The 57,671-nt window shown below is 38.6% G+C and carries 36 protein-coding genes (1 of these 36 cut by a window edge); 2 read left to right on the top strand and 34 right to left on the bottom strand.

The window, feature by feature from the left end; translation table 11 throughout:
- The 3 genes in view from AC07VK_RS09500 to AC07VK_RS09490 are tightly spaced (at most 37 nt apart) and all read right to left on the bottom strand, a layout consistent with a single transcriptional unit that may run on beyond the window.
- Positions 1-114: the 5' end (the start) of an OmpA family protein gene (locus tag AC07VK_RS09500; RefSeq protein WP_492960073.1), read on the bottom strand. It extends 1,887 nt beyond the left edge of the window; the window shows 114 of its 2,001 coding nt (coding positions 1-114); the start codon lies at positions 112-114; the stop codon falls past the left edge of the window.
- An 8-nt stretch (positions 115-122) separates the two neighbouring features.
- Positions 123-1,124, bottom strand: a complete 1,002-nt coding sequence (locus AC07VK_RS09495) for a PorP/SprF family type IX secretion system membrane protein (protein WP_492960071.1) — start codon at positions 1,122-1,124, stop codon at positions 123-125.
- Between the two features lie 37 nt (positions 1,125-1,161).
- Entirely contained in the window at positions 1,162-14,625 is a 13,464-nt protein-coding gene (locus AC07VK_RS09490; protein ID WP_492960069.1) for an Ig-like domain-containing protein, read from the bottom strand.
- 241 nt (positions 14,626-14,866) lie between these two features.
- Here AC07VK_RS09490 and AC07VK_RS09485 point away from each other — a divergent pair, with 241 nt between their 5' ends.
- A complete protein-coding gene (locus AC07VK_RS09485) occupies positions 14,867-17,458 on the top strand; it encodes a hypothetical protein (RefSeq protein WP_492954197.1) in 2,592 nt (863 codons plus the stop codon).
- Positions 17,459-17,862: 404 nt separating this feature from the next.
- Here AC07VK_RS09485 and AC07VK_RS09480 read toward each other — a convergent pair whose 3' ends face one another.
- From AC07VK_RS09480 to AC07VK_RS09355, 26 genes are all read right to left on the bottom strand, one after another.
- On the bottom strand, positions 17,863-18,702 hold the full coding sequence (locus AC07VK_RS09480) for an OmpA/MotB family protein (RefSeq protein ID WP_492954198.1): 840 nt from the start codon (positions 18,700-18,702) through the stop codon (positions 17,863-17,865).
- A gap of 123 nt (positions 18,703-18,825) precedes the next feature.
- Entirely contained in the window at positions 18,826-19,485 is a 660-nt protein-coding gene (locus AC07VK_RS09475; protein ID WP_492960067.1) for a DUF2461 domain-containing protein, read from the bottom strand.
- Between the two features lie 95 nt (positions 19,486-19,580).
- Positions 19,581-19,979 carry a DUF983 domain-containing protein gene (locus AC07VK_RS09470; protein WP_492954200.1) on the bottom strand — a complete coding sequence of 133 codons (399 nt, stop codon included), beginning with the start codon at positions 19,977-19,979 and terminating at the stop codon, positions 19,581-19,583.
- 4 nt (positions 19,980-19,983) lie between these two features.
- On the bottom strand, positions 19,984-20,256 hold the full coding sequence (locus AC07VK_RS09465; protein ID WP_492960065.1) for a hypothetical protein: 273 nt from the start codon (positions 20,254-20,256) through the stop codon (positions 19,984-19,986).
- Between the two features lie 202 nt (positions 20,257-20,458).
- A complete protein-coding gene (locus tag AC07VK_RS09460; RefSeq protein ID WP_492954202.1) occupies positions 20,459-21,805 on the bottom strand; it encodes a DUF4302 domain-containing protein in 1,347 nt (448 codons plus the stop codon).
- Positions 21,806-21,816: 11 nt separating this feature from the next.
- The gene (locus AC07VK_RS09455; protein ID WP_492954203.1) at positions 21,817-23,199 is read right to left on the bottom strand and encodes a substrate import-associated zinc metallohydrolase lipoprotein; all 1,383 of its coding nucleotides are present in this window, start codon (positions 23,197-23,199) and stop codon (positions 21,817-21,819) included.
- 8 nt (positions 23,200-23,207) lie between these two features.
- Positions 23,208-24,671, bottom strand: coding sequence for a RagB/SusD family nutrient uptake outer membrane protein (locus AC07VK_RS09450; RefSeq protein ID WP_492954204.1), 1,464 nt, complete (start codon positions 24,669-24,671; stop codon positions 23,208-23,210).
- Between the two features lie 11 nt (positions 24,672-24,682).
- Positions 24,683-28,309, bottom strand: coding sequence for a SusC/RagA family TonB-linked outer membrane protein (locus AC07VK_RS09445; protein WP_492954205.1), 3,627 nt, complete (start codon positions 28,307-28,309; stop codon positions 24,683-24,685).
- 343 nt (positions 28,310-28,652) lie between these two features.
- Positions 28,653-29,813: a FecR family protein gene (locus AC07VK_RS09440; protein ID WP_492960063.1), complete on the bottom strand. Its 1,161-nt coding sequence runs from the start codon at positions 29,811-29,813 to the stop codon at positions 28,653-28,655.
- A gap of 62 nt (positions 29,814-29,875) precedes the next feature.
- On the bottom strand, positions 29,876-30,475 hold the full coding sequence (locus tag AC07VK_RS09435; RefSeq protein ID WP_492960061.1) for an RNA polymerase sigma-70 factor: 600 nt from the start codon (positions 30,473-30,475) through the stop codon (positions 29,876-29,878).
- A 224-nt stretch (positions 30,476-30,699) separates the two neighbouring features.
- On the bottom strand, positions 30,700-31,242 hold the full coding sequence (locus AC07VK_RS09430; protein ID WP_492960059.1) for a DUF420 domain-containing protein: 543 nt from the start codon (positions 31,240-31,242) through the stop codon (positions 30,700-30,702).
- Between the two features lie 88 nt (positions 31,243-31,330).
- Positions 31,331-32,026 carry an SCO family protein gene (locus AC07VK_RS09425; protein WP_492960057.1) on the bottom strand — a complete coding sequence of 232 codons (696 nt, stop codon included), beginning with the start codon at positions 32,024-32,026 and terminating at the stop codon, positions 31,331-31,333.
- Positions 32,026-32,379: a cytochrome C oxidase subunit IV family protein gene (locus AC07VK_RS09420; RefSeq protein WP_215130619.1), complete on the bottom strand. Its 354-nt coding sequence runs from the start codon at positions 32,377-32,379 to the stop codon at positions 32,026-32,028. Before AC07VK_RS09420 ends, AC07VK_RS09425 begins: the two co-directional genes overlap by 1 nt.
- A 25-nt stretch (positions 32,380-32,404) precedes the next feature.
- Entirely contained in the window at positions 32,405-33,118 is a 714-nt protein-coding gene (locus AC07VK_RS09415) for a cytochrome c oxidase subunit 3 (RefSeq protein ID WP_492954210.1), read from the bottom strand.
- Between the two features lie 31 nt (positions 33,119-33,149).
- Entirely contained in the window at positions 33,150-33,716 is a 567-nt protein-coding gene (locus AC07VK_RS09410) for a cytochrome c oxidase subunit 3 (RefSeq protein ID WP_492954211.1), read from the bottom strand.
- Positions 33,717-33,731: 15 nt separating this feature from the next.
- A complete protein-coding gene (gene cyoE / locus AC07VK_RS09405; RefSeq protein ID WP_492960055.1) occupies positions 33,732-34,640 on the bottom strand; it encodes a heme o synthase in 909 nt (302 codons plus the stop codon).
- A gap of 12 nt (positions 34,641-34,652) precedes the next feature.
- Positions 34,653-35,711 (bottom strand): COX15/CtaA family protein, encoded by a 1,059-nt coding sequence (locus tag AC07VK_RS09400; RefSeq protein ID WP_492960053.1) that lies wholly within the window; start codon positions 35,709-35,711, stop codon positions 34,653-34,655.
- Between the two features lie 82 nt (positions 35,712-35,793).
- The gene (locus tag AC07VK_RS09395) at positions 35,794-37,674 is read right to left on the bottom strand and encodes a cytochrome c oxidase subunit I (protein WP_492954214.1); all 1,881 of its coding nucleotides are present in this window, start codon (positions 37,672-37,674) and stop codon (positions 35,794-35,796) included.
- Positions 37,675-37,697: 23 nt separating this feature from the next.
- Positions 37,698-38,930, bottom strand: coding sequence for a cytochrome c oxidase subunit II (locus AC07VK_RS09390; RefSeq protein WP_492954215.1), 1,233 nt, complete (start codon positions 38,928-38,930; stop codon positions 37,698-37,700).
- 69 nt (positions 38,931-38,999) lie between these two features.
- A complete protein-coding gene (locus AC07VK_RS09385) occupies positions 39,000-40,223 on the bottom strand; it encodes a quinol:cytochrome C oxidoreductase (RefSeq protein WP_492960051.1) in 1,224 nt (407 codons plus the stop codon).
- Positions 40,224-40,237: 14 nt separating this feature from the next.
- Complete coding sequence (locus AC07VK_RS09380) at positions 40,238-40,843, bottom strand: c-type cytochrome (protein ID WP_057931704.1); 606 nt, start codon at positions 40,841-40,843, stop codon at positions 40,238-40,240.
- Positions 40,815-41,351 carry a DUF3341 domain-containing protein gene (locus tag AC07VK_RS09375; protein ID WP_029275887.1) on the bottom strand — a complete coding sequence of 179 codons (537 nt, stop codon included), beginning with the start codon at positions 41,349-41,351 and terminating at the stop codon, positions 40,815-40,817. The genes AC07VK_RS09380 and AC07VK_RS09375 overlap by 29 nt, the downstream gene beginning before the upstream one ends.
- Positions 41,352-41,353: 2 nt before the next feature.
- Positions 41,354-42,826: an NrfD/PsrC family molybdoenzyme membrane anchor subunit gene (gene nrfD / locus AC07VK_RS09370; protein WP_057931705.1), complete on the bottom strand. Its 1,473-nt coding sequence runs from the start codon at positions 42,824-42,826 to the stop codon at positions 41,354-41,356.
- A gap of 26 nt (positions 42,827-42,852) precedes the next feature.
- Entirely contained in the window at positions 42,853-45,885 is a 3,033-nt protein-coding gene (locus tag AC07VK_RS09365) for a TAT-variant-translocated molybdopterin oxidoreductase (protein ID WP_492960049.1), read from the bottom strand.
- Positions 45,886-45,933: 48 nt separating this feature from the next.
- Complete coding sequence (locus AC07VK_RS09360) at positions 45,934-47,232, bottom strand: c-type cytochrome (protein ID WP_492954218.1); 1,299 nt, start codon at positions 47,230-47,232, stop codon at positions 45,934-45,936.
- Positions 47,233-47,487: 255 nt separating this feature from the next.
- A complete protein-coding gene (locus AC07VK_RS09355) occupies positions 47,488-48,468 on the bottom strand; it encodes a deoxyhypusine synthase family protein (RefSeq protein WP_090498406.1) in 981 nt (326 codons plus the stop codon).
- Positions 48,469-49,036: 568 nt separating this feature from the next.
- Between AC07VK_RS09355 and AC07VK_RS09350 the strand changes: the two genes are divergently transcribed.
- Positions 49,037-50,167 (top strand): BamA/TamA family outer membrane protein, encoded by a 1,131-nt coding sequence (locus AC07VK_RS09350; RefSeq protein ID WP_492960047.1) that lies wholly within the window; start codon positions 49,037-49,039, stop codon positions 50,165-50,167.
- Positions 50,168-50,350: 183 nt separating this feature from the next.
- On the opposite strand, the gene AC07VK_RS09345 is transcribed toward AC07VK_RS09350, so the two are convergent.
- From AC07VK_RS09345 to AC07VK_RS09325, 5 genes are all read right to left on the bottom strand, one after another.
- Entirely contained in the window at positions 50,351-52,729 is a 2,379-nt protein-coding gene (locus tag AC07VK_RS09345) for an outer membrane beta-barrel protein (protein ID WP_492960045.1), read from the bottom strand.
- Positions 52,726-54,915 (bottom strand): M56 family metallopeptidase, encoded by a 2,190-nt coding sequence (locus AC07VK_RS09340; RefSeq protein WP_492960043.1) that lies wholly within the window; start codon positions 54,913-54,915, stop codon positions 52,726-52,728. Before AC07VK_RS09340 ends, AC07VK_RS09345 begins: the two co-directional genes overlap by 4 nt.
- A 12-nt stretch (positions 54,916-54,927) precedes the next feature.
- Positions 54,928-56,481 (bottom strand): N-acetylmuramoyl-L-alanine amidase, encoded by a 1,554-nt coding sequence (locus AC07VK_RS09335; protein ID WP_492960041.1) that lies wholly within the window; start codon positions 56,479-56,481, stop codon positions 54,928-54,930.
- Positions 56,478-56,846 (bottom strand): BlaI/MecI/CopY family transcriptional regulator, encoded by a 369-nt coding sequence (locus AC07VK_RS09330; protein ID WP_492960039.1) that lies wholly within the window; start codon positions 56,844-56,846, stop codon positions 56,478-56,480. Before AC07VK_RS09330 ends, AC07VK_RS09335 begins: the two co-directional genes overlap by 4 nt.
- Positions 56,847-57,482: 636 nt before the next feature.
- Positions 57,483-57,671: hypothetical protein (locus AC07VK_RS09325; RefSeq protein ID WP_494939797.1), on the bottom strand; the 189-nt coding region annotated here is incomplete at its 5' end.

The raw sequence follows: 57,671 nt of genomic DNA, 5'->3' as shown, positions 1-57,671 counted from the left end.
GTAGTAATCCTTATTTTCGAAATAAGTATCTGCAACCTTTTTATAATTCACCACATACTGTGCGTTTGCAAAACCGCCAAATGCCACTAACAAAAAGAGTAATATTTTTTTCATTTGATTAATTATAAACGTGGACAAAAGAAGTTTGGACCAATAAGACCGTTACGGCCAATTAAGGAAATCGAAAGCTCTAAACCACCGTTACTGTTAGAAGCGCGGTTGAAAGTAGAGGTATTAATATCATAACTTAACCCGAAAACCATATTCTTTAACTGTAGGCCAACAAAGGCAATTGCAGCATCTTTATTACGGTAGTTACCACCAAACAAAATGTTTGCTGATGGATTAACGTTAAGCTGTGCATAAGCACCTACCGATACCTCGTTTGTATTACCCTGGTACATAAACAATGCATTGGGTACGATATCCAATAACTCTGAAGCCTTAATGCGCGCACCGCCATGTGCAGTAAAACGAACGGGGATACGTGAATTTGAACCAGAGAAACGATCCATAGGACGTGTTAAGTGTGCTGCACTTGCGCCTAAGAAAACGTTTACACTTTTGTTGGGATTACCATCAAAATACATGATACCTGCATTTACATCAGGAACCAAAGAGGATTGAGATGAAAGTGTTTCGCCGCTCATCATACCACCATCATAACCCGAAATTGGATTAAACTGGTTACCAAATCTGGCCTGAGAGAAATCGAAACTGCGGTTAATTACTCCAGCTTGTAAACCAAAGCTTACCATCTGTAAGCCTTCCATACCAAACCTTAAACGGTAGGAACCCGATACAAGTGCTGATAGATAATTAAAATCTAACTCCCCTGCCCTTTGGTTTAAAATGGTTGCACCAAATGCAAAGTTCTTTTTTGGAGCCATATCGAACGATGCTCCACCTGTTAAGAAAGAACTGTTTAGTGCACTCCATTGTTGTTTAAAGTTTACAGTTGCACGATAATCTCCGTCTATTACCCCGGTTAAGGCCGGGTTAAGATATAACGGGTTTGCATAATATTGTGAAAAATGCGGATCAGTTTGTGCAAAGGACTTAGCTGTACACAGCAGCAATCCTAACACTGCAACATATATTTTTAAAGCCGATAGTATTTTCATGGTCTTTGATTTTATCTGTTTATTATTAATCCTCTTCTTATCTAATCAGCGTTACTGTACCTTTTCTCAATGATGTTGTTCCATTGGTGAATGTAATGTCAACCATGTACACATAAACTCCAATCGGTTGATTTACCCCTTTGAAAGTTCCATCCCATCCATTTGCAACATTATCTGATTGGAATATCAATTGACCCCATTGTGTGAAAATGCTCATTCTGGCGCTTGATATGGTATTACCATAGATTAAGAAGGTATCATTCTTACCGTCGTTATTCGGTGTAAATGCATTTGGTATGTAAACCTGATCTCCAAAAGGATTAGCTGCTTTACCAGTTACCGGAGTAGAATTTGCACTGGTTTGGCACTCAATCTGACCTCTGGCTCGTACAATAATGGTTACACTTTGATCTGGTTTTAAGCCTGCTACCAAGTAAGTTGTTCCGGTTGATCCGCCTGTTGGGTTTACCCATGTTAAGCCGTTATCTTGAGAAACTTCGTAGGCGGTAGCACCTGCAACAGCAGCCCATGCAAAGGTTACACTATTTGGTGTTGTGCTTCGTACCACTACTACTGGTTTTCCTAATACCGGCAGTACATTAACCGTAACACCCGTTCTTGTTGGACTTGCACAACCACCCACTGCTACTGCTTCTACGTAATAGATTGTGGTAGTAGTTAAGTTTGGTGTAGTAAAGGTTATACCTTCTGCTAATACAGGGCCGCCAGAGCTTGCAGCATACCATCTGTAAACTAATCCTGTTACCGGATTATTAACTGTTAATATGGTTGAGCTACCTGCACAAAGTGTTCCATTTGCTGCTGTTACCGATGCTGGTGCAACTGGTACTGGTAGTGCAATTACATTTACCGGTGTTCTAGATGATGAGGTACAGGTTCCGTTTGCTCCCTCAACATAGTAAGTGATGTTTGCATTAACTGCTGGAGTGGTAAAGTTTACTCCTGTTCCAGCCAATGTTCCGCCTACAGCTGCAGTGTACCAATTGTATGTTACACCGGTTTGAGGATTTGTTACCGTTAATACAGCCGGACTTCCTGTACAAACATTAACAGATGTTGCTGCTACTGTTGGCACTGTAGGTTTCGCATTTACAGTTACCGTTACTTTAACACGGCCACCGTTGTTGTTACAACCTCCTGTACCGATTGCTAAGATGTAGTAATCTGTTGTTGCAGCTAAGGCTGTTACATTGAATATTGTACCAGTGAATAATAAATTACCACCAGTTGCTGCATTGTACCATTCGTAAGTAACACCTGCCTGTGCATTAGTTACTGTTAGGGTTGCTCCATCACCTGCACATATGCCTCCATTCGGAACGGATACCACTGGGTTGTTTGGTGATGCATTTACGGTAATGGCTACTGCCCTCGCTGTTGCTGCGGTATTTTCACATTTATTATCGCCTTTAACCGTTACATAATAAGTTGCACTTGCAGTTAATACCGGTGTAGTAAACACTGGGCCAGTAAACACTACGGTATTTAAAGTAGCATCACTGTACCAGGTAAATATTGGGTTCGTAACCGTTGTGCTTGTTGCGGCCAATGTTGCTGCAGTACTTGCACAAACTGAAGTTGATCCGTTTACGGTAATATCTGTTGCCACAGCAATTGGATTAACTGTAACCGTTACTGTTTTCGCATTGGCTGCAGTGTTTTCACATTTATTGGTTCCTTTAACAGTTACATAATAAGTTTTGGTAGCTGTTAATACCGGTGTGGTAAATATTGGTCCGGTAAAAGCAACACTGGTTAACGAAGCATCGTCGTACCAGGTAAATACCGGATTAGTTACTGTTGTTGAGCTTGCATTAATTACCGCAGTTCCAGAACCACATACCCTCGCTAGTGTAGATAGGGTAATGTCGGCCGCTGTTGCAACTGCATTTACATTAACGGTTACCACTTTAGCATTTGCGGCAGAACTTTCGCATCTATTATCGCCTTTTACGGTTAGGTAATATTTAGTTGTTGCGGTTAATGCCGGTGTGTTAAAGGTTGCTCCAGTAAATACTGGCGTTGTTAAAGCTGCATCGCTGTACCAGGTAAATATTGGATTGGTTACTGTTGTGGTACTGGCAACTAAGCTGGCTGACGATCCTGCACAAATGGTGGCATCTGTTGCAGTAACATCAGTTGCCGAAGCTACCGAGTTAACAACAATGTTAACAGATTTAGCTGTAGCAGCGCTGCTTTCGCACTTGTTATCGCCTTTTACAGTTACGTAATAAGTAGTGTTGGTAGTCAATGTTGGTGTGGTGAATACAGCACCTACAAAAGCTACATCAGTTAAGGTTGCGTTGGTATACCAGGTAAATACCGGGTTAGTAACTGTTGTACTACTTGCCGTTAATACTGCATTAGATCCTCCACAAATATTTGTTGATCCATTTACAACGATATCACTTGCAACCGCAATCGGGTTAACTTTAATGGTTACTGCTGCTGCATTTGCTGCCGTATTTTCACATTTGTTAGCACCTTTTACGGTTACATAATAAGTAGTAGTGGTGGTTAATACCGGTGTGGTAAATATTGGTCCGGTAAAGGCAACACTTGTTAATGAGGCATCATTGTACCAGGTAAATATTGGACTGGTTACTGTTGTTGAACTTGCATTGATTACTGCTGTGCCCGATCCACATACCAATGTAGGTGTTGATAAGGTAATATCTGCAGCTGTTGCACCCTGATTAACATTAACCGTTACCACTTTCGCAGTAATACCTGAGTTTTCACATTTGTTATCACCCTTAACTGTAACATAATACTTAGTTGTCGCCGTTAATACCGGGGTAACGAATGAGGTACCTACATATGCTACCGAAGTTAAAGCAGCATCGTTGTACCAGGTAAATGTTGGGTTGGTTACGGTTGTTGTACTTGCTACTAAGGTAGTACCAGATCCTGAGCATATTGTTGCATCAGTAGCGGTTATGTCGGCAGCAGTAGCAACCGGGTTAACAGTTATTGTAATTACCCTAGCTGTACCAGGTGCATTTTCACATTTATTATCACCTTTTACGGTTACATAATAAGTAGTAGTGCTGGTTAAAGCCGGCGTCGTATATGTTGCACCAATGAAACTTACATTGGTTAAAGCAGCATCGCTGTACCAGGTAAATACAGGGTTAGTTACTGTTGGCGATGTTGCACTTAATACTGCCGATGATCCTGCGCAAGCAGTTGTGCTTCCACTAAGAATAATATCGGTAGTTGTTGCCAAAGGATTAACGGTTATTGTTACCGCTTTAGCATCTGCAGCGCTGTTTTCACATTTATTGGCGCCTTTAACGCTTACATAATAAGTAGTGGTGGCAGTTAATCCAGTTACTGTGAAAGTTGGACCTGTAAATACTACACTTGTTAATGATGCATCGCTATACCAGGTAAATACCGGTTGAGTAACGGTAGTACTCGAAGCCATTAACATTACGGTAGAACCTGAACAGATTTGAGCATTGCTTACCGCAATATCTGCAGAAGTTGCAAACTCTTTAACGGTTACGGTAACAACCTTAGCATTTGCAGCCAAATTCTCACATTTATTATCACCTTTTACGGTTACATAATAAGTGGTGGTTGCATTAAGCGCAGGTGTAGTAAAGCTAGCACCTACATAAGCCACTGTTGTTAAAGTAGCATCGCTGTACCAGGTAAATACAGGATTGATTACTGTTGTTGTTGAAGCAGACAGTGCAGCTGTAGATCCTTTACATATTGATGCAATTCCGTTAATGGCAAGGTCTGAATCAGTAGCTGCAGGATTAACCGTAATGGTAATCGATTTTGCAGTAGCTGCTGTATTCTCACATTTATTATCGCCTTTAACCGTTACATAATAGGTGGTGGTTGAAGTAAGTACTGGCGTAACGAAGTTTGCACCAGTAAATGCTACTGTAGTTAAAGCCGCATCACTGTACCAGGTAAATACCGGGTTGGTTACAGTTGTGCTTGTTGCATTTAAAGTAACTGAAGAGCCACCGCAAACTGTGCTTGTTCCAGCTAAGTTAATATCAGCTGGAGTAGCAACAGGATTTACCGTTACGGTAACCTCTTTTGCATTACCTGCTGTATTTGCACATTTATTTGTTCCGCTAACGGTAACATAGTATTTGGTAGTTGCGGTAATGGCTGGCGTATTAAATACGGCACCAACAAAAGCAACCTGTGTTAAAGCAGCATCAGTATACCAGGTAAATACCGGACTGGTTACTGTTGTACTGGCTGCAGTAAGCACCGCTGTACCAGAAGCACATAATGATGTTGTTCCGGTTACTGTTACATCCGCAGCAACTGCTGATGGATTAACAGTAATAGAAACCTTGGTACGTGTTGAGTTTGAACAACCCGCTCCACTTATGGCTTCCACATAGTAATCATGTGGTCCTACTGCAAGCGATGCAGGCGTAGTAAAGCTACTGTTGTTAGTTACCAACATGTTGCCGCCTGTAGCAGCATCGTACCAGTTATAAGTAATACCTGCAACAGCCTGTACACTTAAGGTAGCTGGTGAGCCGATACAAGTTGTAGCTGGATTGGTAGTTGATGGAATCGGTGCTACTGCCGGAGGTAAAATAGTTACCGTTACTTTGGTTCCTAAAGTCTCGCAACCATTAGCTGTTGCCGTTACCGAATAGGTATAAGTACCCGCAGTTAAAGTTGGATCTGTTGTGAAAGTTGCTCCATCTTTTCCGGCCTGATAAGTTGTGCCTAAGTACCACTTGTACACTACACCTGCTTGAGGGTTCTGCACGCTCAATGTAGCAGATGAACCTTGACAAGCACTTGCTGTAGCTGCAGTAACTGTTGGCGTGGTGATTACACGTTGTGCATAATCTAAATTAACAGATGTTAATGCTCCTAAAAGACCAGAGCTTAATCTCAATTCTGCCCCATCAAATTTACTTGTTGGAACGAAGGTTAATATAGCCGATGTACCGCCTGATAATAATTTTAAGCTGATTAATGGGTTAGATATAGAAACCGCATCGTTATTGCTAGTTGTACCCTGGAAAGTAGTTACCGTTAAGTTGTTTAACACGCCTACCGAAAGCAATGCACCAGGAGTGGTAATTTTCACTCTTAAAGTATCGCCTACGTTTGATAGTCCTGTAAAGCCAACCTGGTGATAAACAGATGCACCAAGCAATCCTACTGGTATAACCAAACTAGATCCTGTATTGATATCGTTATCAACCGCAAAAGTTGGGTTGAAAACACCAGCCAATACAGCTACTCCCGTTACACCGCTTGCAACTGTTGTTGTAGCCGCTCCACAAGGTGTGGTTATCGGTGTACCGTTAGGAATTACAGTAACGGTTACAGTTGCCCTGCTTGTTGCAGTACAGCCACCAGGAATAGTAGCTTCCACATAATATGTAGTGGTTGCACTTAATTGCGGTGTTACATAAGTTTCGCCAGTAAATACTGGAACTATACCATTTGCAGTAGTGTACCAGTTAATGGTTGCTCCTGCTGTACTCGACGTTGCTTTTAATACGGCAACAGAACCTTCACTGATGGTTACTGATGGTGGTGTAATTACCGGAACATCGATAGTTCCCATTATAATTTTAGCCTCAGTTCTTGCTGATGAGCTACCACAGCTATTTACTGCTGCTACAAAATAACTGGTATTTGCAGTAATTAAAGGTGTTGTAAAGTTATCACCTGTAAATACTAAGTTTCCACCTGTTGCAGCATCGTACCAGTTATAGGTTGTGCCTACAATTGGATTTTTAACCTGGAAAGTAACAGATGTATTCGGACAAGTATTAACAGATGCTGATAATAAGTCTGGCGTTACCGGTGCAGGGTTTGTAGTTACATTAACTACTGTTTTATAGCTTACACAACCAGTGGCAGAAACCGCTGCAACATAGAATTTAGTATCGCCTGTTAAAGCTGGGGTAGTAAATATGATACCGTCTTTACCGGTTAAGTATGTACCTGTAGCATCGTACCATCTGTAGGTTAAGCTTGCTGACGGGTTGCTTACCTCAAGCTGTGCAGTTTGGCCCACGCAAGCCGTAACATTTGCTGATGCTACAGTAGGTGCGACTAAAATGCGTTGCGCATAATTTAAGTTAATAGATGTTAAAGCACCTAATAAACCAGAGTTTAACCTTACTTCTACTCCATCGAAAACATTCGTTGGCACAAAAGTGATCAAGGCCTGGGTATTACCGCTTAGCAATTGAATATTGATTAAGTTATCATTTAACAATCTCGAATCACCATTGCTACTGGTTCCAACATAAGTAGTGATGGAAGCGTTTCCTAATAACGAAAGTGATAGTAGTTTTCCTGGAGATGATACTAAAACACGTACCGTATCGCCAACTTTAGATAATGATCCAAAACCAACTCTTTGATAAACTGATGCACCAAGCGCCCCTACTGGCATTACCAATGAAGATGCGGTTTGTGTATCGTTATCAATAGCTAATGTTGGGTTAAACACGCCCGATAATAAAGCTACACCAGTAACACCACCAACTTGTGTTGTTGCTGCCTCGCAAGGTACTGGGTTTGGAGATCCATTTCCATCAACGGTGATGGTAACTTGTACGCGGCTTGCAGAAGTACAACCGTTGGTTGAAACCGATTCTACATAATAAGTTGTAGTTGCCAATAGTGGCGGTGTAACATAAGTTGCACCAACATAAACTGGTGTGGTTGAAGTGTTAGAAGTATACCAGTTGAAAGTATTGGTTGCATCTGCCGAGCTAGCTGTTAAAATTGCAGTTTGCCCTGCATTCACTGTTGATGAACTTGCAGTTACTACTGGTAAAGCCGGACGAGGATTTACGGATACTGCTGCCGCAGCCCGTGTAGTGCTTGTACAGTTTCCTTGAGATGCTTCTACATAATAAGTAGTTGCTGCTGTTAATGCCGGAGTTGGGAATACCGCGCCAGTGAATACTAAGTTTCCACCGGTTGCAGCATCGTACCATTTATAAGTTACCGCAGCATCTGGATTGGCAACCGATAAAGTTGCTGATGATCCTTCACAAACATTAGCAATTGTGGCCAATACTGGTGTTGGTAATGCTGGTGTAACGGTTACAGTTACCGGAACTCTTGTTACGTTCGGACAACCGCCTTTGCTTACCTGAATATAATAAGTAGTGGTAGCAGTTAAAGCTGGCGTGGTAAATGTTTCGCCAGTGGCCAATTGTGTACCACCAGTTGCGGCATCGTACCAGGCTAATGTTGTACCACCATTTGCTGTTGCAGTTAATGTTGCAGTACTTCCGGAGCAAATGGTTTGAGCGCCCGCTGTTACCGTTGGATTAGGGTAAATTACGGTTGCACCATAAACATCTAAACTGGTTAAAGCCGTAACTAATGCGCCGAAGCTTACCTGTACCCTATCGTAAGCGCCACCCGCTAATATAGTTGCAGTGAAGCGGTTACCTGATAACAGCTGGAGATTTAACAGTCCGCCGTTTAATTGTACTGTTTTTACAACTGTAGTACCATTTAATACGGTAACAGTTACATTGTTTAATAAACCAACATCGGCTAAACCGGTTGGTAATGCTAAGTCTAAACGAAGACTATCCGTAGCTGTTCCAGCGTTAGGGAAAATTAATTGTTGGTAACCTGAGCCACCTACCCCTACTGCAAGAGATATCCTGGTGAAGTTAGAAGGATCAGCATCAGTAGAATTTCCTGCGCCAGTTATACCGCACAATAAACAAATTCCGTTTATACCGGAGTTTTGTGAATTGGCAGCGTTACATGCAGTACCACCACCGTTATTTAATACGGTAACGGTTACTGGTACGCGGCTTGCACTTTTACATCCGCTGGCATTTGTAGTTTCTACATAATAAGTTGTAGTAGCCGATAATGCTGGCGTAGTAAATGAAGTACCTGCCCCTACCTGTGTTCCACCTGTAACAGCATCGTACCATTGAATGGTATTTCCTGCATCAGCTGTTGCTAATAAAGTTGTAGACTGTCCGGCGTTAATTACCTGGCTGTTTGTGGTTACCGTTGCAGCAGTCGCTGGTGGGTTAACCGAAACATTAACTGCAGTTCTCGAACTTACTGCCGTTCCAGATACCGCCTCAACATAAAATACTGTTGGAGCAGTTACCGCAGGTGTTACAAAAACACCTGTATTATTGGTAACTAGCGGTGTACTTCCGGTAGAAGCATACCAGTTATAAGTTACGCCAGCTTGCAAATTGCTTACGCTTAATGTAGCTGGGCTTCCGGCACAAACTGTAGCTGCAGCAACCACTGGCGCATCAACCGTTACAGTTAAGCTATAGGCTGTTGTCGCTTTATTTCCATTTGCATCGGTTGCAGTTAAGGAGATGGTAAAAGTTCCACCTAAAGTTGGTGTTCCTGTAATTTCTCTTGTTGCGGTATTAAAACTTAATCCCGGAGGAAGGTTTGTTGCTAAATAAGTATATGGAGCTGTTCCGCCTGTTACCGCTGGTAAGGTTTGCGTTGGGTAAGGTGTACCCACAATACCGTTTGGTAGTGTTGCACCTGGTAATGATAAAACACCAATTACTTTAAGTGCATAAGTATTACTTGCGGTTCTGCCTTCACTATCTGTTGCAGTTACACTGATCGAATAATTTCCGGCCTGTGTAGGTGTTCCCGAAACTTCTCTTGTTGCTGGATTAAAAGTTAATCCGGCTGGAAGGTTACTTGCTACGTAAGTATATGGACCAACACCACCGGTTGCCGAAGGCAAGGTTTGTGTGGCATAAACTGTTCCTTCAGTTCCATCAGGCAAGGTTGCTGCTGGTAACAATAAAGGATCAACCACTACAATTGTATAGTTATTGGTTGCTGTTTTTCCATCAGCGTCGGTTACCGTTACCGGTACTGTAAAAGTTCCGGATTGTGTAGGTGTTCCTGAAATTGCTCTTGTAGCCGGATCAAAAGTTAATCCCGGAGGAAGACCAGTTGCCGCATAAGTATAAGGTGTTGATCCGCCTGTTGCAGATGGAATAGTTTGTGTTGGATAAACTGTTCCTGTTGTTCCGTTGGCTAAAGTTGCTGCTGGTAAAACCAGTGGATCAGTTACTTTAAGTGTGTAGTTAGAGGTAATGGTATTGCCATTAGCATCTGTTACTGTAACCGGAATGGTAAATGTCCCAATTTGAGTTGGCGTACCGGTAATTTCTCTCGTTGTTGGATTAAAGGTTAATCCTGGAGGAACACCCGTAGCCGAATAAGTATAAGGACCTGTTCCACCTGTTGCAGCTGGAATTCCGTTTGTAGTATAAGGCGTACCTGTTACACCGTTAGGCAATGCTCCAGGAGCCAAAGCCAATGCTGGCGTTACGGTTAAAGTAAAAGTTGAAGTTGTGCTACAGCCTTTGGTATCGGTTGCCACCACATCGAATGTTGGGTTACCGGTTGCGGTTGGTGTTCCACTTACCAAACCACTTGGCGATAAAGTTAAACCAGCTGGCAAAGTACTACCTGCAGCTAAAGTATAAGTATAACCAGGTGTACCGCCAGTAGCAACCGGAAGTTGTTTACTGTAAGGAGATGCAATGGTTGCATTGGTTAAAGTTGTACCTGCAAATACAATTGCCGGGTTAACGGTAATAACCACCGGAACCCTTGTTGTATTTGAACAAGTTCCTTTGCTTACCTGAACATAATAAGTCGTTGTTGCTGTTAAGGCCGGAGTTGTAAAGTTTGCACCCGTACCAACTTGGTTCCCACCTGTTGGTGCATCGAACCAGGCTAAAGTAGTACCACCATTTGCAGTTGCACTTAATGTTGCAGTGTTACCTGAACAAATAGATTGGGCACCAGCAATAAATGTTGGATTAGGATAAACTACAGTTGCACCGTAAATGTCTAAGCTGGTTAAAGCCGAAACTAATGCACCAAAGCTTACCTGAACCCTATCGTATGCACCGCCTGCCAAAACAGTTGCTGCAAAACGGTTACCCGATAAAAGTTGAAGATTTAATAATCCACCATTCAATTGTACTGTTCTTACAACTGTAGTACCATTTAATACGGTTACGGTTACGTTGTTTAAAAGACCAACATCAGCTAAACCAGTTGGCAAAGCTAAATCTAAACGGATGCTATCAGTAGCAACACCTGTAGATGGGAAAATTAATTGTTGGTAACCTGTTGCCGCAACACCTACCGCTAGAGAAATTCTAGTGAAGTTGTTGGCATCAGCATCGGTTGAATTACCTGCGCCATTTACAGCACATAATAAACAAATACCGTTAATACCTGTATTCTGACTATTCGCTGCATTACAAGCTGTTGCACCGCCGCCGTTAATTACGGTTACAGTTACCGGAACGCGACTTGCACTTTTACAGCCATTGCTGCTTGTAGTTTCTATATAATAAATTTTGGTTGCAGTTAAAACTGGGGTAGTGAACGAAGTCCCAGTTCCAACCTGTGTTCCTGCTGAAGGTGCGTCAAACCAGGCGATGGTATTTCCAGCATCAGCGGTTGCGGTTAATGTTGTGGTTTGGCCAGCGTTGATTACCTGGTTATTGGTTGTAACCGTAGCCAAAGTTGCTGGCGGGTTAACCGAAACCGAAACCGATGTTCTCGAACTGATTGCTGTTCCGGAAACGGCCTCAACATAAAACACTGTTGCCGAATTTACAACTGGTGTTACAAAAGTGCCGTTGTTACCGGTTACCAATGGTGTACTTCCGGTAGAAGCATACCAGTTATAAGTTACACCTGGCTGAAGGTTGCTAACGGTTAAAGTTGCAGTACTTCCGGAACATACAGTAGCAGAAGCTACAACCGGCGCATTTACTGTTACAGTTATTGCGTACGTGGTAGTTGCTTTATTATTGTTAGCATCTGTAGCGGTTAAAGAAATATTATAGCTACCACCTTGTGTTGGGGTTCCGGTAATTTCCCTTGTAGTTGGGTTGAACGATAATCCCGGAGGAAGGTTCGTAGCTACATAGGTATATGGCGAAGTACCACCAGTTACCGCAGGTAAAGTTTGTGGTAAGTATGAAGTACCAACAATTCCGTTCGGTAAAGTTTTGGTAGGCAGGCTTAACGTTCCAATTACTTTAATTGGATAAGTGTTGCTCGCTGTTTGACCTTGACTATCGGTAACTGTTAGGGTTATTGCATAATTACCTGCCTGAGTTGGTGTACCGGTAACTTCTCTTGTTGTTGGATTAAATGTTAATCCTGCAGGCAGATCAGTAGCTACATAAGTATAAGGACCAACACCACCTGTTGCAGCTGGCAGAACCTGGGTAGCATAAGCTACATTTTCTGTTCCATCTGGCAAGGTTGCCGCTGGCAATGCTAATGGACTATTTACAGTAATGCTATAATTTGTAGTTGCCGTTTTTCCATCTGCATCGGTTACCGTAACTGGTACGGTATAAGTTCCTGGTGTTGTTGGTGTACCAGCAATGGCTCTGGTTGACGGATTAAAAGTTAAACCCGGAGGCAGGCCTGTTGCCGAGTAAGTATAAGGTGTTGTTCCACCAGTTGCACTCGGAATAATCTGTGTAGGATAAGCCACTCCAGTTGTACCATTGGCTAAAGTAGCTGCAGGTAATAACAATGGATCGGTAATCTTGATCGTGTAGTTCGAAACAATGGTGTTTCCATTCGCATCAACTACAGTAACTGGAATAGAATATGTTCCAGGTTGTGTTGGTGTTCCGGTAATTTCTCTTGTTGTCGGATTAAAAGCTAAGCCTGGAGGCACACCCGTTGCACTATAAGTATATGGTCCTGTTCCACCAGTAGCTGCCGGAATAGTCTGCGTTGGATAAACAGTTCCTGTTACACCATCAGGCAATGCGCCTGGAGTAAGTACCAATGCTGCCGTAACAGTTAAATTATAAGTTGCAGTTGTTTTACAGCCTTTACTGTCTGTGGCCACAACATCGAAAGTTGAATTACCCGCTACAGTTGGTGTTCCGGTAATTGCACCAGCTGATGATAAAGTTAAACCGGCTGGCAATGTACTTCCTGCTGCTAAAGCATAAGTATAACCTGCCGTTCCGCCTGTAGCTGCCGTTAACTGTTTAGAATACGCAAAACCTGGTGTAGCATTCGTTAATGTTGCCCCATTAAAAATAATTTGTGGGTTTACTGTAATTACAACAGGAATCCTTGTCGATTCGGCTGTACAGCCTAATCTTCTGGCAGCAACATAATAAGTTTTAGTAGCCGTTAATGCCGGTGTAGTAAAAGTACCATTAAAAGCAACCGTACTTATTGGTGCTCCACCTTCTATGGCTTCATACCATAGCAGCTCGTTGGTATTTGGCGTAGTTGCCGTTAACGCAACTGTACTATTATAACACGCATCAATTGCAGTGCTTGCTGGTGTTGGCCTGCCCGCAGAGCGGATTACCCCATAAACATTAAGCGTTTGTGTAAGGTTTAAAGTAACTACCGAACCTAGTGTTACCTTCACCCTGTCGTATACTACATTTGCACCTGGTGAAAAAGGAATCGATATCGGCTGTCCACTATTTAAAAGACCCAATAAATCTAAATTTAACGTAGTCGGAACTGATCCTGTATATACCTGGGTGCCGCCATTATATGCGGTTATCGAAATGTTCTGTAAAACTCCCGCTGTTAGCAACGCAGGGGTAGTAGCAAATCTCAGGTTAATATCGTCACCTGGATTTGATGGTGTTGCAAAATAAAAATTTTGGCTAATGGATGAACCAACGCCAAGTATGCCTAAACTAAGCTGAGAAAAATTATTTGGATCCGAATCAATTGCCCTTTCACTATTGGTTACACCTGAGCTACCCAATTGCAAGGCATCGAGCGTAATACCGGTTCCTTCGTACCCTGTAGTAAAAGCCTGTGCACAAGGATCAGTACCTGAAGTATAAAAAGAGTAATAAACCCTCGTACTATTAGTCGTTCCAAGCAAAAGTGCATTGGTTACATCTTTTAGAAACACCCTATCGTAAGCCTGCGTAGGGGTTATCGCTATGTAAAAGAAACCATTTGCATCTTTTACTAAGCGTAAATTATCTGAAGAAAATCCGTCTACACTATTACCACCCGTTGGCGGTACTGCTGTAGTACCATTTCTGGCTCCTACCTGAAACGAATGGTTTCCGAGAACTACTGTGCCACCTACATTAGCCAATAAAGTACCTAAGCTACCGCCTAATAACCTGTTCAGGATATCTCCATCAAACTCTATTCTGAGATAAGATGTAACTCCCGCAGCAACCGAAGCCGGATATTTAAGTTCCAGCTCGCCACTATACGAACCTATGCCAACAGCAATTCCACCGTATGAATTTACAGTAGCAAAGTTATTGTTGTTTAATGTTGCATTTGTTGCATTATCAACACGATCCGATTTAGTGACAGTATTTGCAAATATTTTAGTTTGCGAATACGATTTGGCTGAGAAGAGCGTTAATACAATGATGATTGCAATACAAGCATTGCGAATTATCCCTGTTCGGGACGAGAAAGTACGAGTTTTCATCATGTCAGGCGTTATTTTAGGAGACTTACTATGTGCTAATGCTAATGTTTGGTAAAATATTCTGCAGGCATTATATAATTATGACAAATCTAAATCTAGAATAGTATCCTATCCTATCCATTGCTATTCATTTTTATGCAATCCATTTCATTCATTTTATTCATACAGGGCTTTCTTCGTGAATAGATTTCCTCAATTGTGAAATTATGATGACATTAGCGGTAGTCATCCCATCTGTTAATTAATGAATGCTAACGATCTCCTTATCGAACTCAGGAAGTTTGTCCTTATAAAATCTGGTTTGAGAAATATCGACCCAGCTCATTGTAAGATTATTTCTGAGTATGTATTTCAAGAAACCAAAAACTACGTAAGTGAAACAACCATCAAACGATTTTTTGGCTTTGCGAACACTTTACATAAATTCTCTTTATTTACTTTAAATAGCTTATCGCAATACATAGGCTATAATGATTGGGACTCATTTTGCAAGGACAAGGAAAACCAAACTACCTCCGTTCAAAGTATCTGGCAAGATTTAAAGCTAAAAGCGCATGCTGTTACAGAGGTATCGTTAATTGCAAATAAAAATAATTCGGGTGTTCCGTTCAGTACTACTGCCAACAGAAGTTTTTTTTACCCTGATTTTGATTATTTCTTAAAAAACAACTACCAGTTTACAACCATAAGTGCCCAACCTGGCCAGGGAAAATCGATACTGCTTGCACACATGATAGAGTATTTTTTCTTATCAGAAAATGCCCTCTACAAAAACGACATCGTTTTATTGGTTAACTCTACCAGTATTAATACTATTATTCAAACTGGAAATACTTTAAAAGACTGGTTTTTAAAAGAATTTAAATTTGGGAGCCTTACCGAATTAATCAGTTTTTTTAAAAAAAATCCCGAAAAGAGAGAAGGCCGTTTCATTGTTATTGTTGATGGTATTGATGAACATTTAGCAAGAAGTAATTATTTTAAAACCTTTATCGACTTTTTATATAGTATTGAAGAAAACAACTTTGTTAAGCTTGCGTTTGGCCTGCGAACGAATAGTTGGATTAATCTTCAGCCTGCTATTTACGGTTCTGCATCTTTAACTAAAGCCTGGTATACGGGCTTATTTTATGATGAGGAAACCCTAAGCAATGTACCATCGTTAAATGTTGATGAGGTACTCTATACCTTAAGCCATATAGAAAGCAAAATTATCAACCGGGCAGATGTAAGCCCTCCCCTATTAACTCAGTTTAAAACACCATTCTGGTTACAGGTTTATTTCAAGCTCAAAGACGAGAACCACCACCTTGAGCTGAGCAACCCTTTGTTACGTTATGAATTAATTAACTATTTCTTAGAGAAACGCGTATTTCTGGCAAAAAAAAGCACAGAAAAAGTATTTCTCCTTAAAAAAATAAGCGATAGCATTTCGGAAGGGAATAAAAAATTAAGGGTTTCTAAAGAAAAAATCCTAAGTTATATCAACTGTTATCCCGAGGCGTACGAAGAACTTTTACATGCCGGTATCATCATCGAAGAAAAAAGGTTAAGTACAGCCATCCCTACAGAAATTGTCCGCTTTTTAAACGACGACATTTATACCTATTTCCTATTTATACAGATTACTGATAAGTTTGATTACAGGCCTTGCAAATCATTTTTCGAGCATATATTAAACAGTTTCCCTGGCCAAACCCCTCTGAGAGACTATATACTTAACTGGGCCATTAGGTTCTGCATCACCAGAAATGAGATCGCAGCCTTAAAAAACATTTTCAGGCTGCCATTTACCAACAGTGAAAAAAACAGTGCTTTCGATTTTATCTGTTATGTGTCTAAATACGAACTTGGCAAACCCAATTCTAATTTCAATAAGTTAAGCATTGGTGTCGATTTTATCGATATTATGGCTACAGGGCGAACCATGAGCAACCTGTATAAGGAAACCATCAAAACCATTTCGGAAAACGTACTGAATGAAGACATTCAGATTATGCTCCACGTAATAGAATGCAATGTTAATCTTATTGATGTGGATAAAGTAGCTTTAGCCAATACCATGCAGCTGCTAAAGCGGAACTACAAAAGATTAAATGAGCTGTTCCCAATTAATCCTTATGATTTAATTCTTTATTTCTACAATAACCTGGTTAATAAACCTAACGAGAGTAAAACCCTAGAAGATAAAATAATAAAACTTTGCCAGGAGATAGATCAGAGTAAACCACAGAAAAACGAAGAAATTACTTCTGCCGAAATACTCTCTTACCGACTGGTATTGATTACCTTGTTTTCTCAAAAAAGCTATGCCGAATGCCACCGCTTTATCATGGCTATTCTGACTAAGTATCCCAATATTTTTTATGTAAGATATTCCGTTTTCTCTCCTTTTTTACTGCTTCATTTAGGTCAAACCTATATCAAGCTCAACTATTTTAAAAAAGCGCAGCGCATTATGCAATTCGTTGATAAAATCATCAGCAGCGATTACACCTATTATACCAATTTTATTTTGGCCAGCTTTAGTGTATTTAAAGCCAACTTTTATAATGCTACACATAATTACGAACAAGCGCTTATAGAAACTAATATCGGCTTGGGTATTACGGGAAAGAATGATTTTAAGATGTTCGAGATTGCCCTGTTATTAAGTAAGATCGATACCCTAAAACATACCGAAGAATCAGAAGAAGTATCAAACGTAATTAAAGAACTGTTAAACTTTTTAACGGTACATAAACTCTCTATGCCCGATTATTCTAACCTAAGCAGTCATGAGTTCGAGCATACCTTTAAGATTTTAAAATCTTACCGCCGGCACCAAAACCTATAAAAGCCCTTCAACTATTTTAAGGCATTTTTCTAAATGCAGGCCATCATTCCTTAAGTCTAAAGTATTTTTTTTATTTGGAGCGCAGCGCCTGTACAAAACAATGAGTTTCTTCCCGTTTTCCGCTTTTACGCTTCGCTTCCTCGTACCTCGTTGCTGCAGGGTAACGCTGCAACCGGGGCTAAATGGCTAGAACAGTTTTTCATTTTTGGGGTTGCCGGGTGCACAAACCTTTGTTCCTAAACCCGATTAAAGCGAACATACCGATTCTTCATCGGTATAAAGCATAAAGCGGGACTGTAAACCTCCAAGAACCACAGGCCATCCATTTCCTAATTATAAAGAAATTATTCTTAAATGTCTTAAATATCGGTTGATGAGAACACCAACCGATAGTGTATTATACCTTATTTAATCAAGTTATAAAGTTCATCCAGCTTAGGCGAAAGTACAATTTCTATTCTTCTGTTTTTACTTCTTCCATCTGCATTTGCGTTGGTACCCAAAGGTTGAAATTCGCCTTTACCTGTAGCCGTCATCCTTACACTTTCTACCTTCTCATTCTCTGTTAAATAACGTACTACAGAGGTAGCCCTTAACACACTTAAATCCCAGTTATCTTTAATCTGTCCCAGGTTATTTATTTTCTGGTTATCGGTATGACCTTCAACAGCAATGTTTATCTCCGGTTGTTGTTTTAATACGTTTGCCAATTGGGTAAGGGCCTGTTTTCCTTTTTCATCAATAATAATACTTCCCGAAGGGAACAATAGTTTATCCGTTAGCGAAACATAAACTTTACCATTTTTAATTTCTACGGTTAAACCACTTTTGGTAAAGCCCAATAAAGCCTGTTGAAGTTTTTCTTTCAATGCATTGGTTGCTTCATCACGTTTACGCAAAACTTCTTCTACTTCTTTTAAGCGTTTTTCGCGGGCAGCTAAATCTCCAGATAGTTTGGTAATTTCTGATGAAGAATTATTTTTAAGCTTTTTATAGCTCGCATCCATTTCATTGTAATTGTTCTGCAGATCGCGAAGTTCTTCAGCCATTAAGGTCGTATCCTTTTTAAGCTTACTTACTTCTTTTTCTAAGTTTTCGATCTTAATTAAGCCCTCATTAAAAGCAGTATACAACGAATCTTTAGTACCTAATAAGGCTTTGTACTTTTTAGGCGAGAGAACAACACAAGAGCTTAGGGAAGAAATAAACAGGAGAACGGCAAATGCAAGAAAGGTATTTTTCATATTTATTGTCAAGATTTGAGTATCAAGTATCAAGACCTTTTATAGTTTGAACATTGACTATCGGTTATTGATTATTTTGGGTATTGATTATTTTGGGTATTGGTCATTGAAAATTAACAGTGGTTATTGCTCAATGGCATTCCGTAAAAATGCAACTAATGGTTGTACTGTTTTAAAAGAACTTATCAACTTATTAACGAGGTTTGGTTTTAAAAATTCTTCATCATCGATTTTTGTGGTGGCCTCGAAGCTTTTCAATTTTAAAAATTCGATATTTGGATCTGCCGGATCATAACCCTTGGGTGCATTTTTAAGGGCATTATCAACCCCCAGTTTAAAATTTTTCTTAAAGGCTGCATTGTTAATAATTTCTTTAAAATCGCCAATATTATAATCAATCTCTTGTCTGATCAATTTTAAATGTGGTGCATCCGGCATCCAGTATCCACCGGCAATAAAGCTTTTCTCTGGCTGAATATGCAGATAATAACCGGGTTCGTTCCCTCCTTTTTTGGTAGAGAACCATATGCCGAAGTTATTCTTATAAGGATCTTTATTTTTGCTGAAGCGCACATCGCGATAAATGCGTAAAAGGCACTTCTTTGGATCCATCTCTGCCGAAAGGGTTGGGTCTATTTTGGCCAGTTCTGGGATAATACTGGCTACGAGATTGAGTACGTCGGCCTTTGCATTTTCGTAAACTTCTTTGTTGGCGGCAAACCATTCGCGGTTGTTATTCTCCGCTACATCTTTTATAAAACTAAGGGTCTCTTTTTTTAACATACAGCATTACATGGGTTAACTGGTTAATCGGTTAATTGTTTAATCGCTGAATTTAACAATTAACCAGTTTATACGATTTAAACGATTAACCAATACTACTTATCGTAATAGGGTTTATACTTAATGTTCGGCGATAAAATATGAAGCAGTATAATTCTCGAATAGCGATAGTTAAACGGATATAGGATAAAACAACCTGCAAAAATAACGGTCAGGTAATGCCAGAAAGTTGCATCGGTAAGCGGGCCGAAAATTAAATAGGTGATAAAACTGGCGAACAGCATTTCGATTACATTCATCGCATAACTTACATACATGGCTGCATAAAAGTAACCAGGCTCAATTTCTATACGTTGTGCACAATGCCCGCAGATTTCTTTGGTATGCTGAATGTTCCAGCCATACATACTGCCTGTAAAAATATCTCCCCTGCGGCAATGCGGACACTTACAATGTACAATGGCATAAAGTTTTGAGGTAGTTTGCTCAGACATGCTTTTAATTGAGATTAAAAGGTTCTTTTTTCATGTTGAGATGAATATTCTTTTTGCGGTATTTTTTATACCAAACCACGCCAACAATAACAGCCATTAAATAAGGAAGAGATAAAAGATATAACACTCCGGTATTTAAGCCTGCTGTTTGTGTATTTCCGTTTTTAACACCTTGCTCGGCATTAATGGTACACATAGAACATTGGGCATTAACATTGGGACTTACCGCAAATGTACATACCAGTACAAACAGGATAAAAATTACTTTCTTCTTCATTCTCTACAAATATAAGCATAAACGCTTGGAGGGGTTTAAAAATTATGTCATAAAAAAACCCTTGCTTTTTAGGGCAAGGGTTACGGGAGAGAAAGATTAAAATTAGATTCTAATTATTTATAGCTTTCAGTATATAAAAGAACTAATAAAAAACGCTGCCTTTAACGTCCCAAAAAATGGTTTTTTTAAATATATCGGAGCATTATTGCAAAACAAACGTCATTACAATTGATGGATCTTCAACGCTTGTCATTTTACCATAAACATTTGCACCATCAACATAATAATCGAAAGTCACACTATTTGCCAATAAAAAAGCATGTAGTCTTGAAAGTGAATTTGTTACATATCCTCCAGATGCAGCTGCAAATTGAGTAAATTTGTATACCCCGTTTGCATCAACTGTGTAATTGTACACAATAGTAGTTATCCAACCAGAGCTTCCACCATTTTGACTACTAAAGCCATTTAAGTTTAACCTCTTGTTTGCAATGTTCCAAGCAAAATTGATTCGACCATAGTTAAAACTATATCCAGTTACGGCAGGTGTTAAGCCATTATGAAAATAATTTAGAATAGTGGCACCATTGGTACTTGTTCCAGGGTATATGGTTTTATATTCGGACAGCATACCTCCGTATTTACTACCCCATAGCCTATAAAGCGGAACTATAGGCGCTGCAGAATTTTTAATAATATATTCTTTTCCGGTAGAATCATATAAAACTAAGGTTGTTGCGTCCTTCCAGGCAAGACGGATAAAAGTAATGCCTTGCCATACTAGACCTCCATTTAGAATTTCAGCCCCAGTTAAGCTAAAAGCAAACTTTTGACCACTAGAAAAAACCGTAGACCCATCAGCTAAAACACCTGTTAGATCTATCCTTTTACCAGATAAAACGCTATTGGAAACATTTGGAGAAACACCAACTTTTAGCGTACTAGCACCAACAACGACTTCAATATATGGGTTCGCATAAGTATTGAAATAATCTTTAATTTTATCAATAGCAGTTTTTAATCCGGCACTTTCATAAGCAGCTCTTTGGGCAGCAGTGGCCTTGATCATTTTTAATGGCTGGCGGTATCTTTTACCTATAAAAACAATACTATCTCCTGAAATTCTATCGTAAATAAAATCAACATCACTCTTAAAACCTGTTTTAGCGATTCCCCCAAAAGTTGAAGGATCTGGATCGTTCAACATGGTGATGTAGTTAAATGTATCAAAAACTAAATCTACACCTTGATCTTGCTTAATTCGATAATATGAAGCATATTCTGTTTTAGATGATGCATCACTTAAATCAGCGTACATCTTAACGTTTTCGGTAGCATCAAACTTCATAAAGAAGCTATATCCTCCTCCATCAGCAGTTGGTGTAGTAGCAATCCATCCGTTTTCGGCAGAGCTTAAAGTAGTTTTTACTTTTGCAATGGCTTCACCCATCCTAATTTCTGGATCTTGATCAAATTTAGCTACAAATGATGATTTCTTGCAGCCTGCAAATATTAACAGGCAAGTGAATAAAAATAATATTCTTTTCATAACAGTTATATTTATTGCCCTAAAGCACCGTAAAAATAGTTTGTAGGCGTACCACTAACATAAAAACCGCCAAAATTGGTATAAGTACCAGCATTATATCCAGCTGGTAACCAGTCTGCAACAAAGGTATTATTAACAAAATAGTCCAACAAAGGCTGTATTCCTGGTTTAACTGTATTTGCATTTCCTACCCAGCTTGCATCTGTACCTCCGGCTGTACCCGTTGTAAATTTGGTTTCGCCAGTAGTCGTATTAATCGCCATATTTAAAGCATATCTAGCCTCCAGGACTGATCCAGCAGAATTAGAATAATTAACATAAACCGTTGCAGCAGTACCTGACGTAAAATCAAATCTAATGTAATTTAACACCCTATTTGCCCCACCTATTGCAGCGAGTGCTGTTTTAGAATTTTGATAAACAGCTTTGAATTGATCAGAAATACCAAATTGGCTATAGGTTACATCATTATCCAGATTAATCGTCATGCTTTTATACAGGTTCCTGTTTAACCAATAGCCAAAAGAAACTGATGGATCTTTTAAAGTAGTTTTGATATAGTTCTGTACTTCCTTTTGCAGTTTTCTAAAGTCGATTCCGAATGCGGTTGTAAAATAATTTACCACATTTGCCTCTTTTAATTTAAGTCTACTTTTAGCAGTCGCATTGGCAGTATTGGCATAGTTGTCATAATATGATTGACCTGAAACCAATAAAGTTGCGGTTGTTTCGGCATAATCTTCTGTTGGGCTACCACTGGCATAACTACCTAAAAATCCATTATCTTTAGCTGTTTGAGCTGGTGTTAAAGTCCATGGCTGTTTATATGTACCACCAGATATCGCTTCAAAATCAATAGGAATAGCTACAGTTTGATTTAAAATGTGGGTAAATTCGTGATGAATTACATACAATCTGGAAGTTACAAAGCCAGGGGAAAGACTGAAATTGTTAAGTCCGTACAATGTAACCCTTCTACCTCCAGCTGCTGTTCCTGCTATAGCAGAGCCATCGGTTTGATATTTTGCAGAGCCATACAAAACCCATTCTTTAGGATTTGTGCGTTGTACAAAATCCAAACCAGCAATTTTTAGATACGGAGCCATGTAGCCATCTAATACCGTTTGCATCATAGGCTGTACATTTTCAGGCTTAAGCGGTGCTACATCAGCTGCGGCATCTCCATAATAATATCTGTTGAATCTGTATACAACTTTCATGTTATATGGATTTAGAAAGGTTGTATTTAACCATTTATCCAAATCTGTATTAGATTCAGGCATATCTAAATTATACTTGTTGAAATCAACATCTAAATCCTCAGTTTTTCTACATGAGGTAGCAAGAGCCAAAATTACCATTATGGCTAATGAACTTTTAATAAAATTTTTCATAAACATATTTATCTTGGATTTAGTTCTACTCCAGAAAGCTTTACTTCATTAGGTAATTGAAACAATCTACGCGGGTCGCCAGGTTTTAATTCCATGAAGCTCTCTACACCAACATTACTAAATATATTATGTTTAACAGTTAAACCACTACGAACAATATCCATCCACCTTATACCTTCTTCCAAAAATTCTGCTTTTTTTGAGTCTAAAATGGTTTGTATCAATCCCTGTTTAGGATCGTCGATACTATAAAATGCTTTTATTTTAGCTAAGGTGACTACATCGGTAGCAGCATTGTAATTTCTAATTCTAACCTTCATAAAATCGTTTATATCTTTTAAGGCCGCTTCATTATTACCCAATTGGGCATAAGCCTCAGCCCTGTTCATTAAGGTTTCATCAGCGGTAAGTAACGGAACAACCAAGTATGGGAAACCTATACCTGGCCCTGTGTAGAAGAAATAGTATAAATACTTTAGCGTATTATAGTTTCCGGCACTCCATTGGTAAACCTTATTTGCCAGTATTTTGCCAGTAACGTTAGGAGAAGTATACATCCTAACCAGCTTATTGCCAATACCATGATTTGGTGTATTTACATAAGTATAAGTACTATAAGCATTACCTAGCATAATTGCTGTTCTTTGCTCGGTTTTAGTATAGTTGGCTCTAAAATCGTTGTTTGTCATTTCGTACAAGGTCGTAGAAACCGGTCTCATATTATTAACAAAATCGTTTCCAGAAACGGTTAAATTGGCATGATCAATTACTTTTTGCCAATCGCCAAGAAACAGATAAAAACGTGAGGCGAACGCATGTGCAGCTGAAGGCGTGAAATGGTACTTAGGAACCGTATAAGCACTTGCAGATAATAAAGGCAATCCCTCTTCAAGATCCTTTTTAATTTTATCATAAGTTTCTTTAACTGTTCCTCTCGAATATTGCTTAATCGGCTCAGTTTCTGGCACAGTAACATAAGGTACACCAGGAGAACTGTTAGCCCCTCCTATTTCGTAAGGTTTTGCAAAAAATACAGCTAACATAAAGTGAGCATAGGCACGTGCTACCAATGCTTCTCCCTTATACGGCAATACGGCATTACCAAAGTTCCCGTTCTCGATGGCCTGTAATGCCTGGTTGGCCGCAGCAATAGCTTCATAGCATCCATTCCAGTAGGACCCTGGGCTATTTGTATCGGTTCCTGAAAGGTCTTCCCAGTAATACGGCTTATCCCATTGATCGTTCAAAGTCCCTACACCTTTTTCCTTTTCTTCGGTATTATCCGAGGCAGCCTCTGCAAAAGTGATATAATGAGCAGAAGGGTATGCTGTTGCAGTTAATTGCGCTACTTTAGCAACAGTTGTTATCTCTGTTCTATTATCAGGTACTTCATCTAAAAATTTCTTACAAGATTGTAACGATACGAGCAACATTACACTTGATAATATGGTAATTGATTTTATTAGTTTCATAGTCTTTTAAATTAAAATCCAACTCTTAATGATAATGTAAACTGTGTTGGAACCGGTAATGCAACACCCCCTGTAGAAAAGAATTCAGGATCTTCACCGTTAAGTCTCTTATCGGCATAAAGAACCGCCACATTGTCGCAAGCAACAATAAGGGACGCATTTGTCATTTTAAACTTTGAAGTGATTTTCTTAGGAATATCATAACTAGCAGTAATTCTAGAAAGTTTAATATAATCTCCACTTACAACACGTTCTGTAGAATAGTTATAAAGGTTATAAGGATATACTGGATTAGTTGTAGAACCTGTAGAACTTACAATCGCTGCTGCAGAAACTGGATCGAGCAAGGCAGGGATGTTTGTAATTTTTTCGTCTCCTGGCATAATCCATCTATTTAACACATCGCGACTTAAAGTTGTCATATCAGAATAAGAAGCAGAGATAGATGGCGCTAGACGTAGTGCATTTCCTGCAGAGAATTTAAATAGAGCAGATAAAGAGAAGTTTTTGTACCTGAACTGATTAAAAAAGCCTCCTGTTGTTGTCGGATCTGTTGGACCTTCATATTTTAAGATATCAATATCATCATCTTGTAGGCCAATATACGTTGTGGCAGTACTATTTGCACCATAGAAAGTTGGATAACCATATTGTGGATTTAAACCAGCAAACTGAACCGAAAACAATCCTCTTTGCGGGTACCCTAAAACTGCCCCCCCTGTTGCAGAAACTGCTCTCCAAATATTAGGAAGTGCATCTAGCTCTGTAATTTTTGTTTTATTAAATGCAAAGTTAAAATTGGTTGCCCATTTAAAATCACCAGCATTAATTGGCGAACCCGATATAGTGAATTCGATACCTTTACTAGACATTGCCGCATAGTTGGCGGTTTTGGTGAATTCGCCTCCAATACCAGAAGTATTCAAGTTACCCAATAGATCGTGAATATTACGATTATATAGGTCGACAGATAAATTTACTTTGTTTTTAAAGAATCTTAAATCTAAACCTATATTGGCATCGTACGATTTTTCCCAGGTTAACTCCGTATTTTGAAGCGTTGAAATATAGGTTTGAACTTCCTGATCTTTTAAAAACTGTCTTCTAGATATTTGATCATAAAAAACGGGAAGCGAGTTGGTAGCACTACCAATGCTGGCAGTTAAACCATACGATCCTCTTAAAACGGCTGAAGTTACGATATCATTTTTAGGCCAGAAACTTTCTTGATCAGCATTCCAAGAACCAGATACATTCCAGGTTGGTAACCATCTTGCATTCCTGCTCCTACCCATTTTATTAGATCCATCGTAACGTGTGGTAGCATTAAAACTATAACGACCTTTGTACGAGTAAGCTGCCCTTAGCATGTAGGCAATATAGCGTTCGTAGTTGTTACCCATTCCAAAATAAGCCTTACCTGCTTCACCGGCTTGCTTAAAATATAAGTAACTTGGATTTACTAAGCCGCCATTTTCATATTGATAGCCAACTCCATTAAAATATTCATTCTGCCTATCAATATACCTAACCTCCATTGAACCAAAAACATTAACGAGATGTTTATCATTAAAGTTCTTATCGTATACAAGATCGTGTCTGAAATAATAGTTTGTTAGGTTGTCGCCGGCAGTATTGTAAAATCCACCTGTTGGCAGCAGGCTTGTGGGCAAACCAGTAGGATTAGCTGAATCTATGTATAAATACTGATTATCACCATCGCGTGTGGCATCACCACCAGACCTAAATGCCTGAGCTTGATTAGATTGCTCTAACACATAACTCTGTCTTTCTGATTTCGAAAACCTATAAGCGGCATTGATAGAGTAAGTTAAAGAAGGAATAATTTTATACTTTACCCCTCCTTGTACTTTAATATCAAGCATCTGGAGTTTTGTGTAATTATTTTCAAGCTCATTTAAAATATTAAATGGAGCGTAATTTCTAACAAAATACTCTAGGTTCCCATTCTCATCATATGGCGTTATAAGGCGGCTTGTATTACGCGCATAATTATATGGATTCACATCAAATTCACGATAGTAGCTGCCATATACCGGATCTGATTTACGATCAGAATTACCACTGGGTGTTCTTTGATTACGAACGGAAGCTGTAGTAAGCAATTCAAAGCTTAATTTACTGCTGGGTGCAAAATTTGCCCTGAAGTTTCCGGTAAAGCGATCTACATTGCTACCAATGGTTTGACCTTTATCATTCAAATATGATGTTGAGGCATAGGTTTGGAACTTTTCTGTACCTGAGGTTACACTCATAGAATGCTCTTGCTTCAATGAATTCTTGTAAAGAATATCGAACCAGTCTGTATTAGCATTCGCATATCTGGTTAAAAAATTTGAAACACTTGATTTATCATATTTTAAAGCAAAGGTTTTTGTTGCCGGATCATAATTATAAAGCTCATTGTACATTTTATGGAAGATACCTCCATTTTGACCACTTGAAGATCCTGGGATTTGATAAGCTCCTTTATTAAAATACTCAATCAAAACAGCCATTTGCTCGTCTGAGTTCAAAATGTCTGTTCCTTCGTAAGTTGGTTTTGAGTAAGTTGTAAAGTTCCCAGTATAACTAATTTTGGGGGCACCTTCTGTTTGTCTACCCTTTTTAGTGGTTACAACAATAACACCGTTCATGGCTCTTGCGCCGTACATAGCTGTAGCAGCTGCATCTTTCAAGATATTGAAACTTTCAATATCATCAGCATTTAATCCTGCAACTGATGATCCTAATAATGTATTCGCATCACCACTTGATAAAGCTTCATTTGAAATATTAACCACATCTTCCAAAATAATGCCATCTATAACCCAGAGAGGTTTATTGTCTCCAGACAGAGAGGTTGCGCCACGTACCCTGATTTTTGGTGCTGCACCAAATGTACCTGATACGTTTTGTAAGGTAACACCCGCTACCTGTCCTTCCAACATACGGCTGATATCAGATACTCCTAATCTTTCTACATCAGATACTTTTAACTGAGTGGCTGCACCTGTAAATAATTTTCTGTCCAGCTGCTGATAACCAGTAGAAACAACATTTACCTCTTTTAACTGGGCAGCATCTTCTTCTAAGGTTACATTGATAACGGTTTTTCCACCAATGGGAACTTCGAGTGTTTTGTAACCTATAAAGCTAAAGGTTAAAACGCCACCCTCTTTTACTGAAATGCTATAATCGCCCGATCCATTGGTTGATACCGCGTTGGCAACCCCTTTTTCTCTTACGCTTACACCTGGCAAAGCACTTCCACTTTTATCTCTTACTTTACCAGTAATTTTTACCGCAACAAAATAACCAATTACTTTATCGAAAATACTCTTCTCTTTTGGTTTGATTAAAATTGTTTTGTCTTCAATAGTATAGGTTAAATCCCGACCAGAAATAATCTTGGTCATTACTTCTTCTATAGTCGCATTATTAAAGTTTGCATTTAAAGTAGTAGTACTTTTAATGGTGTTGGTTGATAACAATACATCATAACCAGATTGCTGTCTGATTTCCCTAAACATTTTTTCTAATGTTACATTTTTCTCTTTTAATGTAACCAGCTGGCCAAATGAAGCTGCACTTACCTGCATTAGCGAGGCAAGTAATATGACCGTAACTAACTTCATAATTAATAGCAATTTAGGTATGTAGCGTCGATGCGTACATAAAATTCTAATATAAATTTTGTACATTTAATAGTCTGTTTTTGTGCGAAGCGCAATAAAGTTTAGACGCCAAAAAGCGTTTCGCGGTTATCCAAGAAATAATTGATTTTTAATCGATTCCGGCTTACGGAATAGCTAAACAGATAATAAAGGGGGTGTTGCAAGCACTCCTTTTTTATTTATTCAACGTTGAATCGTCAGGAGTTTTGTCGAGGTTTATTCATCATTTGTTAAGTTTTAGGTTAAGTTGATTAATTAGTTATTTTTAGAGATAAAGGTTAGTTACTTCTTCATCTTTTCTCGTTTATTCCTTATAGACAATAACTTTATTGCCTTTAATATCGAAACGCACCTCTCCGGTCTGCTCAAATTTTCTTAATACTTTCGAAATTTTTTCAAAACGGCTTACCGTTCCATAGTACATTACCTCTTTCGCATCCTGATCGGCATATTCTATTTCTACATTGTACCAACGGGCAACTTTGCGTAAAATGCTTTCTTGCCTTTCGTTATTAAACATAAAATAGCCGTTCTTCCATGCTATTGCTTCATCAACATTTACTTCTTTAACATCCATGCCAGAAACAGATACAAAAGATTGCTCGCCAGGTTTAAGCACCTCGCTCTCATTGGTAATATTATGAGAAACACGTACACTTCCTTCCAGCAAAGTGGTTTTAGTTACCCTTTCATCTTTATAACTATTAATGTTAAAGTGCGTACCCAATACCTCAACAGATTGCTTATCAGTTTCTACAATAAAAGGATGTGTTGCATTTTTAGCTACTTCAAAATAAGCTTCGCCATCTAGTTTAACAACACGCTGTTTAGCGGTTCCAATATTTAACGAATACTGAATTGAAGATGCTGCATTTAGCCAAACCATAGAACCGTCGGGCAACTGGATTTGCCACTCGCCACCATTTGGGGTCGAAATGGTATTTAATCTGCTATCATTTACATTTTCTGATCCTGCTACATTATACACCAATTGGCCATCAGCAGTTTTGGTGATAGAGAAACCTGCTTCTTTGGCAATATAACCATTCATCGCATCCGAAAGTGAAATTTTCTTTCCATCGGCAAGTGTGAGAATGGCTTTGTTTTTTCCCGGCGCCACGTCAGTAGCAAAAACATGTTCTTTCTTTTTTTGTAAAGAGAGGTAAGCGGCGAACGAAAACACAATAAAAACAACTGCGGCGGCAGCCCATTTTAAGCTCTTCATTAAAATACGCTTAGGCGACCGGCTTGGTTTATCTACCGCTAGAATTTTATTTAGAACAGGATTCCATTTTTCCTCAACAACATTAACCGCACATTCTTCTTCTGCGATAATCATTTTCACAATTTCGTCAGAAAGCAATGATGTGTTGTTTTCTGCTAAAACTAAAAGTTCTTCCCTTTCAGCCTGGCTTAGTGCTTTTGCTGTAAACTGTTGTAATAAGTAATGTATACGTTCTTCCATAAAGATTCTGATACTAAGAAGCAGTAAAAGAAAATTAGGACTACCGGGATATTAATTTTTTTCTATTTTATTTTCAAAAAGAAGCAAAACATTGGGAAAAAGAATACAATCCCGTGTTGATCGAGGTGTATACGTATCGATTTAAGGGCAATTACCAGGGCATTTTTAACCGTATTAGGCGATATATTGAGTATTTCTGCAATTTCAGGTATAGTTTTACCATCGCGTCGGCTCAATTGATATATATATTTGCGTTGATCAGGTAATTTTTCGACAGCAATGGCAATAATTTTTGTTACCTCGTTTAAATTGATAGTTTCTACCGTATTGTTATGGCTATTTTGTTGCTTGGCCATAAATGCATCAACAACTCTATCTTCTTTTAATTTTTTACGCAGGTAGCTTAAACATTCATTAGAAACATATTTATATAGATAGGCTTTCACATTATCAACTGCTGCTAATTTATCGCGATTTAGCCAAACCCTTAAAAAAGAATCTTGAATAATTTCTTCAGCGGCATCTTCAGATTTAGTGAACTTAGTGGCAAAAATGTGGAGTACAGGAAGATATTTGAAAAACAAAACAGAAAAAGCCTGTTCATCTCCCCCTACGATTTTTTCTATAAGCACATGTTCTTTATCTGCGTTGCTTAGCATCATAAAATTAGTTCATCACAATTTGCTATGTCTTCCATTATTCTGAGACGTAATAATAAATAGATTATCATTAAAAGAGAAGAAAGATTTAAACCAAAACATTTTAGCATGATAATAAACTTCTTTACCAAATATACTGATTAAGAAATTTTAGCCGGTAAAAAATTAATTAAAAATAAAACCCCTACTTTTTAGGGTAGGGGTAAAAAAGTTAAGCCAGGACAACCTTAGTATTGATAATACGGTGATATCATCAGGTAAACCACTACTCCGGTTATGGCTACATACAGCCATAGCGGAAAAGTAATCCTGGCAATTTTTTTATGACGATCGAAACGCTCGGCCAATGCCCTTACATAAGTAACCAATACCAGTGGAATAATGGCTATTGACAATAGGATATGCGTTAACAAAATAAAGAAGTAGGCATATTTAATAGCCCCCTCACCACCAAATTTGGTAGATGGCGTAGTCATATGATAAGCGATGTACATGACCAAAAACAATAAAGAACAGCCGATAGCGGTTTTCATTAGGTTTTGGTGTAATTGTATTTTACCATTTTTTATGGCCCATACTGCAACAACCAGCAGTACAGCTGTTATACCGTTAATGGTAGCATATATCGGCGGTAAAAAAGGCAAGGTAGGTGCATCAATGCCTAAATCTTTTAGTTTTACTACGAATAAAAATGCTACAGCTACGGGTATAAAAATAGAAAGAATGATAATCCACTTGCTATACTTTTTCTCAATCGGCGAATTTTCCATGAGTTTTTTAAATCTCTTTTATATTATTATTTTGTATCAACTTAGGGCTTCAAACGGTCCCCCCCCAAAAACCTAAACACTTAGCCAGTTACCTGCCGTCTTTAAGGTTCCTTAAATACTCGGCAATAAGTACTTTTACCTCATCTTCCAACTTAGCATTAGCTCCAGCGTCATCGGCTTCATAAATACCACGTATGCGGTGTAGATTATCAATAAGCACTATTTTATTGCTAAAAATAAAATTGGTTTTCTCTTTCGTTTCATCTGCAACTACATCAAGTAATAAACCTTTTCTGATTAACGGATAAGTTTGAATGGTATCGCCTATCAGAAAATCCCATTTTCCAGCTTTTGCCTTAAACTGTTCGGCAAAATCTTTTATTCTACCTTTATCAAGCGGATCAACAGACAGACTTAAAAACTTAACCAAAGGTTTTTGCTCATACCCATCAGCTAGTTTCTTAATGTATTTATTTGTTTCCTGGTTGTTGGCACCGGTATAAAATAAATTTAGTACCACAATCTTGTCCTGTAACGATTTCCAGGTAACGGTATCGTTATGCTGGTTTACGAGTTTAAAATCAGGAACCTGATGATAAATGGTATCTGGGATTTTCTTTCCTTTTACACTGTGGAAAGTTGATGCAACTACTTTTTCACCAAAGATGGGCAAACTCTTATACCTATTCTTGGCGAAGTGCGGCAATAAGTAAAAAAACAAAAATCCCGGTATAGCTAAAATGCTTACCAGGATTATTACCTTTTTTATAGGACTTCTTTTCATTAATGGTTCATCATGTGGATGTTTAAAAACCCACCTTCTATCAGCATTAGAACAATAAAGTAAATAATGAAAATGAATGATACTGTTAATGCAAGTTGTAAACCTAGCTTTTCATATTTTAAGTGCATAAAATAAGCTACAATATAAAATGCTTTTAACAGGGTTAATGCGATATAAATGTAATTACCGATGTGCTGGGTCATATATCCTTTAGGGATTAATACCAGTGCTATGATAAATTCAATTACGGTGATTAATAAAAGGATACCGAAAACTTTCCAGATTTTACCTTTTGATAAACCTGCATGATCCCCGTGCCCGTGCTCTTCTGTTGTATGTGTATGCTCTGACATAAAAATATTTTTATAATATGATAAATTAAACCAAATAGAAGAATGTAAATACGAACACCCAAACTAAATCTACAAAGTGCCAGTATAAACCAACTTTCTCTACCATTAGATAATGTCCTTTTTTCTCAAAAGTTCCATTAATTGTCATGATTAAGATGATGATGTTAATGATTACCCCACTAAATACGTGGAAACCGTGGAAACCAGTAATGGTAAAAAATAAGTTTGCAAATTGCTGTGCTGCAACTAATGATACATCTTCTGGCTTAAGGAAGAAATGTTTTAATTCTTCAGCTGAAGGAATATGTCCCCACCAGAAACCATCGTGGTGTAAGTGAGTCCACTCTATTGCCTGACAGCCCAAGAACATGAAACCACCAATGATGGTTGCAATCATCCAGCCGATAACTTCTTTTTTAGAACGTCTGTGACCTGCCTCTACCGCTAAAACCATGGTTACCGAACTCATGATTAAGATAAAGGTCATGATACCTACGAAAACTAATGGAGCGCCATGTTCTGCAATACCCGGAATAGATTGAAAAACTTTATCTGGAGCTGGCCATGTTAATTTAGAAAAACGCTGAGCGCCGTAGTAGATCAATAAAGATGAAAAGGTAAAAGCATCTGACAAAAGGAAAAACCACATCATGATTTTACCATATTCTACCGACCACGGAGAACGACCACCATTCCATGGTCCGGTTTTAACTTGATCTAATTGTGATACTGCATTCATTTGGAAATAGTATAATAGTTTGTTAACAAATTTAACGGTTCAAAAGTAAAAAAACATACAGATATATCCATAATATATCTATAAAATGCCAAAAAATAGAAGCAATTTCCATTCTATACTGGACTTTGGCAACAGGAAGGCTTTTATAGCTTCCTGCTAAAGCATTAATAATAAGGCCAACACCACCAATAATGTGTAATAAGTGCATGCCAGATACCACATAAATAAATGATATTGCTGCGTTATTTCCTACCAGGGTTGCTCCGGTTCTAACCATACTTCCCCAGGCATTAAACTGCATTACACCAAAAGCGATGGCTAATATTACAGTAATCCACAGCATATTGCGCTGCAAGCTAAAGTTCAGTTTCCTTAAAGCCTTCGATGCAAGCATCAAGGTAATGCTACTTGCAATAATTACTAAGCTAGAGTAAATAAAAGCATCAGGTAAAACCAAGCCGTGTCCCTTTCCCTTCGAGGCGGCAAATACCAGATAATAACTGGTAAAACCACCAAACATAATTGTTGATGATACGACAAATAACCAAACAATAAATTTCCTTGGTTTAGGGTCAAACGTATCCTGCATCTTTTCCATTGTTAGCACCATAAATTATTTTGCTATAAAATTTAATAATAAGCCCAACTGTACCGCCGGGATGTAAAAAAACGAACAGAACATTACTTTCTTGGCATCGGCCAATTCTCTGCTCATTAAAAGTTTAAAAGCCAGCCAGCTAAAAATAAGTCCGGCAATTAAAGATAAACCTGCGATGTAATACCCTCCAAAACCATATAGTGTTGGCAGTAAACTTACAGGAATTAAAACCAGCGTGCTTAAAAAGGTAAGCAGTGCCGATGTTTTATCTCTTTTCTTGGTTGGCAATAATCTAAAACCAGCTTTCTTATAGTCATCATCCAAAACCCAGGCAATTGCCCAAAAATGTGGAAACTGCCATACAAATTGAATTAAAAACAGAATGCCTGCAATGTAATAATCAATTTCGTGGAACATTTCTGCTTTTAAACTGCCAAATGCTGCCAAATACCCAATAAGCGGTGGTAATGCACCTGGAATGGCACCTACAAAAACTGCTATTGGCGATTTTCTCTTCAATGGTGTATAGGCAAAAGCATATAACAAAATCGAAAATACAGAGAGTAAACCAGTTTCTAAATTTAGTTTACCGAGCAACCAGGTACCTAAAAATGCCATGAAAACACCTAAAATCAATCCTTGTCCGGTAGTCATTCTACCAGCCGGCATAGGGCGATCCTTAGTTCTAGACATTAGCTTATCTAAATCCTTTTCAATAATTTCGTTAAAACAGTTTGCAGCAGCGGTTACTAAAAAACCACCAGCAATCAATATTAGCCAGTTTCCCCAATCGATACTAGGGATATGGCCTCTACCCACCTGCATTTTCTGCCCGATCAAAAAAGAGATCGATGCCGAAAACACTACCGTAAACGATAGCCTGAATTTGATAAGTTTAGAAAAATCTGAAATATATTGTTTCAATTTTCTTAAATATTATTGTTTATATGTACTTGTTCGGTAAACCAATAAGTACAGGTAAAACTGTAAACTAAATAACAACGTAGAGAATAAAATATGTAATGCCTGCGCTGCCGGTGGGAAAGCTATATATGCTAATGCAAAACCACTTAATAACTGTATGAGGAGCGTTATTAATATAAACCTTGCGGTTAACAAGGGTGCAGCCTTACCACTAAAACGGTCTATAACCATTTTATATACTACTGCATTGGCAATTACTACGAGTATAGCTAAATCGCGGTGATAAGAGAATACTTCTCCTACTTTCGAAATCCATGTATTCTTGCTTCCGTAAGAGAGTGACTTTGCAATCACATCTACTGCTTCTCTAACGTCGGTTCCTAGAACAATCTGAACGATACTGATTACGAGGGTAAAAAACAAAAATCCTTTTAACCATGCTATTCGGTACATAATTACCGAAGGCACTTTATTCAATTGCTTCGCATAATTGTAGGTATAAATAGATATCACTAAAATAACCAATGCCAACAACATGTGTACAGTTACCACCCATTGCGCCAGGTTTGTAGAAACCACTATCGAACCTAACCAACCCTGGTATCCCACAACAAAAAGATTCAGGATACTGAGTACAATAATTCGTTTAGCTGTTTTGCGGTAAGCAAATGAATACACAGCTGTTAAAAACAAGAATATCCCCGCGGCTACCCCAGCCAATCTGTTCAGGTATTCGGTCCAGGTTTTAGTTGGATTAAACGCTTCAGGTATGGTAATACTCTTATCATGCCTAATGCTGTCAGCCAAGGCTACTTTGCCCATGCTTTCCAGATATTTGGCAAACTTTTCATTCTTCTTTAACCTACCTGCTACATATTTCTCTTTATAATTGGCAGGAAGTTGCGATACATCAGTTGGCGGAATGTAACGATCGAAACATTTAGGCCAATCCGGACAACCCATGCCCGATCCGGTACTGCGCACAATACCACCGGCAAGTATAACCAATAGCGTAACTATGATGGTTATCAGATTAATTCTAATGAAACGTTGTTCTGATCTGCTGACCATATATCTATTAAGATGAAAAGGGTATCCGGATAAGCAGAAACTTAATCAGATACCCCTTTTAAAATTTTATTTTAAGCTTAAACTAGCCCTTGTTTTCTGCAACAGGGTTAGCTAGTTCCCAATCTTGCTGTATTTTTTCTGCTTCTGCATTTCCTTCAAAATCGTGAGGCAAGTTAGAGCTCATGGTTTGAGAGAAAGGAACAGTTTGAGGAATAAAATCCGCATCATGTCCGGGTTTGCTATAATCATATGGCCATCTGTAAACGGTAGGAATTTCTCCCGGCCAGTTACCGTGTAGGTGTTCTACCGGAGCAGTCCATTCTAATGTATTCGATTCCCAAGGGTTTTGAGGAGATACTTTTCCTTTAAAGATTGAATAAAAGAAGTTAAACAAGAACGCTACCTGAGCTAGTGCTGCCATAATAGCTGCCCATGTTACAAATACGTTAACCGTTAACCATTTCTTCATAAATTCAAATTCGGTAAATGCATAGTAACGACGAGGTACACCATCTAAACCTAAGAAGTGAAGCGGGAAGAATACCAGGTAAGCTGCAATGAAAGTTAACCAGAAGTGTAGATAACCTAATTTAGCGTTCATCATTCTACCGAACATTTTAGGGAACCAGTGATACACACCCGCAAGCATACCAAAGATTGCTGCAGATCCCATTACCAAGTGGAAGTGGGCAACAACAAAGTAGGTATCGTGTAAGTTAATATCTAATGAAGCATTTCCTAAGAATATACCGGTTAAACCACCAGAGATAAAAAATGAAACTAAACCGATAGCAAATAACATTGCTGGAGTGAAACGGATGTTACCACGCCATAATGTAGCTAAATAGTTAAAGGTTTTTACTGCCGATGGTACCGCGATGATTAACGTTGTAATCATAAACACACCACCCAACAATGGATTCATACCGGTTACAAACATATGGTGACCCCATACGATGAATGATAATACGGTAATTCCAATTAACGAGTAAACCATTGCATGGTAACCAAAGATTGGTTTACGTGAGTTTACTGAGATTACTTCTGATGAAATACCTAAGGCTGGCATAATTACGATATATACCTCAGGGTGACCTAAGAACCAGAATAAGTGTTGCCACAAAATTGGCGAACCACCTTCATTTGGTAAAATATCGGTACCCATAACGATATCTGATAAGTAGAAACTTGTACCGAAACTACGGTCGAACACCATTAACACTACCCCAGCTACAAGAACAGGGAAAGATAAGATACCTAAAATAGCGGTCAAAAAGAAAGCCCAGATAGTTAATGGCATTTTCCAAAGGTCCATACCTTTAGTACGCATGTTTAAGATTGTACTTACGTAGTTAATACCACCCATTAGCGATGATGCCACGAAAAGTACCATACTTACCAACCATAAAGTCATACCTAAACCAGAACCTGGCATTGCTTTCGCTACAACCGATAATGGCGGATAAACCGTCCAACCACCAGATGCAGGTCCTGTTTGGATAAAGAATGAAGACATCATGATCACACAGGCCATAAAGAAGAACCAGTATGAAAGCATGTTCAAGAATGGCGAGGCCATATCTCTTGCTCCAATTTGAAGTGGAATAAGTAAGTTACTAAATGTACCACTTAAACCTGCTGTTAGTACAAAGAATACCATGATGGTACCGTGGATGGTTACCAAAGCCAGGTAAAAATCGGGTTTAATACGACCACCTTCAGCCCATTTACCTAAAAATGTTTCTAAGAAAGGAAAATTCTGATCTGGCCAGGCCAATTGAATACGGAATAAAATTGATAAGCCCATTGCTATTACCGCCATAATAATACCGGTAATCAAAAATTGCTTAGCAATCATTTTATGATCCATACTAAAGATGTACTTTGAAATCAAAGTCTCTTTATGATGCCCATGATCAGCGTGATCGTGATTGTGTTCGTCGTGTAATGCTATTGTTGACATAATTCGTTCGCTCCTGCTTAATATTATTTATTTAAAGCCATTTGGTTAGTTTTCACAGCTGCTGAATCTTTAGCTGCTGAATCTGCTACTGATTTTACAGGTGCAGGTGCCACTGGCAAATTAAATTGTTTTCTTAAATCGTCATTTAAGTATGTTTTCTGTTCAGCTATCCAAGTTTTGTACTCAGCCTCAGAAACAACACGTACAACTTTTTGCATGTTGTAGTGACCTGATCCACAAATCTTAGCACATAAAAAAAGGTACTTAAAGTTAGGATCGTTAGTTTCTTGCTGCATTTCTGCAGTAGTTTTTGTAGGCGTAAACTCAAATATAGTTCTCATGCCTGGTACTGTATTTAACTGTACTCGGAAGTGCGGCATATAAAAACTGTGAATTACATCTTTACTGGTTAAGATCAATTTAACTGGTTTACCAACAGGAAGAACCATTTCATCTGCCATCTCATCATCGCGGGAGTTGATATCTTTGAAATCGATACCCAATGTATTGGTAGCAGTAGTTAACTTGTAGTTTTTGTTACCTACTATTCCATCAGCTCCAGGGTAACGGATAGACCATTTAAACTGCTCAGAAGTAACTTCTATCTGTAATGGTTTGTGGTTTGGATCTTCAACTTTGAAGAAAATAGATCTCCAGGTTAAGAAACCCATTAGTACCAAAACAGTTAATACTAAAGCCGGAACAATTGTCCAGATTTTTTCGATGGTATTATTGTGTGGATAGTAGTAAGCTTTTCTTTTAGCCGAGTATTTATAGATATAAGAAAATCCGAATAATAAGATGTGTGTTACAACAAATACAATCGTGGTAATGATTAATGTTAAATTAAACATTTCATCAATTTTCTTTCCATGCTCTGATGCCGCATCAGGAAGCAACATTGCCCCATGTACTGTATATTCCCAATATACACCATATAACCCGATCACTAAAAACAGCGCAAATAAACTTGCGTGTACCCTGTTCCAGTTAATACCAACAGGTTTACCTTGTGCTTCGCGGCTTAATTCATATACTTTTATGGCTTTACCAATAATTGCAATGAATAAGCATACGGCAAGGAAAACCAGAATATAAAATATTACCGATTTATAAACCTCGCCCATATCAACTTTCGGTGCCGCGGCAGCACCTGCTGCTGCATCTTGCGCAAATACGCTAGTGTTTGCAAAAACAGTAATCAATACTGCTAAAGCTGCGGTCGTTTTATTCGTTATAAACTTTCTTAAACTCATTTTCTTAAAAGTAGTACGCTGTACTGCTAATTATAATAATAATTAAATATTTGCTTTATCCTATCACCACTACAGTTGATGATGCAAACTTTCTTGTAATAATGGGTGATTCTTTGCAATTAAAGGTTTCTTGCTTAACGATGTTAAAACCGTAAAGGTAAACAATCCTACGAAACCTACTGCAGTACCAATTTCAATGATACCGAAACCATTATGTCCTTCTTCTACCGCTCCTGGCATAATCATTTGATAGTAATCTACCCAGTGACCTAAAAGCACCACAATAGAAACGAACAACAATTTCGCATCTGTTCTTTTGTTATCTCTGTCCATTAATAATAATACTGGCGCTAAGAAGTTCATGGCCAGGTTTAAGAAAAACCAGAACTTGTAATACTCAAAGCGTTTGTAGAAATATACAGTCTCCTCAGGCATGTTTGCATAGTAGATCAATAAGAATTGAGCAAACCATACATAAGTCCAGAAGATAGAGAAACCGAAAATAAACTGACCTAAATTGTGTAAGTGGCTATTGTTAACCCATTGCATATAACCAGCTCTTCTTAATAAGATAAGAATAATGGCGATAGTAGCTAAACTGCTTACCCACATAGCGGCGAAGTTATACCAACCGAACATGGTTGAGAACCAGTGCGCCTCTAATGACATTACCGTATCGAAAGCAAAAATTGGCGTTGTAAAACCATAAATTACTAAGAAGATACAAGCATTTTTAAAGCTTTTTCTGTAAGAATTTAAACCACCTGCTAAATCTTCGTTGTACGAAAACTTAACAAACATGATCGAAAATATACTATAGATACCTAAGAACACCACTTGGCGGCCTAAGAAAAAAGGTACATTTAAGAACACTGATTTACCAGCGATGATAGAATCATAATTAGCACTGTTTGGATCTGTTAATCCATCTGCATGCCAGTGATGGTATAAGTTGTGTGTGTACAAACCTGCCGAAATTACGACAACAAGTATTACAGCTGCAATAGGCAATGTTTTTGCCATAGCTTGTGGTACACGTAAAATTGATGCAGACCAACCTGCCTGAGCTACATATTGAACAGCCAGGAAAAATGTACCCGACATACAAACGCATGCAAAGTAATATGCCATAAGCAACAGGTTAGCAAAAGTACGCTCGTGCATTACTTTATCACCAGCGAAAAAACCATAACCAACAGCAGCAACACCTAAAATGATACCAACGATGCTTAATGTTTTTACTTTACCTGTAAACTCAAACTGTTCACTAAAATTAATATTGTGAGTTCCCATTTATATTTGCTTTACTATTGTCCTTTTTGTAATTGTTGAACATACATCACCACTTTCCAACGATCTGTTGGTGAGATTTGCGAAGCATGCGAGCCCATGTTATTTACACCGTAAGTAATGGTGTGGTAAATTTTACCTGCGGTAAGATCAACCATGTTACCACCTCTAGACGATGCGCCTGTTTGATAAGCAGGTACACCACTAAATTTCTCAATTTTAACTAAGTGTCCTTGTCCATCGCCTTTTTCTCCGTGGCAAGGGCTACAGAAAACGGTAAATAAGTGTTTACCCTGAGCTAAATTAACAGTATCTACTGGTAAAGGGTTAACCATGCTCACACCTGCTGCTTCATATCCTTCTTTTGTATTAGGATACTCATCATATTCAGTAAAACCTACTGGTTTAGTGTGTGCAGGTGGCAACTGAGCTGTTTTACCATCTTTAAAATTTTTGTTTGGTTGATCTGGATTGTAAGCAATCGGATCATACATGTTTCTGGCATATTCTAAGCCAGTACTGCGTTTATCTTTACAAGCAGAAAAGGTAGCTGCAAAAGCGATAGCTAAAAACGCCGTGTAAACAAATTTATTCTTATTCATAGCTAATGTACTTCCTTTCATTATACTTTATTTCTAAAGCACCTGCATCTTTTAATAATCCATCAATTACAGTATGTTCTACATTGTCTTTTGCATCAACTGCAATAACAAAACGATCATCAGTAGCACGTAAATCCATCACTCTTGGTGCTCTTCCCGGAAATAAGTGAGTAGATGCATAATAGGTTAACACCATACCGAAAGCACAGAATAATACTGTAAGCTCGAACATTATCGGAATAAAATCCGGTAATGCGAATGATGGTTTACCACCTATGTTTACTCTCCAGTCGATTACTGCGCAGAAATAAATCAAAGCGAATGCACAGCAAGTACCGGTAATACCAAAGCAAAATGCTGCGATATCGATTCTAGATCTTTTAATTCCCAATTTGGCTTCTATTCCGTGTATAGGCATCGGTGTATATACATCATGAATGCTGATGTTATTTTCCTGAAGCTTTTCGATGCCGTGCATCATTTCGTCAGGATCGCCAAAGCTGCCTAAAATATATTTGATATCACTCATTGTTATATTTTTGCGTAATCTTCTTGTTTAACACTATCAAATTTTTCTAAAGACTCTACGTATTCTGCAACGTATTCTTTATTCTCATGCCCTTCTTTAATCTGTTTCATTTTGGCTTGCTCACTTGCAGTTTTTAATAATAATTTAACCTCTGCTATAGCGATTGATGGCAATACTCTTAAGAATAATAAGAATAAAGTAAAGAACAAACCAATTGATCCTACGAATACACTAATATCAACCCATGTTGGATAGAACATTGCCCAACTTGATGGAATATAATCGCGGTGTAATGAAGTAACGATAATTACGAAACGCTCGAACCACATACCCACGTTTACTACGATTGATAAAATCCAGGTCGCTTTAATGCTTAAACGGATCTTTTTGAACCATAACAACTGTGGAGAGATTACGTTACAGGTCATCATCATCCAGTACGACCACCAGTAAGGACCGGTAGACCTGTTGATAAATGCATACTGCTCATACTCAGAACCTGAATACCAGGCAATGAAGAACTCAGTTAAATAAGCCACACCAACGATTGATCCGGTTAAGATGATGATTTTATTCATCGACTCGATATGGAACATGGTGATGTAGTTTTCTAAGCCCAATACTTTACGTGCAACCAATAATAAGGTTAATACCATCGCAAATCCTGAGAAGATCGCCCCTGCTACGAAGTATGGAGGGAAGATGGTCGTGTGCCATCCTGGAATTACCGATGTTGCAAAGTCCATTGATACAATGGTGTGTACCGAAAGTACAAGTGGTGTAGAGATACCTGCTAAGATTAACGACACCGCTTCGAAACGTTGCCAGGTTTTAACACTTCCACTCCATCCAAAAGAGAAGATAGAATAGATTTTTCTACGTGTACCCACTGCACGGTCGCGGATGGTAGCGATATCTGGCAATAAACCTGTGTACCAGAATAATAATGATACAGAGAAGTAAGTAGAGATCGCAAACATATCCCACACCAATGGTGAGTTAAAGTTTACCCAAAGTGATCCGAATTGATTTGGTAAAGGTAAAACCCAGTACGCTAACCATGGACGGCCCATGTGCGATACAACGTAAGTAGCAGCACAGATTACGGCGAAAATCGTCATCGCCTCTGCCGAACGGTTGATGGAGTTACGCCAGTTCTGACGGAAGAGTAATAGTACTGCCGAAATTAGTGTTCCAGCGTGACCGATACCTACCCACCATACGAAACCGGTGATATCCCAAGCCCAACCAACTGTTTTATTTAAACCCCATGCACCGATACCGTTCCAGAAAGTGTAGCTTACTGCTACTACCCAAAGTAAAGCACCTAATGAGGCAACGATGAAACCAATCCACCAAGCCTTGTTCGGCTTGTTTTCTACCGGGCTTAAAATATCATCCGTAATTTTTGCATACGTGATGTTATCTCCGGTAATTAATGGTTCTCTAAGTATTGATTCGTTATGTCCTGACATAATTTGTATTTTCTTTATACTAAAGCTTACGCTTGTACTGTTGTATCTGTATTTCTAATTTTTGTCATGTATCCGATACCCGGTTTCACATTGATTTCTTCTAATACGTAGTAGATACGCTCAGAACGTAAAGCTTTTGAAACCTCTGAATTTGGATCGTTTGCATCACCAAATACAATCGCATTTGCTGAACAAGCTTCCTGACAAGCCATTTTAATATCTCCATCTTTTAATGGACGTTTCTCCAGCTTAGCTTGTAATTTGCCACCTTGTATACGTTGAATACACATAGAGCATTTTTCCATTACCCCTCTCGAACGTGTAGTTACATCAGGGTTTAAAACTAGTTGGGTAAACTCGTTATTTAAATAGTTATCGAAACGTGAATCGTTCCAGTAGTTAAACCAGTTGAAACGACGTACTTTATATGGACAGTTATTTGCACAGTAACGGGTACCTACGCAACGGTTATAAGCCATGTGGTTTAAACCATCACTTGAGTGTACAGTTGCCAATACCGGACAAACGGTTTCGCAAGGTGCGTGATCACAGTGTTGGCACAACATTGGTTGGTGAACCACAGAAACGTGATCTAAGTCTTCTAACTTAGCAATTTCTTTCTCTCTGGTTACATCACCATCCTTAGTTTCGTAGCTGTAATAACGATCGATACGGATCCAGTGCATTTCACGACGACGGCGAACCTCATCACGGCCTACAACAGGAATGTTGTTTTCTACGTTACAAGCAACAATACAAGAACCACAACCTGTACAAGCATTCAAATCGATTGCCATAACCCAGTTGTTACCTGGTTTTTCGTATTGATCCCAAAGATCGTAATCTTTATGCTCGCCTTTTTCGTTACCAGCTCCAGGATTTTTTAAGTACTCCTTAAAAGTAGCTTCTTTAATCACTGCACGGCCTTCGAAAGAGTGGTGAGTTTGTGTTTGAGCCAACTCATAATAACCGCCTGTTGGGCTAATGGTTACTGAAGTAGCATATTGGAAAGTTCCATTTACAAAAGAAACAAAAGGGAAAGCATTTTTACCTACATCGTTACCAGCTTTACCAGTTTTGGTACGGCCATAACCTAATGCGATAGATGCAGTTCCTTGTGCTTGTCCTGGCTGGATCAACACTGGAAGATCTACTGAATATCCGTTGCTCGCTTTAACAGTTACAACATCAAATTCTTTAACTTTTAATTTCTCAGCAAATTTTGGCGCAAGAGCAACATAGTTATCCCAGGTTACTTTAGATACCGGATCAGGTAACTCTTGTAAAAATGCGTTGTTTGCATTTTTACCATCGCGCATCGGGATGCTTTCGTAAACCTGTAACTCTACTTCTTTAGCTAAAGCTTTGCTGCTATTCGCAATCGAAGTAGCAACCTGCGCTAAAGATTGAGTGAATGAATATGCCCCAGCAGTTTTTGCTGTTGCAGTAACCACTCCTTTTTCTAAAACTTCTTCCCATTTCAAACCAACAGCTGGTAACATTTTAGCTTCCCAGTTGCTGCGCACAAACTGATAGTAATCTTTAACCGGAGCATCAGCCCAGGTTAATAAACTCTCTTCAGCCTGGCGGCTATTGAAAACAGGGTTGATTGTTGGCTGAACGATAGAATAATATCCTTCGTAAGCGTTTGCATCACCCCATGATTCTAAGTAGTTATGGTTAATTGCAATGGCATCACAAGCGGTTGCAGTTTCATCAGCACGATCAGAGAATGAAATTTTAGCAGGAACCTTAGCTAATGCATCAGTAAATGCTTTTGCATTTGCAGCATCGTAAACCGGGTTGCTGTTTAAGAATAAAACAGCACCAACTTCGCCGCGGTTCATTTCAGCAACTAAGCCATTAAATTCGGCATCGTTACCTGCATATAAATAACAAGGGTTATCCAAATCGATCGTAGTACCATAACTTCCGATAGCGGCGTTAATAGCATTTACTAAAATCTGAGTAGAAACATCGTTCGAACCACAAACTACAAGGCCTTTACCTTTAGCTTGTACCAATTCTTTAGCTACCAATTTAATTACTTTATCGGCAGTGGTGTTGTTACCTAATGTTCCGCCAGGTAAAGCACTACCAGTAATTGCATTGTATAAAGCAATTAAAGCAGGTCCTTCTTCCGATAATTTAACCGGAACACGGGTATCTGCATTGGTACCTGTTAAGCTCATTCCACTTTCGAACTGAATGTGGCGGCTCATTTTTTTATTTTCTAACGATTTGTAGTTACGGTTAGCGGTATATTGAGCAGTAAACTCTTCTCCGCTAATCCAGGTACCTAAGAAATCGGCACTGAAACTTACAATTAAATCGGCTTTATCAAAGTTGTATTTAGGTAAAACGGCTTTACCGAAACTGTTTTGGTTAGCCTGGATAATACCGGTATAAGAAACCGCATCGTACTGAACCAATTTAGCAGCAGGATATTTTGCAATAAACTGCGCAATAACAGCATTAGTAGACGGGCTGTTTACGGTTGATGATACAATACGGATTTTCTTCCCACCTGCCTGTGCTTTTGCCAATTCGCCTTTTACAAAGCTGTCGATTTTTGCCCAGGTAGTTTCTTCAACTTTTCCGTCTTTTACTAAAGCTGGTGCTTTTAGTTTAGATACATCATATAAATCTAAAACCGAAGCCTGCGCTCTCGCATCTGTACCGCAGTTAAATTGACCCGCATTTGGATTTGGTTCAATTTTAATCGGGCGTCCCTCTCTTGTTTTAACTAAAATACTCTGGCCATTAAAGCTCGAAGTATAATAGTTAGGAATACCCGGAGTAACCTCTTCAGGTTTTACCAGGTAAGGAATAGATTTATGAACAGGGGCAGTTTGACAGGCTGCCAAAGTTACTGCACCTAAACCAAAACCTAACGCCTTTAAAAAGTCGCGGCGTGGGGTAACGGTACTTAACCCTGCTTCATTTAAAACATCTTCTATTGGAAGTGGCTCGGCGAATTCGTTTTTGTTATTCTTAACAAAATCGGGTGTATTGTTATACTCCTCTAAGCCTTTCCAGTATTTTTTGTTGCTTTCCATTTAAGCTATATTACTGTTTATTCGAACGTTCTTACTAAACTCTATCTATTAATAGTGGCATTTACCACACTCTAAACCACCCAATAACGCTGGTGTAATTTTCTCGCCTTTTTTAATCTTCTCATGCGCTTCGATAACCTTAGCGTAGAAAGCATTATTTTTCTGACCAGAAATATCTGTTTCCTTATGGCAGTTAATACACCATTTCATGGTTAATGGAGAATATTGGTAAATTTCTTCCATTGTATTAACCGGACCGTGACAGGCGAAACATACAGGTTCTGTTGGTTGTAATCCTTTTGCTTTACGGATTGCATCTTCTGCAACAACTACGTGTTGAGAGTGATTGAAGTAAGCAAAATCAGGAAGGTTGTGTACACGCACCCATTCCATTGGTTTAGCTTTACCCTCATCATATTTCTGTGTTTCAGGATCATAACCTAAAGCATTATAGATTTTTTTGATCTCAGGAGAAATCTCACCATCATATTTATCTCTTGCCTGAACAGCTTTATGGCAGTTCATACAAACGTTTAATGATGGAATAGTTGCATTTTTAGATTTAAATGCGCCGTTGTGGCAATACTGACAATCGATCTGATTGATACCAGCGTGCAGCTCATGAGAGAATTTAATTGGCTGAACTGGTTGGTAACCGGTATGAACACCAGTGTTCCACATGCCCATCCAACCGAATGAACCTAAACAGATGATTAAACACAAGATAAAAAACATTACAAATTTCTTGTTTTTAAACATCTTGCGCACACCAACCTTTAATGGCACATCTTCTTCAATCTCGATACCTTGTTTTTGTAAAATCAGGCGCTCTAACAATTTAGAAGCACGGCCCAAGATTACTAAAATAACAATCGCCAATACAACGATAGCCACAATACCTGCAATTGATAAACCTGAAGTACCGCTTTCTGCAGCACCAGCCTTAGGTGCATTTGGATCAACAGCTGCTTTTGGCTCACCTTCTTTAATGTATTGTAAGATGTCTTTAACTTTTGTTTCATCCAATTCAGGAAAAGAAGTCATTGCTACTTTTCCATTCTCATTGAATAATTTAACAGCCTCTGGATTTCCAGATGCAACCAATCCTTGAGAATTAGGAATCCACTTTAGAAGGAATTCTTCTGAATGGCGATCGCTTACACCGGTTAAGGCTGGACCAACCAATTTAGCATCTAACGCGTGGCACGAAGAACATTTTGCTTTGAAAAGCGTTCTTCCTTCTTTAGCATCCTGCGCATTTACGGTAGAAACCGCTATTACGGAAATTGCTGAAAATACGAATAACGACTTCCAAACGCTTTTTAAAATCATCGAGATATCTCTCATAATGAACACTTTATACTTATTTAATTTACTTTTTGTTGTGAAATTGATGCTGAACTAGGGGTAGCCCCACCAAAACTTGAACAAAAGTATAACTTATTAATAAATCCCATGACATAATAGTGACTGGAAATACAATTTATAATCATTCTAAACAAATGTCGTTTCAAGCCATTGAGGCAATAAAAATGCCCATTTTTGATATGTTATCTCCAATGGGCATACTAGAAACCAATTTGGTTTATTTATTTTTTATGATTATTGTTTTAATATCCAGGCAAACATTAGCGGTGCTACAATTGTTGCATCACTTTCTACAATAAATTTTGGCGTGTGGATATCTAATTTACCCCAGGTAATCTTTTCGTTCGGCACAGCACCAGAATATGAGCCATAAGAAGTGGTCGAATCTGAAATCTGGCAGAAATAACTCCAGAAAGGGATATTCTCCATTTCCATATCCTGATAAAGCATTGGTACTACACAAATAGGGAAATCGCCGGCTATACCGCCACCAATCTGGAAGAAACCAATTCCTTTGCCACCACTATTTGCAATATACCAGTCGGCTAACCAACCCATATATTCAATACCGCTTTTCATTGTAGTTGCTTTCAATTCGCTTTTCATCACATATGAGGCGAAAATGTTACCCATTGTAGAATCTTCCCATCCTGGTACAACAATCGGCAAATTCTTTTCTGCCGCAGCAAGCATCCACGAGTTTTTAGGATCTATTTCATAATATTGCTCCAAATCGCCGCTTAAAAGCATCTTGTACATAAATTCATGCGGAAAATATCTTTCGCCGGCAGTATCTGCATCTTTCCATATTTTATGGATATGTTTTTGCAAACGGCGGAAAGCCTCTTCTTCAGGGATACAGGTATCGGTAACACGGTTATAATGATTCTCTAAAAGGTCCCACTCATCCTGCGGACTTAAATCGCGGTAATTTGGTACACGTTTATAATGTGAGTGTGCAACCAGGTTCATAATATCTTCTTCAAGGTTTGCACCGGTACAAGAAATAATAGCCACTTTATCCTGGCGGATCATCTCGGCAAGTGAAATTCCCAATTCTGCAGTACTCATTGCACCAGCAAGTGTGATCATCATTTTACCACCTTCATCTAAATGCGTTTCGTATCCTTTAGCCGCATCCATCATTGCCGCAGCATTAAAATGGAGGTAATTACGCTCCATAAACTGAGATATTGGTCCTCTTGTATTGCTCATTTCGTTTTGTATTGTTTGCCGCAAAAATAGGTATTTAGGCCGAAAGGTTAAAACGTAAAAGCGTTTAGCGTTTGGAGCATGGTGCTGGTTTAGTCCAGAGTCCTTAGTCTGCAGTCTAAAGCCGATTAAATTATATAAGCAATTCCTCTCGATTGTCATCCTGAGCGGAGTCGAAGGATCTCTTATTTGAAAAGCAATGGCAGCAATTCTTTTAACGTCAGTCCGGCTTTCCGGTACAAGTCCGCGGCTCGTACCTCGCCTGTGGGCTTTCCCCTTCAATCCGGTTTAGATGGCGGCAGGCATTGCTTCGAATCCTAGCGATCGTCATCTCGACTGAAGCGCAGTCCCGACGTTAAGTCGGGAGAAAGATCTACCTCGAGGTAGATTTCTCCACTGCGTTGCACTCCGGTCGAAATGACGATTTGGGTGTTTGGAGTTGATATTGAGCAGTCACCAGGTACAATTAGCCAATTTAATCAGTTAACCAATCACGAGCAGTTTGCAGTACCAATGAACAAATGACCAGTGAACGGATGAACTATAACTAAATTTCCTTTTCTTTGTGACAATGAAAAAATATTATCTGATTATTTTACTTGCGCTCATTTCAGGAAGTTCATTCGGACAGATGAAACTGATCAAAAAGATGCTCTCAAACGAAAAAGATACTACCCGTAAAGCAAGTTTTTTACCTCTACCAGCTTTTGGCTATAGTCAGGAAACAGGATTTGAATTTGGCGTTGGTGCCATTTATTCATTTTACATAGACCGTAAAGATACGTTGAACCGCAGTTCAAACTTCGCCTTGAACACAACCTATTCTACCAAAAAGACAGCTAATTTTATGCTTAAAGGCGATACCTGGACCAAAGGAAACAAATATCATTTTATCGGTGATATCCGTTTCAAAAATCAGCCATTTAATTTTTATGGTATTGGCAACAGTGCAATAAAGGCAAATGAAGATAAACTAGACCAACGGGTATTTAAAACACTTTTTGATGCGGAAATGAACACCTTACCTAAAGCTTATACAGGTGTTTCGCTTGGTTTTGAGAATTACCGTTTTATAGATAAGGAAATTGGTGGCATTTACAGTACCAATCCTCAGATTTTAGATAAAGATGGTGGATCAGTAGCCTGGATTGGTGCATCGCAGAGTTACGACACACGGAATAGCAACAACTATCCAACAAAAGGCTTTTTTGGTAGGGCAACGTATCAATATGCGCCTGATTTTTTTGGCGGAGAAAATTTTAATGGCTCACAGATTAAGCTAGATCTCCGTGGTTTCTTTAGTCTGGCACCAAAAGTAGTTTTAGGGGTACAGGGCATTTTTTACAGCATTCAAAGCAAAAGCACCCCATTTTACTTACTACAACAGTTAGGCAACGACCAGATGATGCGCGGTTACTATAGTGGCCGCTACCGTGACGAAAACCTGATGGCGGCACAAGCTGAAATCCGTTACCGTTTTATGAACCGTTTTGGCATTGTCGCTTTTGCGGGGACTGGTAAAGTGTTTGCAAACGGAGCGTTTAATGCGGATGGGCTAAAACCAAACTTTGGTGTTGGCGGCCGTTACTTTTTTGATCCGGCAAAGGGTTTAAGCGTTCGGGTAGATTATGGTATAGGCGAAAAACTGCCAAACGAAAAACGCCAGGCCGGGTTTTACATCAGTTTAGCAGAAGCGTTTTAGGTGATGATTTATAATGGAAAAGACTTGTACTATTGTCCTGTTCTTTTTGTCATCCTGAACGTAGTCGAAGAATCTTTACCACAGATCAACACAGATAGCTTATTGCCACGGAAATAAAGAGAATACTTTACTAATTATCATCCCTTCAATGTGTCATCCTGAGCGTAGTCGAAGGACCTTTCCCTAATTACTCCTCCTCCGCTCCTCCTCATTTCCTAACTTTCTATCCTGGTGTTTAATTTTTTCATTTCCAAAATTATAACGGAAGGTAATCTTGAGTTGGCGGCTATCGTAATAGTTATTGTACTCTTGCCTGATATTGTTGATCAAACTGCTAAAACGGTATTGATTGGTTTTTAAAACATCGGTAGCGGTAATGGCCAATTGTATCTTTTTGTTGAGTAATAACATTTTTATGCCCAGATCTAGGTTATATTGGTTTTTATTCTGGTTCAAGCCATCAACGTATGGAAATTGACACCAGAAACTGGCTTCGCCCAAAAGAGTTTTCGAGTGGTTAAAAACAAACTGGTTTAAGGTAGAAAAATAAGCACCAAACCCATTCAGGGCACTTAGGGTTTGCGTGATGCTGGAATTTGATGTGTTATAAAAAACATCAACCTGATTGATACTTTCCAACCATTTAAACACATTAAAAGTAACTGCATTGCTGAACTGATAATGATACCCTGTAATAAAGTTAACAGGTTTGGCCACCTGAATATTAGTGCTGGCATCAATAAAATTTACATCATTAAAGCCGTTTGTGGTATGACTAAAAGATAGTGTCGTAGTGAAGACATTATTGTAAGTATGCGAAATTTCGATGTTGTCGTTATAAGATGGTTGCAAAAAAGGATTTCCTTCAGTATAAGCATATTGGTTGCTGTACCAGCGAAAAGGATTCAATTTGCGGTAAGCAGGCCGGTTGATCCGACGGCCATAATTAAGCGCAAAAGTACTTTTATCATTTGCGCGATAAGCGATATAAAATGTAGGAAAAAAACGGAAATACTCATTTCGATTTTGTTCATTAATGGATATACCATCAATTTGCGTATATTCTCCCCGCAGCCCAGCTTGAAAATCCCAACTCCTTACGGTTTTATTATAATTAACATAGAGGGCCTGTGTATTTTCCTGATAGTTAAAAAGGTTGGTTTGACCCGGATCGAATTCGTAAATTGCATTACGGACTTTGTAAAAGGCAAGATCACTCTGGTTCCTGATAAAGCTCAGTTTTGTACCGAAGGATAACTTAAAAGTTTTATAGGGCAAGTCTACATCGGCTTTTAAGGTATATAAATCTACATTTTGCTTGCTGGTTGATAGGTATTCGGCGAAAGAATTCGGAATAACTACTCCATTTTGGAAATAACTTGTATTGTTAAAAAACCTGTTTTTATCATCACCGTATTTAAACCAATCGGCATTAATGCTTAGTTGCTTTCCGGTAGAATCCAAGGCCTGTTTTAAATAAACATTGGCCGAGTGGTAATGAGACCTGATTTTGGCATTGGCATCAGAATTCAACACCGAATCTAAATTACCTGTTTTGCTATAGATAGTGGTTTTAATATTTTCTTCGGAATGGAAATTGGTTAAGCCACCATTGTACGATAATCCCAATACTGTTTTTTTGGCGGCCTGATAATCAATTCCGATCTGTCCGCTGGGTACCGTTCTAAAATTCCGGTCCTTATTTACCATATACCAAGTCTGTGTGGGATAAAAAACATCACTTTGTTCCAAAGGAACAAGAGATCCTTTTCTGATATTGAAATTTGAGGAGAGTGTAATTTTGTTTTTCCGATAACTCAGATTTCCACCGGCAGACGTTGTTGCATGAGTAGCTTGTGTAAAAGCTGTATTTATCGACCCTTTAAATCCTTCGGCAGTAACTTTCTTGAGCACAATATTGATCAAGCCGTTATTTCCCTGGGCATCGTATTTTGCAGGCGGATTGGTAATCACTTCAATCTTGGCGATGCTGCCTGATGAAATTGATTTCAAATAATTCGACAGTTCATCTGCTGATAAAGGCACAAGCTTATTATTGATCATCACATTAACGCCACCCTTACCCACCAATGAAACCTTATCACTCATAACCCGGACTCCTGGCACTTTCGAAAGCAGTTCCAAAACATCTGTTCCGATAGCAGCAATACTGTTCTCCACATTAAAAACCGTCCGGTCGATCTGTTTTTCTACTAGAGCTTTCCTAGCATTAATCTGGATATCAGTAAGCTTGTTTGGATTTTCCCAGAGCTGAATATTAATTAGGGTATCACTGCTTAAAGTCAGTAACCTGTTCTCAGCTTTGAAATTGAGCGCAGCATAAGTGACTGCATATTTTCCAGCCTGCAGATTATTGATCTGATAAAATCCAAGACTATCTGTCTGTGTATAATTGACCTGATTTTTAGCGTTAGAGATTTTAACGGTTATAAATGGCAAAGCTTTATCCGCTTGGTCAGTTACCTTCCCCGAAAGATTAAGTTGAGCACTACAATTAATGATGATAAAAAATAAAACAAGAAAGCTTAATGTTCTTCTCATTCAAACGATTTATTGCCCTGCCAAACTTCGGCTTTACCATTAATGTCGAACTCACCGTAAGAACCGATCATTGTTATTCCGGTTACTTTATTTCGAAGGGTAAGGTTTTTAGCCGTTATTTTTTCCGTATGCCTATTATAAGTAGCTTCGTCGGCTGATATGGTAAAATTTTTATAATCTAATGTTGCTTTCCCATAAAGCGTAACAATTGATTTGTCACTGCTAATCGTTACAGAATCCCGAGCACTGTAAGCTACATCTGAATTTTCGATATTACCACTATAAGCGATAGAATTAATCAATTTTTCAAGATCATTGCCTGTTTTGGTTTCATCACCGATATCAATACGATAATCTCCTTTTATTAGGTCAAACGTCATCAGGTTAGACTTTACCATAACGGTTTGTTTAGCATTTTTAAGCGATGCATTTTTGGCAATCATTTTATTGTTGGCTTGATCCAACTCAACATACCTGGCTTCTAACCTGCAATTATTAATATCGACAACCGCATTTTCCAGATAAGAAATTTTATGCTGCACATCACCGGTTATTTTTTTGAAGGAAATGATTTTAGGCTCAACTGGGCCCGAAACTTTGGCTGCTTCATTTTTTACTACAGCTACTTTCTGTTTCCCGTCGTTGAAATAAAACCGGTTATAAAGTGCTTCATTTTTGATCGTATATTTTTTAGCTTCAGCATACAGCACAATCATTTTATCTGTACTATAAGTATGTTTTGAAACCAACTTTTCTCCAATAAATTTAACCAATACCTTATCGCCCACTTTAAAATTGTCATCCTTTATGTTCAGTGTTTTAAGGTTTAGGCTGATGGTAAAAAATCCATCATTCAAAACAATCTTTTCAATCTTACCATTGGCACTTTTTTGAATAGATTTAATTTTAGAGGAAGCAAAACGTGCTTTATTGGCTTCATATAAAAAAGCATGCTTATCTATTTTCCATTCATAAATTAGATTTCCATTTAAGGTAGTAACCTTTGTTGGTATATAAATTGGTCCATCTGTTTTTGCAATAACCTTACCGCTTTTATCCATCCTTTTCATATTCAACGATTTACCTGACACATAAGCTACAAGTTCATCGCCAACCTTAATTTTTTCTTTATAAGCAGTGGCGTCAAGCGAGTAAACCTTCCCTTCTGATAAGAAATCGAATGTATAAACGCCTGTGGCTTCTTTTTTAATGTTAAGCACTTTGCCTTTCAATGTTCCTTCATAAAAATCTTTCGAAGGTTTGCTTTCCTTATTATTTATATCCTGCGCATACACTACCTGTACGGCAAATAGCCAAAACAATCCTACGGCAACTGGTAATGCCAATAGGTATATCAATTTTTTCATGTTTTTGGATTTAGCGTTGAACAACATTTTAATCCGGTCTTTAATCGGGCTCTTCACAAAATTGTGGATCAAGGGCATATCACTTTTGCTGATCGCCAGTTTTAACAGGAGGTTGGCGTATTCCTGATTGCCAAAATCTGTAGAAGTGATTTCATCTGCCTCATACTCATGTATCTGCTCTAAAGCTTTATCATATAAGTAAACAACAGGATTAAACCACAAAATAGATTTAAAAACCATTAAAACAATTTTATCTATCGAATGGTACTGCCTGGCATGAACCTGTTCGTGTTTAAGCAAAATTGATAAATCAGCTGTACTTAAATCTTCATCATTTATAAAAACATAGTTAAAAAAAGAGCAATTGGTAAAACCTTCTGTTTTGGTAATCAGCTTTAGGCCATCGCCATTTTTAGTGTACCTATTAGTATGCTTAAGCAAGCTGAACAAACGCCACAGACAGACCAACAGTAAAAGCGAAGCCGTAGTACCATAAAAGTAATACATCACCGCCATCCAGTCGATTTTAGGCGCCACCTCTGGCTGGTACTTCACCACAATGGGCTGAATAAGCTGAACAGGTGCTTGAGTTAGGGGTTCTATTTCAGGTATATTAACCCGAGCCTCAGTTTCCACTACTGTTATTTCGCGCTTAACTTCGAACTGCAAAGCCGGAATAATAAAACTAAGCAATAGCGTAGCCAGCAAATAAAATCGGTTGATTTTAAAGAATGTCAGTTTTCTTAAAACCAGCAGATAGAAGCCAAAGAATAACACCGTACAAGCAGTAACTTTGAATAGGTAGGTTAATAGTTCCATAGCGATAATTTATTAACAGCCCCGTTTCGAAAAAGCTACAAATCCATCTAAAATCAAATTACTGATCCTTCGGATATTTTTCTCCTGATTGATGTAATCAAGAGTCTTACCATCTGATATATTTCCAAGCTCGATTAAAACTGCAGGCACTTTAGATTCCCGGAGCAATAACAGGTTTGCGTTTTTCAAAGAATCTCTTACCTCAAGTCCATTTAGCTGCTTCAACTTGCTTAAAATACCAGCACCCAGATCTTCAGCAGTTTTAATATTGCTGTTCAGTTTTGAAACATAAATTTCGATGCCGCCGAAAGCTACGGCCGCATTTGCAAGTGTTGCATTATGGTGGATGGAAATAAAAGCTGTAGCCTCCTGTTTCGGTAAACGATCGCGAAGTGAAATAAACTGGTCAGAATTTCTGGTTAATATTACTTTAATCCCCCTTTTTGCGGCTTCTTCCTTTAGGATTTTTACCGCCCTTAGGTTTAGGTCTTTTTCCTTTTGTCCATCCAGGGCAGCTATTGCACCATCTTTTCCGCCGTGGCCGGCATCAATAACCAATGTAGGCTCTACTTCATTAAAAGCAGCATTTGGATTAACCTTAATATTGCTGTTTAAATAGTTCATCGCATAAACATTTGGCTTTGTCGGCGCATCTGCAGAAGCCTGGTTCCCTGCTGATGTTTTCTGAACAATAATTTCTTTTCGGTTTATAAATGCCATACAGCAAATCATTAAAACCGGAACAATGGCTAAATAGGCAAGCTTTTGCAGCTTGGCGTTTGGTTCTTTATACAACATCATGATTCTATTTTTTAGTGGAAGTTTACTAAAACTATTAATGACTAAATTTTTAGCGGGCATGGCCAGGTTTAAGAGCAGGGAAGCATAAACCTTCTTATCTGCAACTTTAGAAGTTTCACGGTCGGCCAAAAATTCGTGGTTATGATCGATGGCATTCCGCCAGAAATAAATAATGGGGTTAAACCAAAGGATTGCCGTAACGAAATTGACTAAAAGTTTGTCGACAGCATGCAACTGCTTCACATGAACGTATTCGTGTTTAATTACCAGGTTCTTTTCTTCGTGCTGCAAAGAGGAGTCGACAATAATCTGGTTAAAAAAAGAACAGTTTTTTATGGCTGATTTCGCATCGACCAAGATAACAGCTCCCTTTCTGTCTATGGTATGTTTACGCAACTGAGTTTGAATACGTGCCATCATAAAAAGCATTTTAAAAACAAGGGCGGCTAAAACCAAGCAGTAGCCATACATGAGCACTTGGTCCCAGTTTATGTTAGTGTTAGTAGCATTACCTTCATCTACAAAATCCTGCTCAATAAAACCCTCGTTGCTGTAAGCTATTTTTGACGGAATCTCTTGACTGGCAACCATTACTTCCTGACGGTTTTCGATGGTAACTGCCGGAATACTAAAACTCAACACCAACATCATTAATAAATAAGCACGGTTCAGGTTGAAAAACGTGAGTTTAGCGAGTAAGAACTGATAGGCTGCAAAGAAGATTACGGTACAGGCCGATACCTTTAATAAGTAAATTAAAATCATGACTTTGGCTCTTGGTTAATGATTTTTTTAATTTCTTCTATATCCTTTTCACTTAGTTTTTCTTCTTTTACCATAAACGATAAAAGGCTGGTTGGAGAATTATCAAAATAACCTGAAAACAATTTCGAAAAGGTAGTTTTGGCATATTCATCTTTTGTAATCGCCGGAAAGTATTCGTAGGTTTTTCCATAGGCTTTATAATTAACATAACCTTTCTTCTCTAAAAGCCTAACAATCGAGGAAATGGTATTGTAGGGCGGCTTAGGTTCTTCTTCCAGTTCATCGATAATATCTTTCACAAATGCCTTTTGCAGTTTCCATAAAACCTGCATAATACGCTCTTCTGCTTTGGTTAATTCTTCCATACCCAAACTTATAACTTATTTTTCAGTTTTACAACTAAAAAACAAGTTATATTACTGAAAAATCAGTTCATAGCAATAAACAACTGATTTACAACACAATAAATTAACATATTCTATTTTAATTTGAAAACAAACGGCTTATGGTTCTTGGCAGGTTTATATCTGAATGGCTTGCTCTTGGTATGGAGCCAAAAGCATTTAACCTTTGTAACTAAACCCGATCAAAGCGAGATGTCGATTCTTCATTGGCAGAAGCGGGAGCGGGACTGAAACCCGCCAAAAGAACTGGACTGTTCATTTCCCAATCCTAAAATTCACGCTTTTTCTATTTGAAAACGTACGGCTTGTGGTTCTTGGTAATTCAAGCCCTGCCATTCGCTTTATCCCGATGAAACCTGTGAAACAAGCAAGCACACAATAAAAAACAAAAGAATTGTGCTTAAATCGGGATGTTCGCTACTGCCAGGTTTATAACCGAATGGCTTGCTCTTGGTATGGAGCCAAAAGCATTTAACCTTTGTAACTAAACCTGATCGAAGCGAGATGTCGATTCTTCATCGGCAGAAGCGGGAGCGGGACTGAAACCCGCCAAAAGAACCGGACTGTTCATTTCCCAATCCTAAAATTCACGCTTTTTTATTTGAAAACGAACGGCTTCTGGTTCTTGGCAAGTGAAGCCCTGCCATTCGCTATAGCCCTCATGAAAAATTCGGGGCTACCGTTGCTGTCAGGTTTATGATGAAAGGACTGCTCCTGAAATGGTGCCAAAAGGCATCTATCCTTGGTATTTAAACCTAAGGGATAGAAGCGGGATACTTTTTGGAG

The sequence above is a fragment of the Pedobacter sp. GW821-FHT01D05 genome, assembly GCF_059422505.1.
The sequence above is the reverse complement of the archived record's forward strand: the minus strand, read 5'-3'. Positions and strand labels throughout refer to the sequence as shown.

Bases quoted from the DNA above. Each gene is read 5' to 3' on its own strand.
- AC07VK_RS09360 (WP_492954218.1), bottom strand. From the start codon at position 47,232: ATGAGAGATATCTCGATGATTTTAAAAAGCGTTTGGAAGTCGTTATTC.
- AC07VK_RS09430 (WP_492960059.1), bottom strand. From the start codon at position 31,242: ATGGAAAATTCGCCGATTGAGAAAAAGTATAGCAAGTGGATTATCATT.
- AC07VK_RS09340 (WP_492960043.1), bottom strand. From the start codon at position 54,915: ATGGAACTATTAACCTACCTATTCAAAGTTACTGCTTGTACGGTGTTA.
- AC07VK_RS09350 (WP_492960047.1), top strand. From the start codon at position 49,037: ATGAAAAAATATTATCTGATTATTTTACTTGCGCTCATTTCAGGAAGT.
- AC07VK_RS09440 (WP_492960063.1), bottom strand. From the start codon at position 29,813: ATGGAAGAACGTATACATTACTTATTACAACAGTTTACAGCAAAAGCA.
- AC07VK_RS09480 (WP_492954198.1), bottom strand. From the start codon at position 18,702: ATGAAAAATACCTTTCTTGCATTTGCCGTTCTCCTGTTTATTTCTTCC.
- AC07VK_RS09390 (WP_492954215.1), bottom strand. From the start codon at position 38,930: ATGAGTTTAAGAAAGTTTATAACGAATAAAACGACCGCAGCTTTAGCA.
- AC07VK_RS09400 (WP_492960053.1), bottom strand. From the start codon at position 35,711: ATGGTCAGCAGATCAGAACAACGTTTCATTAGAATTAATCTGATAACC.
- AC07VK_RS09465 (WP_492960065.1), bottom strand. From the start codon at position 20,256: ATGAAGAAGAAAGTAATTTTTATCCTGTTTGTACTGGTATGTACATTT.
- AC07VK_RS09335 (WP_492960041.1), bottom strand. From the start codon at position 56,481: ATGATTTTAATTTACTTATTAAAGGTATCGGCCTGTACCGTAATCTTC.
- AC07VK_RS09455 (WP_492954203.1), bottom strand. From the start codon at position 23,199: ATGAAAAATTTTATTAAAAGTTCATTAGCCATAATGGTAATTTTGGCT.
- AC07VK_RS09410 (WP_492954211.1), bottom strand. From the start codon at position 33,716: ATGGAAAAGATGCAGGATACGTTTGACCCTAAACCAAGGAAATTTATT.
- AC07VK_RS09365 (WP_492960049.1), bottom strand. From the start codon at position 45,885: ATGGAAAGCAACAAAAAATACTGGAAAGGCTTAGAGGAGTATAACAAT.
- AC07VK_RS09470 (WP_492954200.1), bottom strand. From the start codon at position 19,979: ATGTCTGAGCAAACTACCTCAAAACTTTATGCCATTGTACATTGTAAG.
- AC07VK_RS09435 (WP_492960061.1), bottom strand. From the start codon at position 30,475: ATGATGCTAAGCAACGCAGATAAAGAACATGTGCTTATAGAAAAAATC.
- AC07VK_RS09445 (WP_492954205.1), bottom strand. From the start codon at position 28,309: ATGAAGTTAGTTACGGTCATATTACTTGCCTCGCTAATGCAGGTAAGT.
- AC07VK_RS09375 (WP_029275887.1), bottom strand. From the start codon at position 41,351: ATGAGTGATATCAAATATATTTTAGGCAGCTTTGGCGATCCTGACGAA.
- AC07VK_RS09355 (WP_090498406.1), bottom strand. From the start codon at position 48,468: ATGAGCAATACAAGAGGACCAATATCTCAGTTTATGGAGCGTAATTAC.
- AC07VK_RS09415 (WP_492954210.1), bottom strand. From the start codon at position 33,118: ATGAATGCAGTATCACAATTAGATCAAGTTAAAACCGGACCATGGAAT.
- AC07VK_RS09475 (WP_492960067.1), bottom strand. From the start codon at position 19,485: ATGTTAAAAAAAGAGACCCTTAGTTTTATAAAAGATGTAGCGGAGAAT.
- nrfD (WP_057931705.1), bottom strand. From the start codon at position 42,826: ATGTCAGGACATAACGAATCAATACTTAGAGAACCATTAATTACCGGA.
- AC07VK_RS09385 (WP_492960051.1), bottom strand. From the start codon at position 40,223: ATGGGAACTCACAATATTAATTTTAGTGAACAGTTTGAGTTTACAGGT.
- AC07VK_RS09460 (WP_492954202.1), bottom strand. From the start codon at position 21,805: ATGAAAAGAATATTATTTTTATTCACTTGCCTGTTAATATTTGCAGGC.
- AC07VK_RS09490 (WP_492960069.1), bottom strand. From the start codon at position 14,625: ATGATGAAAACTCGTACTTTCTCGTCCCGAACAGGGATAATTCGCAAT.
- AC07VK_RS09395 (WP_492954214.1), bottom strand. From the start codon at position 37,674: ATGTCAACAATAGCATTACACGACGAACACAATCACGATCACGCTGAT.
- AC07VK_RS09425 (WP_492960057.1), bottom strand. From the start codon at position 32,026: ATGAAAAGAAGTCCTATAAAAAAGGTAATAATCCTGGTAAGCATTTTA.
- AC07VK_RS09420 (WP_215130619.1), bottom strand. From the start codon at position 32,379: ATGTCAGAGCATACACATACAACAGAAGAGCACGGGCACGGGGATCAT.
- AC07VK_RS09380 (WP_057931704.1), bottom strand. From the start codon at position 40,843: ATGAAAGGAAGTACATTAGCTATGAATAAGAATAAATTTGTTTACACG.
- AC07VK_RS09450 (WP_492954204.1), bottom strand. From the start codon at position 24,671: ATGAAACTAATAAAATCAATTACCATATTATCAAGTGTAATGTTGCTC.
- AC07VK_RS09495 (WP_492960071.1), bottom strand. From the start codon at position 1,124: ATGAAAATACTATCGGCTTTAAAAATATATGTTGCAGTGTTAGGATTG.
- AC07VK_RS09345 (WP_492960045.1), bottom strand. From the start codon at position 52,729: ATGAGAAGAACATTAAGCTTTCTTGTTTTATTTTTTATCATCATTAAT.
- AC07VK_RS09330 (WP_492960039.1), bottom strand. From the start codon at position 56,846: ATGGAAGAATTAACCAAAGCAGAAGAGCGTATTATGCAGGTTTTATGG.
- AC07VK_RS09485 (WP_492954197.1), top strand. From the start codon at position 14,867: ATGAATGCTAACGATCTCCTTATCGAACTCAGGAAGTTTGTCCTTATA.